Source organism: Nostoc sp. FACHB-190, from assembly GCF_014696905.1.
Taxonomy (GTDB): domain Bacteria; phylum Cyanobacteriota; class Cyanobacteriia; order Cyanobacteriales; family Nostocaceae; genus Nostoc_B.
Genome location: NZ_JACJQW010000029.1, coordinates 1 through 57,671 on the forward strand (window position 1 = coordinate 1; position 57,671 = coordinate 57,671).

Consider the following 57,671-nt stretch of genomic DNA (forward strand, 5'->3'; position numbering starts at 1 on the left):
ATCTTTTCATGGTTCGGTTCCCTTCGAGCGAGCTTCGCTTTGCAGCGCCCCCTCTCTCAGGCACTTATCCAATATAACTAACCTTCCCCTCACTGTCAACCTCTTCTCTAAAAAAATTTTTCTCTCTCCTTGGAACTCTCTACTCATAGGCTTTCTAGTCCACAATAGTGAATGCACTGTACAGAGAAAGGAAGGGTAGAGCGTGAATTTTCAGTCAGTAATAGCTACACTACATCAATTTTGGAGCGATCGCGGTTGCTTGATCGCCCAGCCTTATGACATCGAGAAGGGTGCTGGTACTAAGAATCCCCATACATTTTTAAGGGCGTTGGGGCCAGAACCTTGGGCTGTGGCTTATATTGAACCATGTCGCCGCCCCACAGATGGTCGTTACGGCGAAAACCCTAACCGTTTCCAACATTATTATCAGTACCAAGTTTTAATTAAGCCTTCACCAGATAACATTCAAGAGATTTATCTTGATTCTTTGAGGGCTTTGGGTATTCGCCCTGAAGATCATGATGTTCGGTTTGTGGAAGACAATTGGGAAGATGCAACGGTAGGTGCTTGGGGAACTGGCTGGGAAGTCTGGTTAGATGGAATGGAAATTACTCAATTTACCTACTTCCAACAGTGCGGCGGTATAGACTGTAAGCCTGTATCAATTGAAATTACTTATGGATTAGAGCGGTTAGCGATGTATCTCCAGCAAGTGGAAGCAATTGTCAAGCTTCAATGGACAGATGACATTACTTATGGGGATGTTTTCTTGCAAAATGAGATTGAGCAGAGTACTTACAACTTTGAAGCATCAAATCCTGAGATGCTGCTCACACTGTTTAATTTGTATGAGCAGGAAGCTAATCAGTTAACAGAACGTGGGTTAGTCTTACCAAGCTTGGATTATGTGATGAAGTGTTCGCATACTTTCAATTTGCTGGATGCGAGAGGAGTAATTTCGGTAACGGAAAGAACTCGCTATATTGCGAGGATTCGTCATTTGGCGCGAAAAGTCGCACAACTATATGTAGAACAGCGAGAAAATCTGGGTTATCCTTTGTTGAAGAAAACCGCAGTGTGAGTTATTCCAACTGCAAAACTATATCAGGACTTACGCAAAATCATGAAAAAACGAACCGCAAAGAGCGCAAAGGACACGAAGTTAAGAGGATTTGAGAGGGTTATTGCGTAAGTCCTATATATATAGGAATCCGGTTTGATTTCTGAATTTATTTGTGTAGGTAGGGAATAGGAAATGGGGAGTCGGGAGTAGGAAAGAAGCCTGATCTGAGTGTACTGATTTTTTCAGAAATCAAATATGAGTCCTATATATTTAGTTTTTGGCAAATCTTAGTCACCTCAATTCAAGTAACTGAGTTGGGTGGCTATGCCAACTAATGTTATTCATTTCCTAAATAAGCCTCGATGACTGCTGGATTATTTCTGACTACAGCCGGTTCACCCAAAGCAATTAATTGACCAAAATCTAATACAGCAATCCGATCGCACAAACCCATGACTAATGGTACGTGGTGTTCAATCAGAATGATCGTTAAGTTGAAGCGATCGCGGATATTGCGGATAAATTCGCTCAGTTGCTGTTTTTCACTGGGGTTCATCCCGGCTGCTGGTTCGTCTAAAAGCAAGATTTGTGGTTCTAAGGCTAAAGCACGGGCAATTTCTAAACGACGTTGATCACCATAAGGGAAATTTTTAGCTTTTTCTGCTGTGCGATCGCTCAACCCAACTAATTCTAATAATTCTAAAGCTTTTTGCTTACTTTGATTTTCTTCAGTAGGAGCGGGTGGTAGTCCCAAAACTCCTCTAATCATATTACTTTTAGTATGTAAATGTCGGGCAATGATAACATTTTCTAAGGCTGATAATTCGCCAAATAAGCGAATATTCTGAAAGGTTCTCGCAATACCTAAAGCTGCAATTTGATGGGGTCGCAGTTGAGCAATTTCTTGACCTTGATAAATCAATCCACCCTCAGAAGGTGGAATCAGGGCTGTAATTAAATTAAATAAAGTTGTTTTTCCTGCACCATTAGGGCCAATTAAGCCAAAAATTTCATGTTGATTAACTTTAAAAGAGACATTATTTACTGCAATTAAACCACCAAAGCGGCGCGTGAGTGAGTTTACTTCTAATATACATTTACTGTTATCTGAGGAATTAATTTCAGACATATTTATATTTAAATTATTTTTTTACTTTACCCATTTTAAAAATATCGGGTGTGACTAAACCTTGAGGAAAAAAGATAGTACCTATGACTATGAGTAAACCAAAAATAATTAATCTACCATCTCGGAGGAATTGGGCTAACCAACTTAACCAACCAGGAAAAATACCTGAGTCGGCGATACCGCGTAAAACTTCTGGTAGGGCTGTAAATACCATACCACCTACAACTGAACCTAAAAAAGTTCTGGAACCACCAATTAAGACAAAAGTTAAATAAATAATACTGGCATCAAAAGTACCTTGACGCGCATTCCAAGTGTTGAGAAAATGGGCGCTAATTGCGCCTACAATACCAGCTAGAATTGCCCCCAAAGTAAAGGCTAAGACTTTGTAATAAGTTGGGTTAATTCCCATTGCACCGGCGGCCAATTCATCTTCGCGGATGGCTGTAAATGCTCTACCAACTCTGACTCTTTCTAAGCGATAAAACAATACCATACTAATCAAGAGCAATGGTAACGCAATCCAGAGGTATTCGATTTGTGTTTGGAAGGGTTGGGGTATACCAAAAATCCCGACAGCACCGCCTGTAATTTCTAAATTTAACGATAGAACTCGCAGAACTTCAACAAAAGCAATGGTGGCGATCGCTAGATAAATTCCCCGTAACCTTAATGCTGGAATACCTACTAGTAAACCTAGTATCCCGGACACCAAGCCAGCGATTAACATTTCCAATAAAAGTAAATGTAGGGGAAATAAATTACTACTGGATGTAAATACTTTTGTGGATAAAATCGCTGCAATATATCCACCTAAAGCATAAAATCCTGGACTGGCTAAAGATAATTGTCCAGTCATTAAAGGTAGGTACAAAGAAAGTCCTAATAATGCTCCTAGCACCATTGAGACAATTAGTGAACCATAAGTTGAAAAAAATTCAGCCATAAATTGTCAGAATGCAGAATTTATTAGACTTTCTGAACGAACCGCCGACCAAGTAAACCTTGAGGTCTAACTAATAGCATGATAAACAATATGCCAAATGCTACAGCATCTTTGTAACCAGAGTATTCGGCGGGGACAAAAGCTTCTACTAAGCCGATGAGTAATCCTCCTAAAACTGCACCAGGAATACTACCCAAACCACCCAATACTATCACGGCTAAACCCCGCAAACCAAAGGCGATCCCAAAGTATGGCCCTGCAATACTCACGCTGGATGCTACCAATGTTCCGGCTAATCCGGCTAAGAAACTGCTGATGAAAAATGTCAAAACAATAAAGCGATCGCTGTTAATTCCTAGTAAACTAGCTGTAGTTGCATCTTCGGCGATCGCTTGCATAGCCTTACCATATTTAGTTCGATTAATAAAATAGGTAAGAATTGCCACAATTACCATTGACACCACAAAAATTAATATCTGCACAGTGCGAATGGGAATTGGTTTTTCGACAGTGCCGAAGTTAATTGCAGGTGGTAAATTACCAAAAGTATTAGCGGGATATGTATAACTTTCTGCACCTACTAAATACTGAATTAAGTTAACAATTACGACTGCAACACCTAAACTAGAAACAACTGTTAATAAAGGGTCAGATCCTTGGCGGCGTAAAGGTAAAAAAGCAACACGTTCCATTACAACTCCTACCAAGCCGGCTAGGCTACTGCCAATAGTTAAGGATATGGCAAATGGTAATTGTACAGGTAGGGTCAGATTCGCCAGCAAGCCGTTAAACCCAAAAGTTCCACCCATGAGTGCGTAGGTGAAATACGCGCCAAGGGTAAAAATTGCACCATGAGCTAAATTAATGATGCCTAAAATCGAATAAACCAGGGTATATCCTAAAGCAAAAATCGCGTAGACACTGCCGATAGATAACCCATTTAACAATTGCTGAAAAAACAGACTAATATCCATTTAGCTACTATTTCAAAAATGTAAACTTACCTTTACTACCATCTGCTTCCATTTTGATTTGAGCTACGTAAAAATCTTTTTGTACTATTTCTCCTATGGGTGTAAAAGCAATTTCTCCGAGGGGTGTATTGTATTTACCAGTCAGTAGCTGTTTGTTCAATTCAGTCCGCAATGCTGGTAATTCTAACTTATTAACTTTACTTTTTTGATCTAAAGATTTTAGGGCTTCTACATATACCTGAACTGCGGCAAATGCTTGGGCGCTAAATTGTGGTGGTTCTTTTTTAAATTGGTCTAGATATGCTTGACGAAATTTAGTATTAATTTCGCCAGGATGTTCTGGACTGTATGCTTGAGCAATTAATACACCATCACAAAGTGCCTTACAAACTGGAAATATATTAGATGTATTCAGACCATTACCACCAACAATTAAGCCTTTATAACCTAATTCTCGCAGTTGTCTAACTAAGTTACCACCATCAGCAGCTAACCCAGAAATAATTACTAAGTCTGGTTTGAGGTTAATTGCATTGGTGGCTTGACTTTGGAAATCTGTATCGCTAGTTTGGAATTTTTGGACTGTAACTAGTTCTAAATTCTGTTCTTTAACTGTTTGCTGAAAAATTTCGGTTTCTGATTTGCTAAATGCGTCATTTTGCGCGAAGAAAACAGCAACTTTTTTAATGTTAGGATTTAGCTTGAGCGCAGCTTTAATTGAGTTTGGTGCTACTACAGAAACTGGTGCCGAAACACGCGCAATATAATCACCTATTTCTGGAATACCCTTAGCTGTATTTGAGGGTGCAAGTACAGGAATTTTAGCCCGTTCAGCAATGGGATTAGCACTAAAGGCTTGTTGTGATAAAGTCGGGCCGACAATCCCCACAACTTTATCTTTATTAATTAATGCTTGAAAGGCGTTAATTGTACCAGCTTCATCGCCAGCAGTATCTTGAAAGACTAATTTAATAGGTGTACCATTAATTCCACCCTGATCGTTAAAATATTTTTCGGCAATTTTCGCGCCAGCAACTTGTTCTTGTCCAAGTAAAGCAACATTACTGGTTTGGGCTACAGCAATCCCTATAGGAATAACTGTTGATGTTTGTGGAGTTGCATTATTATTTGCCGGATTTGTGCTAATGGTAGAGCTACTACAGGCAGTGAAAAATAAAGCAAAAATGGGTAGTAATGCTGTGGTACGAATAAAGGCAGTGTTCATTAGTCAATAGTTATACAGTTATGAGAAATGTCAAAAACTTAATTATTAAATCATTTTCATTTGACCATGCAAATGTAACTGGTCAAAGTGTTAATCAATACATTTTTTAAGAATGCAGATATAAAAAGCAGATGAATTTGCTAACTGTTGGGGTCAACGAGAAAGTTATAGTTCATAATATCTTACTCTGTGTTGCGCTTACACACTCAAAATTTGCATAAAGCGGCGGTCAATCCAATCTTTCCAGCACCATAGTAAAGGTTGGGGTGGTAAGGTGAATGCGCCTTTGGTCGCGATCGCTCTTTTGTCGCCTGTCCCAATTAAACTTAAGTATTGTTGCTGTGGGATGTAAGCTTTGGGCGGTTTGCCTAAAATCATTCGTTGCAAGTTTTCAAATAACGGCTTACCTTGACGCACTGCAAATACACCAGCTTTGGGACGTGGATGATTTACCATTGTGGCAATATCACCAGCAGCAAATACCTGCGGATGGGTTTGAGATTGCAAGGTGTCGTTAACTAAAATAAAGCCTTGTGAATCAGTTCCGAGTCCGGTAGTTTTTAACCAGTCTGCTGCTGCGGCTTGTGTTACCCAAAAAACTTTGTCACACTCTACCACTAGCCGCGATTCAGATTTGACTGCTAATAATTCTTGATTTATCTGTGTAATCTGAGAAACAGACTCGCCTAGATGCAGCTTAATACCTCGACGAGTTAAAACTTGTTTTACTTGACGCTGCACTGAGTGATGATTATGCGGCAAAATTTTCTGATGGCGATGAAATAAATGAACTTCCAGATTTTGAACTGGTTGCTGGTTCGCAATCAAGATTTGCTGTAAATGTGCTTGCATTGCGAGTGCTAATTCTACGCCACCCACACCACCACCGACAATTGCTATTTTGAGTTGCTGCTGAGGATTTTCGTGAACGTTTTGCAGTAGTTTATACCAACAGTCTAGGAGTTTGGCTACTGGTTTAGCTGCAATAGCGTATTCGGCTGCACCTGGTACAGAGATTGTCGCGGGGGTGCTGCCAATATCAATAGACAGTACATCAAAATTTACCGGCGGACGATTAGCACAAATTACTTGACGATTTTCTAAATCTAAACCAATGGCTCGGTCTATATATAAATGTGTATGGGCAAAGTCAGCTAATCTTGACAAATTAATGTGGCACTCATCGTAACTATATAATCCAGCAATGTGTCCGGGTAACATTCCTGAATAAGGTGTGTCTAATGCTGGGGTAATTAAAGTTAAACGTACTCCTGGTAGTGGTTTCATCCCAAACATTTTGAGGGCGATCGCATGACTATGACCACCACCAACTAGTACTAAATCAGGCATAGAATTCTTTCGATGAACACTGTATGATTTTTGAATATTTTCTACAATATCCTTTCCGACACGGTAGCGATGACTATCCGCCATGCGACTGAAGCTGATTTACCTGCGATCGTAGCTATTTATAATGCGGCAATTCCTAGCCGTCTCGCTACTGCTGATTTAGAACCTGTATCTGTGGAAAGTCGCCGCACTTGGTTTCATGGGCGATCGCCTCATTTTCGCCCTTTGTGGGTAATTGAACAAGAAGGCAAAATTGCTGGCTGGCTGAGTTTCCAATCATTTTACGGTCGCCCAGCGTATCAAGCTACTGCCGAAATTAGTATTTATATCGCCCCAACTTTTCATCATTGCGGTTTGGGACGACGACTGTTAAGCCTTGCAATTTCCGAAAGCCCCAATTTAGGTTTAAAAACGCTCTTAGGCTTTATCTTCGCCCATAATCACCCCAGCCTCAAGCTGTTTGAAACACTAGGTTTTCAACGTTGGGGATATTTACCGCAAGTAGCAGAACTAGATGGGGTCGAACGGGACTTAATTATTATGGGTTTGCGAATTGGGGAAAAGAAGTCTGAAGTGTGAAAAGTAGGTGAAAAAGTTGTTTATATTTGTATTTTTTTATACACAAACTAGTTTTATCCCAGGAAATGAGTAATAATTACTATAGGACTCATATTTGATTTCTGAAAAAAATCAGTACAGCCAGATCAGCCGTCTTCCCTACTCCCTACTCCCCATTCCCTACTCCCAGCTTACACAACTAGATTCAGGAATCAAACCGTATTCCTATATATTGGTTTATGTATAGAAAACCATAGACATAAATTAATAGTTATCATCTATTAATTCAATCCATAGATATATAAGAATTAATTAGAGTAATTATCGCTGATTTATCTAATCAACTAATTCCCTTTTGCCTCAGATAACGGTAAGCTTAATCTAACAAAATTAAGCAAATATAAACTTGCGTTTTTGAATAGTGCATAGTGGCGGGATCAAAGCAATTTGGTGCCAAAACACTAATTTCTGTTTAAATCTAGGGGTATTTTCATGGCTCAGTTTCTACTAGAGACTGTTTGGCTAGTTCCTTTATATGCCTTAATTGGTGGGCTTTTAGCCGTACCTTGGTCGCCGGGGATCATCCGCAAAACTGGGCCAAGGCCAGCAGGTTATGTAAATTTAGTAATGACATTTTTGGCGTTTGTCCATAGTGCGATCGCCTTACAAGCAACTTGGAATCATCCACCCCAAGAAGTATTTATTCATTGGCTATCAACAGCAGGTTTAGATTTGACCATTGCTGTTGAACTTTCGTCAATTAGTGTGGGCGCGTTAGTAGTAATCAGTGGTTTAAATTTGTTAGCACAGATTTACGCTATTGGTTACATGGAAATGGATTGGGGTTGGGGACGCTTCTATTCTTTATTAGGACTATTTGAAGCGGGATTGTGCGCCCTTGCCTTATGTAATAACTTGTTCTTTAGTTATGTAATCCTCGAAGTCCTCACCTTGGGAACCTACTTGTTAGTAGGTTTATGGTTTAGTCAACCCTTGGTGGTAACAGGTGCGAGAGACGCTTTCTTAACCAAACGGGTAGGAGACTTGTTTCTGCTGATTGGGGTTTTAGGTTTATGGCCTCTGGCGGGAACTTGGGATTACAACGAACTGGCTGTATGGGCGAAAACTGCGGAAGTTGACCCGACAGTAATTAGTTTAGTGGGTTTAGCCTTAATTGCCGGGCCGATGGGTAAATGCGCCCAATTCCCCCTGCACTTGTGGTTAGATGAAGCGATGGAAGGCCCTGTTCCCAGTACAATTTTGCGGAACTCGGTAGTTGTAGCCAGTGGTGCATGGGTACTGATTAAACTGCAACCCGTGTTAACTTTATCACCCCTAGTTTCTACTGTGATGGTAGCGATTGGGGCAGTAACAGCTATTGGTGCTTCGTTAATTGCGATCGCACAAATTGACGTGAAACGCTGCCAATCTTATTCTGTGAGTGCTTACATGGGCTTAGTGTTCATCGCTGTAGGCACACAGCAAGATGATGCTGCACTGTTATTAGTACTTACCCATGCCTTATCTGCTGCCTTGTTAGTAATGAGTACTGGCGGCGTGATTTGGAATAGCATCAGCCAGGATGTCACCCAACTAGGTGGTTTATGGTCACGTCGTCCCATCTCTGGTTTAGCGTTTATTATCGGCACATTAGGATTAATTGGGTTTCCACCCCTTGGTAGTTTCTGGGCATTGATGAAATTAGCCGATGGGTTATGGGAAACTCAACCTTGGCTAGTTGGGATAGTTATAGCAGTTAACGCATTGACAGCCGTTAGTTTAGCTAGAGAATTTGGCTTGATTTTTGGTGGTAAACCTAAGCAAATGAGTGAGCGATCGCCAGAAGTTCACTGGCCGATGGTATTGCCAATGGTGATTTTATTCGGATTTGTCCTCCATTTACCTTTAGTGTTGCAAAGCTTATCACTTTTACCCGACTGGGCAAGCCTCAATAAAGATGTTGCACTCCTACTAATTTGGTCGAGTATTTTTGGTTGTAGCGTCGGTGGCGTAATTTATCTTGGCAACATTCCCAAACCAGTCCGCCTACCTTGGAAAGGTTTGCAAGACTTGTTGGCTTACGACTTTTACACCCCCAAACTCTACCGCCTAACCATCATTTTCAGCGTTGCCCAATTGGCAAAATTTGCTGATATGGTTGACCGCTTCGTAGTAGATGGCATTGTTAACTTTGTTGGGTTGTTCTCCCTCCTCGGTGGCGAAGGCTTGAAATATAGCACCTCTGGACAAACCCAAACTTACGCCTTCACAGTCCTTTTAGGCGTTGGTCTTTTAGGCGCTTGGGTGACATGGCCATACTGGGGCGTACAGTTTCTAGAGTTAATGTTTTAACTGGTTAATCATCTGCGTTCATCTGCGTTCATCGGCGGTTAAAAACTCCCATGCTAAGTGTTTTAATTTGGGCACCAATTATCGCTTCCGTAATTATTGGGTTTTGGCCTAACAATGCCATCCAACCAAATCGCTTGCGCTTGGTATCCCTCACCTTATCCGGTTTAATTCTGCTGTGGAATTTGTTCATCCTGTTTAAATTTGATTTAACTACTCCAGGAATGCAGTTTCAAGAATATCTACCTTGGAACGAAACCCTTGGTTTAAGTTATCAATTAGGGGTGGATGGGCTATCAATATTAATGTTGATTTTGAATAGCCTCCTGACTTGGATTGCTATTTACAGCAGCAGCAAAGATACAGAAAGACCCCGCCTATTTTACTCAATGATTTTGTTAGTAAGTGGCGGCGTTGCTGGTGCTTTTTTGGCAGAAAACTTACTGTTGTTTTTCCTGTTCTACGAATTAGAATTAATTCCCTTTTATTTATTAATTTCAATTTGGGGCGGTGAAAAACGGGCTTACGCTGGCATTAAATTTTTAATTTACACTGCGGTTTCCGGCGCATTAATTTTAGCCACCTTCTTAGGTATGGTGTGGCTGACAGGTTCCACAAGCTTTGCCTTTGATGCTGTCTCCACTCAAACCCTCTCTGCTGGACTGCAACTGCTGTTACTAGCAGGAATCATCATTGGTTTTGGCATCAAAATTCCTCTAGTTCCCTTCCACACTTGGCTACCTGATGCTTATGTGGAAGCTTCCGCACCCATCGCCATTTTGTTAGGTGGTGTATTGGCAAAGTTGGGAACATACGGTTTATTGCGGTTTGGCATGGGGATGTTCCCCAACGCTTGGAGTACTGTTGCCCCAACCTTGGCAATTTGGGGGGCAATTAGCGCGATATATGGGGCAGTAGTAGCGATCGCCCAAAAAGATATCAAGCGAATGGTAGCATACAGTTCTATCGGTCACATGGGCTATGTATTGCTTGCCAGTGCTGCTAGTACCTCCCTCGCCTTAGTTGGTGCAGTTTCCCAAATGTTTAGCCACGGCATCATCCTCGCCATTCTCTTCCATTTGGTAGGAGTCGTGGAAGCCAAAGCCGGCACACGCGAGTTAGACAAACTCAACGGTTTAATGAGTCCAATTCGTGGCATACCTTTAATTAGTGCCTTACTTGTATTAAGTGGCATGGCTAGTGCTGGTATTCCCGGTTTAACAGGATTTATCGCTGAATTTATCGTCTTTCAGGGCAGTTTCTCTGTTTTCCCCATTCCGACAATATTATGCGTTGTCGCCAGTGGTTTAACGGCGGTATATTTCGTCATCCTGCTGAACCGCACCTGTTTTGGTAGACTCGACAATGATTTAGCCTACTATCCCAAAGTTTTGTGGTCTGAGAAAGTACCAGCCTTAATTTTGGCAGTCCTCATCATCTTTTTAGGAGTCCAACCTACTTGGTTAGTGCGTTGGAGTGAAACCACAACCACAGCAATGGTAGCAGCAATTACCCCTGCGGAAAAAACCGTAATTTCTCAGGTTGCGTTGAAGTAAAAAGAGAATTACGCAACCGATACAGGAGAAAATATGAATCTCACCTTAATTCCCAGTGGTCTTGTAATGTTCCGCTTTTTAATAGCACCCTTCCTCCTGTGGGATGCTTGGGATGGTGATACGAGTATTTGGTTTTTAGTAGGTTTTACTGCTGCTTTTCTTTCCGACATTTTTGATGGCATTATTGCCCGGCGACTTGGTGTTAGCAATGCCAAATTGCGACAAGCTGATAGCTGGGCTGATACCTGCCTTTTTAGTTGTATCTTTTTAAGTGCTTGGCTGGGATACCAAGATATTTTGATAGCTTATTACCTTCCTTTATTGATGGTGATTTTTGCTCAAATTGTGTGGTGGATAGTGAACTTAATTAAATATGGTAAACCCGCCAGCTATCACACTTACTCAGCTAAGTTTTGGGGAATTACATTATTTATTGCCATTGTGGCATTGTTTGGATTTAACTACGCTGGCATAACTTTATGGCTAACTTGTATTGCCGGAACTATTTACAGCATCGAAGAAATTGCGATGACGTTAATATTGCCAGTTTGGACGTATGATGTTTTGAGTATTTTTCATGCTTTAAAAATACGTCAGCAGCAATTACAAACAACCGATATTTCTACTGTCTAAAAATACATTTAATATCCAGGAACCAATATGGTACAAACTCCAGAAAAACCTGTGACAACTAAAATTCCACCTTCTCGCCATGAATTTGCGGAAGTAATTCATCGTTTAGAAGCTGGCGGTTCAATGTTACCAGACACGCCAGAAAACTTAATGCAAATCATCGGGATTTATAAAGCTTACGCTGTCCCGATGGATTTTTACTGGCGTGACTTATTATATATAGCTGAACAGGTATTTTTAGAGCCATTTGCCTTTTTTAAATACTTCTTACCCAAAGAGTATTTAGACCTGCATAATCATTACGCTGGCGATACTGCTGATTTAAGAATTTGGCGTGGTGAAGCAACAGCCCATCCTGAACTTTTGGCATTTATGGAAAAGGGTGAAACCTTGAAAATGCCAAAATTATTGCATCACTTATTCCACGATCGCATCAACATGGAATTTGCGGAAGCTTGTATGCGGGCAATGCTTTGGCATAGACACATGTATGCGCCAGTCAATCAATTTGATGCGTATCTCGACTCCGAAGAATACAAAGCCAACGCCGACAGGGCAATTAAAGCTTACTTCCAAGGCAACCCCGTAATGCTGGGACTGTACAAACTGTTTCCTGATATGTTTTTGGAACAGTGCCGCCAGATGTCCTACTACTCTAACCTCGGCTTGTTCTGGGAAGTCATGGCCCCGGTATTCTTTGAAATGTCCGACATCTACGACGAAGGTGGGTTTAAGGGTGTACCTGACGCAATGAACTTTTTGGTCAATGGCATATTTGCGATCGCAGGTCGTCCCATTTACCATCATGTTTATATCCGTGGCGAATGCTACGAAATTATCCCCAAATCAAAAGGCTTCACCTGGCTGTACGAAGCAGCATTACCCTACGTAGAAGCTGTATTCTACCGCACCGCCCCCTTTAGAGGCACAAAATCTTACAACGCCCAAGCCGGACAAGTGCCTGATGACCAAAAAGATTTCCACTACGGCATTCTCTACGCCGATGTCTTTCCTGTGGGAACTGCTGGTATTCCACCAACATTATTAATGCAAGATATGTTGCACTTTTTACCACAATATCTTGTTGATTACTACAAACAACATTGCCGTGGTGAAGACGATATGTTGATTCAGTTGGGTATTAGTTTCCAACGCTCAATGTATAACGTTACTTCTGCGGTAATTCAAGCCCTAAGAACTGCACTTTTATATCCCTTAGATGACCCTAATCCTAAACATTTGCAAGCCAATCGTGAGTTTTTTGAACAGCAATTAAATCGCTTTACCCGCGCTGATTATGGTATGCGTGATGCTGCCCGTCTACGGAATATTCAAACCCCAGATTATCGTTAATTAAACAGTGATGAGCTTTACTAATGACTGAACACAAGTTGATTTGAATTGAAGGCAGATACAACTTTTTCGTTCCCAATTAGTAAAGCTCTAGACAATGTAGATTAAGATTATTTAAAAGTTCTTTAATGGCTTCCTCTCCAGACCGAATTAGAGCTTCGATATAATTAGTAGGCGCATTTCCGCAACGTAGCCATATTACTTTGGGCGGTGAACCGTATAAACGGCTTCGCTCAACAAAGTCTGCATCTTGAGTGACAATGCAAAAATCATTCCTTTTAGCAAATTCCCAGATTTCAGTGTCAGTCCTTTCTTGGAGTGCATGAAACTGCACATGACTGGAATCAGGGAAAATATCTGCTAATCGAGTTGTCAGCTTGCGGCTCAAATTTTGATCAAATAGTAGCTTCAACCAGCACCTACCGAAGCAACAAGACGGTGTTCTCTGTCAGCAGCAAACTCTAAGCAAGCCCTGATGTCCGCTTCAGTCAACTCAGGAAAGTCTTCCAGAATCTCAGTATGAGACATCCCGACTGCTAACCAACCCAGAACATCGTACACAGTGATTCGCATCCGTCGAATACAGGGTTTGCCGCCTCGTTTGTCAGGTTCTATGGTAATAATGTCACGATAACTCATTTTGGTTGTTTATAATCTGTCTGATACGTCTCTAAGTTTAGAGCCGCCTAACACTGGGCTGCAACTTAGCCGTTAAATCGTTTTACTCATTGCTGCCCGACTGTGGAGTATTAAAAACCTACGTTAAATTATTTTCGATTAAACTCATACAAAAATCTACTGTTTGATTTCTGAATAAAGATGTGAATAAGAATTTTTCCGTGTATTCGGGTAGGAATTTACTGTAATTCTTAAGTAAAAAAGATTATACAGGAATTTTCTATTAGGGAGGTTCTTACATGGACAGACTTCTAGCGATCGAATTTAAGCTTGCTGGTCATTGGCTTATGGAAAATGGCAAGCTCAAATGCGAGCTGATACGCTGCTACTCCAGCCAGAAGAATGTCCTATACGCGTTCGTGTGCGATGGTCAAGTGAAATACGTAGGGAAGACTAAAGACACTCTTGCATCTCGGATGAGCGGATATAAGACACCGGGAAAATCTCAGACTACGAACATCAAGAACAACAGGCATATAAAAGAACTTCTTGCCAAGAAAGTTGCCGTTGAGATATTCGCACTTCCAGACAATGGACTGATGCACTACGGGCAGTTTCACTTGAACCTAGCTGCTGCGCTGGAAGATGACATCATCCGGATAATCGATCCTGAGTGGAACGCTCTAAACTTAAAGCAGGCAATCAGACATAATTGTAGCGATTGATATTGAAACCGGAGATTTTGAAGTTGACACGAGTAAAATAGCTGTTGGCGATCGCCTTGAAGCTTGTCACCCAGATGATTAGTTGTTGTATAGGCTAAAATATTGAAACACATCACTGCAACTAAATAATTGATATGACAGCCACAGCGCGTGTTATTCATAGTGACCCTGACATAATGGGAGGAACGCCTGTTTTTGTCGGAACTCGTGTGCCAATGAAAACGCTGCTTGATTATCTTGAAGCAGGTGATTCAATAGATGAGTTTTTAGATCATTTTCCCAGTGTAAGACGTGAGCAAGCGATCGCAGCCCTTGAGTTGGCAAAGGAAATGCTGACATCGAGATGAAATTACTGCGGATACTCAACAAAGTTTAGCGGATTTCCGTGGAGGTAGTTTTCAGGCTCTATCAGCCAAAAGTGTAATTGCTCAATTGCGCGAATCTTTGAACCAAGAAGAAGAATGAGACTTCTGGTTTTAACGCCGAAATTTAAGTGAGCATTCTGTAAATTTGTGAAACGAAATGCTGACCTTCAGCAACAAATTGAAGACACTCTTCAGCAAATGGAAGCAAGAATAATTAACCGCAGATGGACGCAGATAAATTTGTACCTCAACAGACGAGTAAAGGCTGTAGTGCAAATACTAACATTAATCAAAAAAGTCTTGAAAAACTTACTATTATTTTGCAGTGACCCAAAATAAATGTAGAGACATAGCATTACTACGTCTCTACATTTTTTCTCAATTTTTCACTTCTCTAATTAATTCGCTACTTCAGCGAGTTCAATAATCCGCCCTTCATAGTCTTTAATTAAGAAATTTAAAGGCTTTTGGTTGCGAATTTTAAATTTTAAACCACGGGTTTCTACCCGCAATAAAATCATTTCCAAGCAGTCACGGTCAAAACAAACGTGACGCTGTTGATTTTTGCTGCCTAAACTCGCTCCGGTAATGACGTGTAGCTGGGTATTCTTTTTCAGTTGATACCAGAGTCCTTCGTTGGCATTGTTCATTGTTTTGCCCGACCAACTGGGACTGGCGGACATATACAAAGGATCTATCGCCGTTGTGCCGATGGTTTGTTCATAGTTGTAGTAGTAGTGCAGAGGCACTTCTGCGGCTGGTAAATCGAGTAGCCCTTCGTACAACTGTCGAGCAATTTCCAAATCTGACACCATCACTGTGTGAACTTTGGGCGCACTGCTGAGAAACATCCACATCGCCCCAGCATAAGCCGCCAGCAGCATGACCATAATGCCTTGAGTCGAAAACAGACTATCTAAAGGCAGGGATGGTAAAAATGAGCCAAAAGTCAACGGGGCAAGTAAAAACTGCATTACATTAGCTGCTATAACCATGAACAAATTGAAGATTGTATAAGGGAGCCGCTTTTATTTTTATTGATAGAGACTAATATTAAGTCCTTGTCTTTAGTGTATCAATACTAAAGTGGTCTGATCTGGGACAGCAAACAGACATAAACGAAAATTTTACGGTTTGCACTCTGGGGCTATTGTTATAAACATTAATCTTAACAACTCTTAGCGAAAAGGCTTATGCAAATTCCTCATTTTCCCGAAACAAATCACCCGCTAGTTAAGTCGCTGTTTCATCACAATGACCAGGAACTGCTGAGTCTATTTCAACGATATCCAGAGGCTGGCAAGTATTTCACGGTGATTTTTTGTCGTTACAGCCCGATTGTATATACTTTAATTCAACATTCAGCGCGATCGCCTGTCCAGGCAGATTATCTGTTTGCCCTGACTTGGCGACATATCTATTACGAACTGGGCGGACTGGATTTAGAAAACCCCCAACCCGGACAAGAAGGTTTAACCTTACAAAATTGGCTGATTAACATCACAGCTTTTTGTATTAACGAGATTGAACTCCCGCCTACGGAAGCCATTCATTATTCGCTGCAAGCCACTTCGCCGCCTTTATGGTGTTATGTAGAAAAAGCTTTAGACCAGCTACCCCCGATTTTACGTTTGATGGTGTTGATGGCACAAACTTTCCATTGGAGTGAAACCAGAATTGCAGCTTATTTGCAAGCGGAAGGTGAAAGAATTGCCCCTGCCGAAGTAGCCAATTTTCTCCAGGAAGGCTATCGTATGCTAGAGGCTAAATTACCTGCTGACATCCGCTCTATATACCTGGGAGAAGATTTAGTTCTATCATCAACTACGTAATATTGCTGGTGCTGTTGGTAATCTTGCCGCACAAAATAAAACTTTTACTGAAACTTTATACTTTAAGCCGAATTTCCACAGGTAAGTTTTATGCAGCAACGGCATTTTTTCCCATCTGCTCACACCTTAAATTCTAGAAGCTACGAATTTTGGCTGCTTAAAGGTATCACTACTGGGCGGCGGGGTGATCATTTCCCATTTTTTAGTTTTTTCTTTTTACTGTTGACTTTTTTATTAACTCCAATTGTGGCCAATGCGAGTGATATTACTCAACAACTTCATCGTCCTGTAAACAGTTCGAGTTGGCAATATGACAGAGATGAAGCTGATAGTTTGCTGCGGATTGGTGAACAGCAATATCGCTCAGGTAATGCAGCAAAAACTATTGACTCTTGCTTACAAGCTTTAGAGATTTATCATTCCATTGGTGATGTCAGAGCTACCGGGTTAACTTATGAATTACTAGCTAAAGCTTATATTCAACAAGAGCGTTACAAAGAAGGGGAAGACGCTTTACGCCGAAGATTAGCGATCGCACGGGATAGCAAAGATTTTCAAGCCCAAATTTTTGCCTTAAATAATATTGCCGCAATTCTTCTGCAAAAAGAGGAAACTGTCGCCGCCGGAAAAGCTGTGCAAGAAGCATTAACTATCGCTCAAGGTGTGAACAATATCGAAGGACAAGGACTTTCTTTGAGCAATTTAGGTTTAGTTACTGCCAGACTGGGTGATTATAACAAGGCGATTAAACTTTATGAAACTGCTTTAAGTTATCGCCGCCAAAAAAATGATCCGATTGGGGAAGCCAACACTCTGAATAATTTAGGTGATGCTTATCTGGCGGCGGGGAATTATCCCGATACCATCGGCGCTTATGGGTTAGCAATGCGGTTGGCGAGACTGAATGGCGATCGCAATATTCAATTACGCGCCATTGATGGTTTAGTCAAGGCGCATACTTCTGTCGGACGCAATGAACGCGCTTTTGAATTACTCCAAGAACGTTTAGTCATCGCCCAAGAATTACAAAATCTGCCAGAACAGTTAAAATCATTTGAATCTTATGCTGCATTCTATGAGCGGTTAGGTAATTATGCCACAGCCAAGAATTTTTACGAACGAGCAATTGCGATCGCCAATACTCTAGAAGACACGAAACGCGAACTGGTGTTAAAAGATAGATTAACAAAGTTACAGAAAAAGCGCAGTTGATGTTTACGGGATTGGTTTTATCCAACTGTTGATTAAAATATGCGATGGAAAAGCAGATCCCCGAATTCTTGAAGAAGTCGGGGATCTATTTGTATTGAAGAAAAATATATCGTGGTTATCGACTCTGTGAGGTACAGGAAAAAATAATTAACCGCAGATGCACGCGGATGAACGCGGATGGAATTTGTGTGATTGACCTCAATTTGCTGCGACTATGTGATATAAAAAAAATAAATATAAATTAACTTAAAAAATCCTAATTACAGTCGGATTATTCAGTAATTCTTATTGTATAAATACCTAAATTAACACGATGTGCAACTTATTTTTTAAACCCCTCTCCAAACCTCTCCCCGACGCGGAGAGAGGCTTTGAGTCTTGCTCCCCTTCCCTGTCTGCGACACGCTGCGCGAACGTAGGGAAGGGGTTGGGGGTTAGGTTTAAGAGAAAGTTGCACACGACATAAATTAATCAAGATAAATATATTTATTGAGCAGGTTGCACTCTCCCTGATTGTTCCCAGAGTAAATAAAATTAATTATGCCTTTAGATTTAGAAAGATTTTATCAGGCTTGCAATCCTAGTCGCCCTCTGGTCATGGGAGATGCAAGCGATCGCCGTTATTATATCGATTTTGCGGCGGTGCGGGGCGGCAAAATTATTGAGGCTCTGCTGCGGACAATTACGCGAATTTCTCCTGATACTCCCACTTGTCAATTGTTTACGGGACATTTGGGTTGTGGTAAATCGACGGAATTATTGCGGTTGAAAGCCGAGTTAGAAGAGCAGAAATTTCATGTAGTTTATTTTGAGTCTACCCATGTCTTAGAAATGGCGGATGTGGATGTAACAGATATTTTACTGGCGATCGCAGGACAAGTGAGCGAAAGTCTGGAAGCGAAAAAAATCCGCCTCAAGCCGAGTTACTTCACGAAATTATTTACAGAAGTTGTCGATTTTTTACAAACACCAATTGACTTTGGTGTAGAAGCAGAATTATCTGTGGGGATAGCGAAAATCACCGCCAAAACCAAAGAAAGTCCCCAACTGCGGCGACGGTTAAGAGATTATCTCGAACCGCGTACCCAAAATATTTTGCAGTCCATCAATAAAGAACTCCTAGAACGCGCCAACAACGAACTAAAAAATCAAGGTAAGAAAGGTCTAGTGGTCATTGTTGATAACTTGGATAGGGTCGCAATTCGGCCTTTACCATCGGGGCGATCGCTGCCAGAATACTTATTTATTGAACGTGGCGAACAATTACGTAAACTAGCTTGTCACTTAGTTTACACTATCCCTTTATCTTTAATTTTTTCTAATGATAGTGCCGAACTGCAACATCGTTTAGGTGGTGGGGTTGCGCCCAAGGTTTTACCGATGATCCCTGTACGTTTGCGTTCTGGGGAAATATTTAACCAAGGGCTATCACTGATGCGACAAATGGTCTTAGCCAGAGCTTTTCCTGACATTGAAGTGAGCGATCGCTTAAGCTTAGTTACAGAGATATTTGATAACCTGGAAACTTTGGATCGATTGTGCTTAATTAGCGGTGGTCATGTCCGGGATTTACTGGGGTTGCTGTTTGACTGCTTAAGAGAACAAGATCCACCTTTTGAGCGTGACTGTGTAGAACTAGTAATTCAACGTCAACGAGACTACCGCGCCCACGCCATTGACCCCCATGAATGGGAACTAATTTTTCAGGTGGTAGAACAGCAAAGAGTTGGTGGTGACATCGCCTATCACGCTCTTTTACGCAGTTTATTTGTCTTTGAATATCGTGACCATCGAGGTGCTTGGTTTGCTGTCAACCCAGTTATCGCTGAGACACAAAAATTTCAATCATGGTTGAAGATTCACAAGCAGATATAAAATCAGCTAACAAGCGGGCTTTACGCAGTTTAAGCAGAGCAATTTCCCTATCGCGGGGACAATTTTCTGTAGTGTTGGTTTGTTGTAACTATCGGGTTTTACAAACGCAAATCCTCCAACAAATAGAAGCATCTGCATCAAGTCCAGTCCACAAACTCGTGATTCCCCAAAATGCGAGAAGTCTTTACAGCACAATTCATATCCAGTTGCGGACTGATGAACCGCAACCATCTGCATTGAATATTTTGGGTTTAGAATCGGTAGAACATATTGATGATTTACTCAGTTCAATTAATCAAATTCGGGATGAATTTCCCAAACGTCACCTATTCCCGATGATTTTTTGGGTGAATGATGAAATATTGCAAAAAGTCGTGCGGTTAGCACCAGATTTTGCGAGTTGGGCGGCGACACCAATTCGCTTTGAAATGACGACTACACAACTGCAAGATTTTTTACGCCAAGAAACTGACTCGTTATTTGCAACAGTTTTACCGACACAACATCAAGATAATTCTGGTAATGAGCAATATTCTACCTTAGAGCAAATCTGGGAACATAACGATGAACTGCATTTTGCCATTCAGGAATTACGTCATCGCGGAATTACTTTAGAACCAGAATTATACGCCAGTTTAGAATTTGTGTTTGGCTTGGATAATTATGTTGGCGATCGCATTCAGCGAGCCTTAACTCATTTTCAACAAAGTTTAAAAGTTTGGCAACAATTAGCCTTAGAAAACCATACTGAAAATTCTCTCTCCACCATTCCCAATACTTGGACTACGGAATTAGATATTCTTAGTAATCATACTTCACCCTTAGTCCGTCAAGGTGTATTACTTTATTATTTGGGTTTGTGTTATATCCGCCTCGCCGAACAAAATCAAATTGAAAATCGTCGTTGTTGGGATGAATCGAAAGCTTATTTACAACAATCATGTAATGTTTTAGAGTTGGCGCAGCGATTTGATATTGTTGCCGAATTTATTAGTCAACTTGCAGAAGTTTTAGAACATTTAGAAGAGTGGTCAGAATTACAGACTGTAGCGCAAAAATCTTTAGAACTGCATCAAATTTATGGTAGTCAAATTCAACTTGCTTGTGACTATGGTTTTTTAGCTCAAGTTGCTTTACAACAGTCGCGTTGGATGCAGGCGAGTATTTTAGCCCATGTGTCTTTATTAAAATTAGGAGAAGCTCAAAGACAAGGTGCTTCCCATCAATATTTATTCCCTTCGTTACTGGCACAAATTTATTATTTAATTTTAGCCGAAGCCCAACAAAGTTTAGGCGACCATAAAATTGCGAACGAATATTTAGAAAAAGCTGCAAAAGCCCTACCGAATGCTTTGGAAAATAGCGCCCATCAATATAACGCCCATCGTTATATTCGCTTATTACGCACACTGCGATCGCTTTACTTTGCGGCTGGGCGATATTCAGAAGCTTATACTATCAGACAAAAACGGCGTTCTGTTGAACAACAATATGGTTTTAGGGCTTTTATTGGTGCGGGACGCTTACAACCCCAACGACAAGCCACTAACCCCGCCTTGATGTCACCTTCGGGAACCAGCAGCGTCGCTTTAGAAATTGCGGCTTCCGGGCGAGAGGGCGATATTAATAACTTAATTGGCAAAATTAGCCGCGCTGACCAAAAATTAATGATTATTCACGGTCAGTCTGGTGTCGGTAAAAGTTCCACCGTTAGCGCCGGGTTAGTCCCAGCCTTACAAAATCGTACCGTCGGCGACCAAATTGCCGTGCCTGTAGTGATTCAAGTTTACACAGATTGGGTGCGTGAATTTGGGAAAGCTTTAACGGCGGCGATGTCTCACATTCAGCGAGAAGAAGTCATAGAAGTCAGCGCATCTGATACCCATATCCCCATCACCACGGCTGATATTTTGACCAAATTAACTGAAAATGCCAATAAACATTTAATTACAGTTTTAATTTTTGACCAATTTGAAGAATTTTTCTTTACTTGTAGTAAGTTAGCAGAGAGGCAAAAATTTGATAGATTTTTGCGAGATTGTTTAAATGTTTCCTTTGTGAAAATCATCTTTTCCATCCGGGAAGATTATTTATATCGCTTGTTGGAATTTAAAAATCTCGCCGCCTTAGAAGCGATTGATTATAATATTCTTGATAAAAATATTCGGTATCAATTAAATAATTTTTCTCCTGAATATGCCAAGGTAATTATTCAAAAATTAACCGAGCGATCGCAGATGAGTTTAGAACCTGCGTTAATCGAGGCTTTGGTCGAAGATTTATCCGCAGATTTGGGCGAAGTCCGACCAATAGAATTACAAGTTGTGGGCGCACAACTCCAAGATGAACGGATTAATACATTAGCCCAATATCAACCATATCGCCCCAACAAACTGATTGAGCGGTATATTAAAGAACTAATCAAAGATTGCGGCCCCGAAAATGAACGCGCCGCGTTATTAGTTTTATATTTACTCACAGATGAAACTAATCAAAGACCTTTTAAAACCCGTGCCGAATTAACTACAGAAATTGCTGAATTAGAAGATGCGGGTAAATTAGAATTAGTCTTGAATATTTTAGTTAGTTCTGGTTTGGTTGTGTTATTTCCTGATGTACCGGAACGCTATCAACTAATTCATGATTACTTAGTAGATTTGATTCGGTACTTGCAAGAACAAGAATCAAGTTTACAAGCCAAACTTGATCAATTACGCCGCAAAGTGGATCAAAGTGAATTTGAAATTGAACGCCTCAAAAGTGAATTGCGCCAAAAAAAGCAACAAGCTAGACTCCCAGAATCTCCGCCCCCGCAAGGGTTTGATTTAGTTACAGAATTACGAGAATTACGCAAGCGTGAAGAATTAAGTCAGTTAGAAATTGAACAATTAAGGTCGGTGCTGAAAGAAAAGGAACTCACAGCGCAACTCGCAGCCGCCCAAGAAAAACAAAGGCTGAACGAAGCCAGGTTAAACCGTTCTTTGAAAGTTGCTTTATCGGTAGCATTTTTAGCAATTGTTGGCTTGTCAATTTCCATCATTAGCGTTTTAGATAGCGAAATTAAAACCCTGAGTGTTTCTAGTGAAGCTTTATTTGCATCCCAAAAAGGTATCGATGCGTTAAAAGAAGGAATCAAAGCCGGGAGAAAATTAGAACAGGCTATTTGGGTAGACCCCTCCACACAACAGCAAGTGCAAACGGCGTTATACCAAGCAGTATCAGGTGTCAGGGAGGTTAACAGGTTAGAAAGTCATACCGGAGGGGTGAATAGTGCTGTATTTAGCCGAGATCGCTTCTTAATTGTCTCCGGTAGCGCCGATAATACAATTAAACTCTGGCGGGCTGATGGTACTTTACTCAAAACTCTGTTGGGACATGAAGATATAGTTAACAGTGTTAGTTTTAGTCCCGATGGGCAAATTATCGCCTCTGGTAGTCAAGACATGACCGTGAGATTATGGAGTCGGGAAGGCAAATTACTCCACACCCTCAAAAGTCATACGGCTGTAGTGAATAGCGTGAGTTTCAGTCCCGATGGGCAAGTTATCGCCTCAGCCAGCACTGACAACACCGTAAAATTATGGAGTCGTGACGGGAAATTACTCCGCACCTTAAGCGGACATCAAAGTTCTGTTTTAGATGTAGCTTGGTCGCCAGATAATCAAATTCTCGCTTCAGCCAGTGCTGATCAAACTATCAAACTTTGGAACCGGGAAGGTAAATTACTCAAAACTTGGCCAGCACATAATGATGCTGTCAAAAGTCTAGCTTGGTCGCCCGACAGTAAAACCCTTGTTTCTGGCAGTTTAGACCAAACAATTAAACTCTGGAATCTCCAAGGTCAACTCATCAGAACTTTTTCTGGTCACACAGCAGAAATCACCAGCGTCAGTTTTAGTCCCAACGGTCATACAATTGCCTCAGCTAGTCTCGACCAAACCGTGAAATTGTGGAGTCCCACAGGTTTACTGTTGGGAACTCTCCGGGGTCATAACAATTGGGTAAACAGTGTGAGTTTTAGTTCTGACAGCCGGACTGTGATTTCCGCGAGTCGGGACAAAACTGTGAAACTTTGGCGCTGGGATGATGTGCTGTTACGTAACCCCAACAGCGACCAAGCTGACTGGATTACCAGTATCAGTTTTAGCCCTGATAGCCGCAATATCGCCGCCGCCAGTCGAGATTCCACAGTCAAAATCTTAAATAGGCAAGGGCAAATTTTACGTACCTTCTCAGGTCACAAAGGTCAAGTTTGGGGGGTGGCTTGGTCAAGGGATGGTCAAAATATTGCCTCAAGTAGTAAAGATAAAACCGTCAAGTTGTGGAGTCGGGACGGTAAACTGCTGCATACTTTAACAGGTCATCAAGATACAGTATTGGCGGTAGCTTGGTCGCCCGATGGTCAAGTTATCGCCTCAGCGAGTAAAGATCAAACCGTCAAGCTGTGGAATCGGGATGGCAAACTGCTGCACACTTTAACAGGACATCAAGACGCTGTAAATTGGGTAGATTTTAGCCCTGATGGTCAATTGTTAGCCTCCGCCAGCGACGATAAAACAGTGATGATTTGGAGTCGGGACGGCAAACCACAAAAAACTTTAAAAGGTCATAATCGTCCGGTGAATGGTGTGGCTTGGTCTAGTGATGGTCAAACTTTAGCTTCCGCAAGTATTGATAGCACAGTTAAAATTTGGAGTCGAGACGGTAAACTACTCAATGATATTTCGGGAGACGGTGATAGCTTCATTAGTGTGAGTTTTAGTCCTGATGGCAAAATGTTGGTAGCAGCCAGTGAAGATAAACTCAAACTCTGGAACCGAGATGGTAGATTACTTATTGCACTCAAAGGTGATAAAGAAGAATTAACGAGTGTGAATTTTAGCCCAGATGGTAAAACTCTGGCAGCAGGTAGCGGTAAAGGAATGGTAGTTTTTCGGACTTTAGCAGATATTAAACTCGAAAATTTGCTGAGACGGGGTTGCGATTTGTTACATGATTATTTGCAGAAAAATCCTAAAGTTAGTCAGAGCGATCGCAGTTTGTGTTTGAAACAGTAAACCAAAATCATTGATTTGGTAATTTTGGATGTTCCTTGGAGTATTTTGCTACTAAGCCCGAAATTTCTGGGTTGTAAAGTCGCAGATAATTCCAATAATTACCAAAAACTTGACGGACGTAATTTTTAGTTTCATCAAAGGGAATTTCTTCGACAAATTCATCAGGGTCTTCTTTGGGTAAAGTTTGCAACCATTTAGAAACATTACCAGGGCCAGCATTGTAACTCGCTATAGCCAGCAATGAATTATTCCCATACTTTTGATGAGTATAATCCAAATACAATGTACCCACACTAATGTTGTCATTGGGAACTGTTAAATCAAAGTTTTTCCCATCTAAATTATTTTTTGAAGCAATCCATTGACCAGTGCTGGGTAACACTTGCATCAGTCCAACAGCACCAGCCACTGATTTAATTTCCGGCTCAAATCGTGATTCTTGACGAATTAATCCTGTAACTAGTAAGGGATTTAGTTTACGTTCGGCCGACCATTTTTCAATTTCTTTGAGATAAGGAAATGGATAGCGGGCTTGCCAGTAAGTGATTTGTTTACTTAAGGCTTGATATTGTTCTTTTTCTGCGGCTGTTTCTCTATCTTCCAACTTAGAAATAATATCTATTCCCGAAAGATTTTCGCCCCTAGCTAGACGCATCAAACCTTCAGTAAATTGTTCGGCAACTGATGGCTGTTTTTTATTCAGAAATTCTGTTTCCCATTGCAACCAAGCATCACGGTCTTGAGCTAATAAATATAATTCTTTAAAGGTCTCAGAACCGGCGGTGGGAATTGGGCGCAGGCGCGGCACAACTTCCGGGTTGAGGTCGCGGACATTGTTAAAGTTGCCGACATTCAGCCCCAGAATATTAGCCGATCGCCAGGCATAATAAGACTGAGGAAACTGGCTGACTACATACTCAAAGGCTGATTTGGCTTCTTGTTGTTTGCCGAGTCTAACCGCCCATTTTCCTACCCAAAACCCGGCTCTGGGAGCCAAAATGCTGTTCGGGTTATTGGTGGTAATTGGTTGCGCCCATTCCCAAGCTGTGACGTAATCTCTGGCTTTGGCTTTATCTAGGGCAATTTTCCAGCGATATTCTGCCGCTTCATCAGAGTCACCATACTTGCCTAGTAGTAAATCCCAGGCTTGTTGTGCCGATTTTTGATCATTCAGCCCTGCGAGAATTTTGGCTTTGGTGGCTAGGGCGGTGGGGGCTTGTTCGGGGAATTGGGCAATGACTTGATTGAGGTATGGTATGGCATCTTGGCGAGTTTTAGCCATATCTGCCAAACGTAACAATGCGGTTCCCGTTTCTTCGGCTTTGGGGAATTGCTGGACTAATTGCTTGTAGGTGGCGATCGCTTTTTCTCTTTCTTGGCTTTGTCCACCTATTTGTAAGCCGCGCCCTATCCTGTAGAGAGTTTGGGCAGTTTTGGGTGCTTTTGTATAAGCGATCGCAGCTTTCCGAAATTGGGTATTTTCCCAATAAGCTGTGCCAATAGTCTCCCAATCGGCGGGTTTGAGGTTGGGCTGTTTTACCAATTGATCTAAGATGCCCACGATTCCTGCCTGATTGTAGGCATATTTCGCCAAAATTAATTTTAACTGGGGCTGATTGGGATTTTTTTGCAATCGCTGGCGAATAATTTCCCAGGTGAGGGGATGGGAAGGAAATTGGGCGATCGCCCGATCTTGAGATTCTGGTTGACCGATTAAATATAATGCTTTCGCCGCCGCCGCTTCTTTGGGATATGCTTTCAGGACTTTTTGGCGCAAATCGGAAGCTTTGCCTTGTTCACCTAACAAGTCCTGTGCTTGGGCTTGTTTCAGCAAGATGTAGGGCGCTAATACAGGATAGTCTTTTTCTAATCCTGTCAATAAATCTAGGGCTGCTTGAGCATCTCTGGTTTCAAGTAAATCACTGGCTAACAGATAGCGGGCGCGATTTCGGTCTGCTGAAGCCGAGCCTTTAGCGATCGCTTCTAATTTTGCGGCTCTTTCCACTGGTGATTGTGCCACCAATGGGAACACAGCCGATTTGACTTTGTTGGCTTCTGATAGTTCGTCTGACTGAGTTTGATTTATTTTCAGCCATTGAGCCACTGTTTTGCCAATCTCCGGTGCTGACACCATTGCGCCAGCCGAAAAGGCGAAAACTGCCGCGCCAATAATTATAGGAACTTGGTTTTTTTTAAGTTGCTTCAGCATTGATACTCGCTGAAAATTTTTGATGAATTTTTGAAACTCTAGCATTGTTAGCTAGAAGTGTTAGCAATTTTTAATTTTTGCAACTTTCTAATTTTACATAAGGACTTCCCATAATACATCTATTTTATTTATTCAGCCATAATCTATACATAGCAGGAATGTGAGCCAATTTTATTGGTAGTTGATCCCACAGAATTCAGAATTCAGGAGTCAGAATTCAGTATAGATTATCAGCCCAGGCGTAGATGAAGAAAAAAGTTTAACACCACTCACAAGGCAAAAGTCAAACAATTTTGGATTTTAGATTTGCGATTTTAGATTAAATCCAAAATCCAAAATCCAAAATCTAAAATTCGGAGGGTCAAAAGAAAGAATATTAATCCCACAAGCCTTTTAGCAATTTCTTATGGTCACTGAGCGTACTTGTACTGAGCGCAGCCGAAGTAGCCGAAGTGTGGTCTGTTTATTTTCGCCGACCTGTACTAGTTATACCCAGCTTATTATGAGAGAGAAATTTCATTTTCTGCCAAATGGGTAATAAATCCTCTTGAAAAACTTCCCTCCAAGAAGGATGACACTGTTCAATATATTGGCGAGCCGCTTGACTCACACCATCGCGCATCTGCAAATCTTGGAGATAAGGTTTCAGCGCCTCTGCCCAAGCTTGGGGACTAGAATTTTTAATCACAATGCCATCTCTATCAGGCTGTTGGATAAACTGCACACTGCCACTATGGGCGGATACAAATACAGGTAGTCCTGATGATTTTGCTTCTAACACCACGTTCGGAGATATTTCACTATCGGAGGGGAAGACAAACATATCTGCACTGGCGTAAATCCAAGCAAGGCTTTCTTGGGGTAACACACCGGTTAGGGTGATATGGGGTGCTAAAAGTTGCTGTATCTTGGCTTTGGCAGTGCCTTCACCCACAATCAAGACGTGTAAAGCATATCCTTGGTCTAGCAATTGACAGGCAGCTTGAGCTAAGGTCATGATGCGTTTACTCTCGTCTACCCGTCCGACAAACAACAGTACCGGGACTTCTGGCGGGATACCAAAGGTGGTTTGTAAAAGAGCGCGATCGCGGTGTTGGGGGTGAAATCGCTGCTGATCTATCCCTCGCCGTAGTCGAGACAAGCGCGACTGAGAGACAAATTTTTGCATCACCGGGAAATCTTCTGGTTTGGAGAGCAACACCCAATCACTATCGCTAATCAACTTGTGCCAGCGCCGCATCATTTGTTGTTCTAGGCGCTCACCTAATTTCCACCGTTCCCATATCAAATTGACTAACCATTCCCAAACCAAAATCCGGCGAATAATCTCTTGAGAGTAAATCCGTGTAAAACTGCCTAAATCTGTGTGAGTGGAACATACCAAAGGAACTTTGTACCGTTGCGCTATCCAGTGGGCTGTGCGTGCAAAACTAAAGGCACTGGTAATGTGTAAAACATCGTGCTGTCGCAGTTGCCAAACTAAACCTAAATGGTAGGGCGATAAGTCGGTATTGCGAGAACGTTCATGGAGAAATGGTATATGCTTAGTTCCCAACATCGGTGGCAAGATGCGGTAACGTACATTCGGCGCGATCGCTATTTCTTGGGGCTTATTTCCCAGGTAATAAATTGTTAAGTCTATCTGGGGAAAATCAATTGCCGCTTCCGCAAATCTTTCCCAACATTTCACATGACCGCCGGCATACAATCCCCACTCTAAATCCACGAGTATTCCAACTGATAGGGAATGTTGTCCAACAATTGCCTCTCTAGACTTTTGTTGTCTTACCACTTGTTTAGCCTACTGTAATGCTTTGGACTTTAATATTGCTGTTCACTGGTAATTGGCAGCCATCATACTGATAATTATTTGCTGTTTTTAATACCAGTTGCTTGGGGTAATTATTGAAGAGAATATTACTTTCTACCTTGTAGTAAATACGTAGGTAATAGATTCTGCTGGGAAAATCGTTCTTGTCTGGAAGTGGCGCGGCTGAAGACAATAGAGCGCGATCGCTACCATCTCCCCCGGCAGGATACCAAAGAAAATCAATCAAATTCATGACAGACCCTTATATGATTGCATTAAAAAACAACAGGATGAGAATCTGTCTTGTCCATGCCCAATCATGTGGTGATTTTAGAAAAATGTGTATATTTGGACAGTTACAGAATTTTAAAATATCACAGTAAGTTATTTGAAATTACAGCTAATTTGACAATTTATTTGCAAAATTAGCTGCTATTTTCTTTGGTGAAAAATTAACAATGACTGTGCAGTTAAAGTCTTTTCAGAACCAAACTCCTGTAGCGACTGATTTGGCATCTGCTTCTAACCCGAAAAAAGCCCGCTACGTTCCTTTACATCATCGACGCATTCTTTGTATCTTCCCCAAATACAGTCGCTCTTTCGGCACGTTTCATCATGCTTATCCACTAATGGGAAATGTCCGGGCTTTTATGCCACCCCAAGGGATTTTGATTGTGGCTGCTTATTTGCCACAAGAATGGGAAGTACGCTTTATTGATGAGAATTTACACCCAGCCAAAACATCTGATTATCAATGGGCGGATGTGGTGATTGTCAGTGGGATGCACATCCAAAAACCGCAGATTAATCACATTAACCAACTGGCGCATCAGCAAGGCAAAATTACTGTTTTAGGCGGACCTTCGGTGTCTGGTTGTCCAGAATATTATCCAGATTTTGATATTTTACATTTGGGTGAATTAGGCGATGCCAGCGATCGCATGATTGAGTATCTCGACCAATATCACCAACGTCCGCCGCAACAAATTCGCTTTGAAACCAAGGAACGTTTACCCCTGAGCGAGTTTCCCACCCCCGCTTATCATTTGGTGAATCTGAATCATTATTTCTTAGCCAATGTCCAGTTTTCTAGCGGCTGTCCTTATCGTTGCGAGTTTTGTGATATTCCTGAACTTTACGGTAGAAGCCCACGGATGAAGACCCCAGCGCAAGTATTGGCAGAACTAGATGCCATGCTGGAATCTGGCAATATCGGTGCAGTATATTTTGTGGATGATAACTTTGTAGGCGATCGCCGCGCCACAATGCAGCTATTACCCCACTTAATTGACTGGCAAAAGCGCAACGGCTATCCCATTCAATTTGCCTGTGAAGCCACCCTGAACCTCGCGCAAAGTCCAAAACTCCTGGAGATGATGCGCGAAGCTTATTTTTGTACAGTGTTTTGCGGTATCGAAACTCCAGACACAGAGGCGCTGCAATCAATTTCTAAAGTGCAGAATCTCAGTATGCCAATTTTAGAAGCGATTCAGGTTTTGAATAGCTATGGTATGGAAGTTGTTTCAGGCATCATCATCGGCTTAGATACAGATACACCAGAAACCGCAGACCGCATCCTCGAATTTATTCGGCTGTCACAAATTCCGATGTTGACAATTAACTTACTTCATGCTTTACCCAGAACTCCTTTATGGCGGAGATTAGAAGCCGAAGGGCGACTCGTATTTGATGACAGCCGAGAATCAAATGTCGAGTTTTTGATGCCATATCAGCAAGTTGTGGAAATGTGGCGACGTTGTATCACTGAAGCATATCAGCCAGAATTTTTATATCAGCGATTTGCCTACAACATGGAACATACTTACCCCAACCGCATCGCTGTACCCAATAGTCCGGCGCGGACTTCCTGGGCAAATATTCGCAAAGGGTTAACTTATTTAACTAATATTTTGTTGCGTGTGGGTGTATTTGGTAACTATCGCCAAACTTTTTGGCAAATGGCTAAACCAGCACTCAAATCAGGGAATATAGAGTCCTTAATTCACGTTGGACTAGTGGGACATCATCTGATTCAGTTTGCCCAAGACTGTGCCGCACAAACAGAATCAGCCTCGTTTTATTCCCAAAAAATCCGTAATTAACTTATAAAACCTTGGAGTTCAAGGTAGTGATTTGGGGTGGGAGTAGGGAGTAGGGAATGGGGAGTAGGAATACTATTTCTGAAAACAACTTAGTATCTAAACCCACACACCCATAAGCCCCTTCACCCCATAAACCCCTGATTAAAACAAAAATCTTGAGCCATAATCACTAAAGTCTGTCAACCTATAACAGCAAGGCTACGAAAACTGTCTAGCTCTGTTAACATTTTTGATAATTTCCTAACTTAGTGAGGAAATAGAGAAAAGCGATCGCCTTAACATTATGGAGGAGTGAAATGGGACTGAGCGACCAACTTTTAAACTCAGACAAAAAAGCAATGGTTGTTGATGACTGTTGCCAACTTTTAGAATCACAAATCACTTCTAAGTCAGGTCTTAGCGGTATTGCACTCAAAACTGCCTATGGAGTATTGAAAGGCGTTAAGCCCGGATATATCCCCTATGCTGTTGAGCAACTTTTACCAGAATGCTTTACAGCACTTGATCCAATGTGGCATGAAGGCTTACAAAATGGTGATCCAGTGAAGCATCTCACTAGTAATAAATCTCGCACAGCAGATGCACTCTTGAGTGTTACTGATGCCAGGGTGAAGAAGGTAACACGGCCTATTGTGCGAGGAACTTATGAAAAACTCAGAGGTTCAGCAAAACCATATATAGAAGAAGCTGTACCCGATTTTGCCCAAGTAATTAAGAAGTACGCTTAATTTTGAGTGCTGAGTGCTGAGTGCTGAGTGCTGAGTAATGAGTGCTGAGTGTGTACACTGAGCGTAGTCGAAGTGTGAGTATTGAGTGCTGTACACTGAGCGCAGTCGAAGTGTGAGTGCTGAGTACAGAATCGGCTATTTCAAAATAGGGAAGGATGGGGTGTAAAAACTCTTACACTCCTACACCCTTCAACCCTTATACCAATTCACGCAATTACTGATACAAATCACTTTCTCTGCGCCTCTGCTTGCGTTGCGATCGCCGAGCGAAGTCGAGGCGCTGGTTGCATATCTGTATCATGTTTAAAGTGAAATGGTATTACACCCTTTTACAACTGCCTAACTACTGGCTGACCATCTACCACTTCGCCAACTAAAACGACATCTGCACAGTTAACAAAGATGCCGTTTTCTAAAACGCCAGGAATATTATTGAGGATTTTTTCTAAATTCACTGGGTCATCAATGGAGTCGAATCTGACATCTAGGACAAAGTTACCTTGGTCGGTGATGACTGGCCCAGCTTTTTTTACACCCATACGTAGTTCTGGTTTACCGCCAAGTTGTTTAATGGCATTAGTCACAGGTGTAATTGCCATTGGAATAACTTCGACGGGAACTGCAAACACAGAACCCAAGCGATCGACTAGCTTACCACTGTCTACCACCACAACAAATTGTTTGGCTAGATAATCAACTACTTTTTCGCGGGTATGGGCTGCGCCGCCACCTTTAATCAAATTCTTTTGGGGGTCAACTTCATCTGCCCCATCAATAGCAATATCAATGTGGTCAACAGCATCTAAAGTGGTGAGAGGTACACCATATTCTTTGGCTAATACTTCCGATTGAAAAGAAGTAGGAATCCCGACAATATCTGTGAGTTCACCAGATTTCAAGCGATCGCCTAAATACTGAATTGTATACGCTGTTGTTGAACCCGTACCTAAACCGACAATTGAACCTGATTTTACTAGTAGGGCTGCGGCTTTACCAACCTCTTGCTTCATTAACTTTACAGGATCTGTTGCGGTCATTCCCAAAACTCCACAAAAACTGACTATAGTCCATCTTAGAAGGCAGATGACCCTCCATTCGCCTTTTTCTGTGGGAATAATGTGGAAGTTTTCTCTGTTATGGCGATCGGCTAAAAAATTAATTCGTAATTAAAACGTCCCACAAATTACGCATCCTTTTGAGAAGCTTGACCTAAACGCCGACGGGCTTCCTGCTTAATAGCTTCTATATCTGTATACTGCCCAGCACCACTGTCAATCCCAGCTTGCCAAAGACTACGTAATTCATCAATATTTTGCAACTGTAACAGGCGTTTTTGCTTCCAGTCTCGTAATGCTTCTCTAATCACTTCACTACTGCTGGCATATTCACCAGATTCTACCGCATTGCGTACAAAAGCGACCATTTCTGGGGTAAGCGCAACACTAATTTTTTCGACGTTAGACATAGCTGCACATAAATTTTTACTCTAGAGTAGCAAAAATTCTTACCAAAATCTAAAATTAGACAAATTCCTAAACACAGACAAGGAAGAGAAATCATTGAGGATGGCTATAGTTGTTCACGAATGACTTAGGATGGCTAAAAGTATTGGTATTTAGGAAATGCGGTTGATTTTGTACAGTAAACCTGGTTGTCATTTGTGCGAGGGCTTGCAGGAAAAACTAGAGCAAATTTTAGAGACAGACAATTTGGGTGTTGAGTTAGAAATTCGTGACATTACAACTCGTGAAGATTGGTTGCTGGCTTATCAATATGAAGTCCCAGTGCTGGTTTTAGCCAATATCCCCGGTGTAGAAGCTTTTGAACAAGCTCTACCACGTCCTTCTCCCCGTGCAAATGTCCAGCAAATTCAGCAAATGTTGTGTAAGTATTTATCCAATATCAAAAAAAATGATGCAGAATAAGCGCAAGATACGAGTGTGGCGAGGTTCACAAGATGAAATTGCGGGAATTACTAGCAGCAATAGATAGTGTGGCACAATTGCCTAACAGTTCTGACTTAGCAGATGCAGAAGTCAAGGGTTTGAAAACTAACTCCCATGCTTGCGGTGAGGGAGATTTATTTATTGGAATGCCAGGAACGCGGGTGGACGGTGGCGAATTTTGGCCAAGTGCGATCGCATCCGGCGCAGTAGCAGCGATTGTTTCTGCTGAAGCTGCCGAAAAAAATCCTCCCACCCCGGAGGCTGTAGTGATTAGTGCTAATGATATGACTCAAGCTTGCGCTCAAATAGCGGCGGCTTTTTACGATTATCCCGGACAAAAACTCAAGTTAGTGGGTGTGACCGGCACCAATGGTAAAACCACCACAACTCACTTAATTGAATTTTTCCTGAACAAAGCGCGTCTAGTAACGGCTTTGATGGGGACTTTATACACTCGCTGGCCGGGATTTGTCCAAACTGCGATCCACACCACACCCTTTGCAGTGGAACTACAACAGCAGTTAGCAGCCGCCGTGAATGCAGGTTGTGAGTTTGGCGTAATGGAAGTTAGTTCCCATGCTTTGGCACAAGGTCGAGTCTTGGGTTGTCCGTTTGAGGTGGGAGTATTCACCAATCTCACCCAAGACCATCTGGACTATCACAGCGATATGGAGGATTATTTCGCGGCTAAGGCGCTGTTATTTAGTCCGGCATATCTCAAAGGTAAGGCAATTATTAACGCTGATGACTCCTACGGTAAACAGTTAATTAGCAGATTGCCATCAGAACAAGTTTGGAGTTACAGCGTCAGCGAACCCAGTGCCGATTTGTGGATGAGCGATTTAAATTATCAACCCAATGGTGTGAGTGGTTTGCTGCATACTCCAAAGGGTGAGGTGGAGTTTCGCTCACCGTTGGTTGGTCAATATAACTTAGAAAATGTTTTGGCGGCGGTGGGTGCAGTTCTGCATTTAGGACTTGACTTAGAGTTAATCGCCAGTGCAATTAGTGATTTTCCTGGGGTTCCGGGACGGATGGAACGAGTACAAATCAGTCCGCAACAAGATATCAGCGTGATTGTTGATTATGCCCATACGCCCGATAGCCTGGAAAATTTACTCAAAGCGGCAAGGCCGTTTATTCCCGGTAAGATGATTTGTGTATTTGGTTGTGGAGGCGATCGCGATCGCACCAAACGCCCAAAAATGGGTAAAATCGCTGCCGAGTTAGCAGATGTGGCTGTGGTCACTTCCGACAACCCCCGCACCGAAGACCCCGAAAGAATTTTGCAAGATGTTTTAGCCGGAATACCCGACACTGTGCAACCGACTGTAATTTGCGATCGCGCTACAGCTATTCGCACCGCAATTTTGCAAGCTGAACCCGGTGATGGCGTGTTGTTAGCGGGTAAAGGTCATGAAGACTATCAAATTCTCGGTACAGAAAAAATCCACTTTGATGACCGAGAACATGCGCGGGATGCGTTACAAGTCAGACTAAAAAATGAAGTCTGAAGTCTGAAGTCTGAAGTCTGAAGTCTGAAGATTACCAGGATTTTACTGTTTCAATAAAGTGCTGAGTAAATATACTAGTCGCCCTTTTATACAAGGCTTGTGAAATTCAGTTTCATCGGGATTGTCTTCTGTTTCCTGCTATAGACATTCTTTCAGACTTCAAACTTCATCCTTCATACTTTCTATCCAAATGTATTTTACATATTCTTTTTGTAAAAATACCTTACATAAAATTGGCAATCAATGACATAATTATTTCTTCCTTGTTGTGCTTGACTCATGAATGATTCTCTGCGTAAGGAGTTATCCATCTATCAGCTGGCTTTGGGAGTGGAAACACCACCTCAACCATTGCCAAGCAATCCTGCTAGTTTGTTATCGCTGCTGAGGTCACACATTGATTTATTGATTGAACAACAAATTACGGCAACTTTTTGGGTTAAGTTACCACCGGGAAAAATTTGGCACGCAGAATTAAAGCGTTATCAATCTGCGATGAGTGCATCTGGCCTAATTAATATTTGTCGGATAGATAAAATTAATGCTGGGGCAGAAAATCAGATTACAGATGAAACCAGCCCACAGCAACAAAATTGGGTACAGTTATTATCAAATTATCAACTACGGCGAGAATACTTTTTTATAGTATCCTCGCCGCGATTTTGTAGTTTAATTGTGGCGCGTCGTCCACGTAAAAGAAATCAAAACCGCCAAACTCATAAAGGCAAAACAGTTAAAATTCCGTCATTACTGGCTGTGATGACAATGGAAGGCAGAATCATTCAGCAAGTTTTAGATGGTCTCAAACAAGTAGCTGTACCAGAATCATCGGCAGTTTTTCCGGCTGAGTTGATTTATCCCAGCACCATCGAACCTGCACTTATCAGTCAACTCATGGCCAAACAACTCCAGCGCCAAAATTCCATTCAACGTCAAATTAGTAATAAACGCATTGCCAAATTACGAGAACAAAATCAAAAACTCCAAAATAAAGAACAACTCAAAGATGATTATTTAAGTAGTGTGTGCCAAGAACTACGGACACCTTTAACACACATGAAAACAGCATTGTCGTTGTTAAATTCACCTACGATTAAACCGCCACAGCGACAACGTTATTTACAAATGCTCAATACTCAGTGCGATCGCCAGAGTATACTAATCACTGGTTTACTGGATCTGGTCAACCTGGAACATAATTTAGAAACCACCAGCCTAGAACTAGTACGTCTTTCAGATATTGTCCCTGGCGTAGTTAGCACCTACCAGCCTGTAGCTCAAGAAAAAGGCATTATGCTCGCTTACACTGTACCAACAGAACTACCAGGGGTTTGGTGTGTGACTGGCGGACTCAAGCAAATAGTAATTAATTTGCTGCAAAACAGTATTAAGTTTACCCCCAAAGGTGGGCAAGTCTGGGTAAGAGCGCGTCTTCAAGCCGATTATGTCCAGTTAGAATTCCGCGATACAGGTATTGGCATTGCGGAAAGTGAAATTAGCAAAATCTTTGATTGCTTTTATCGAGTCCGTTCGGGAACTACGGAAGATTTGAGTGGTGCTGGCTTAGGTTTAACAATTGTTAAGCGGTTATTGTGGCGCTGCGGAGGTTCTATTTCTGTCAGAAGTAAACTAGATGAAGGATCTACTTTTACAATCCAATTAGTTACAACTCGCAACAAAATCCCATTTAAATAATTTCTATGACTGAAGCCAAGTCTACTCGCACATTACGTCGGGGAAGAATCTTCCCGCAAATTCAGTGGACGGAGGAACAAAAATCTCAATGGAATGCTGAACGAGAAGCATTCAAACAACGCTGCAAATTTATTTTTGATCAGTTACAACCAGAATTAATTAGAACTCATTACAACTGGTATGTGGCAATTGAGCCAGAAAGTGGAGATTATTTTATTGATCAGGATGTATTGGTAGTTGCAAAAATAGCGCATGAAAAATACCCCAGTGCTAGATTGCACGTTTTCCGTATTAATGAAACTGGGATGTGCGGCAGAATATGATTTCTGGACACTTTGGTGATGAGGATGAGTTATTTTTTGAGATAGATTTAATAGCTGCTGATGGTTTAGAAATACCAGTAGATGCACTTTTTGATACGGGATTTTCTTGGTGGTTAGCAATTAATAACCAGGATTTAGAAGCACTCAATTGGGTATATTTAGAACAACAAACCATGCTGACAGCCCAAGGAGAAGCAGAATTTGAGATTTATTTAGGAAAAGTGCGAATTGATCAAGAATATCTTGATATTCCTGTTCATGTGGGACAAGGATTAACCGAAATCTTACTAGGTCGTCAGTGGTTAAAAAATCGCAAATTAGTGGTGGATATGCCATCTCAAGTTTTAACACTGGGACAACAGTAGTCAGGACTTACGCAAAATCATGAAAAAACTAACCGCAAAGAGCGCATAGACACGAAGTGGCTTCCCGAAGGGTAGGACACGAAGTTAAGAGGATTTGAGAAGGTTCTTGCGTAAGTCCTAAGTAGTGATAAAAATGAGTGAGCTATCCGTAAAATAAGTTGACTATTCCGGATACTCATGGGAGACAAAAGGGATATCCACAATTTCACCTTCAACTTCGCCGATTTTGACTTTTAAGCCCACACCGCCAGCTTTGGTACGAATGTAACCAAGTCCAAAGTAACCTTCACTGGTTTCGGTATAACTTGTAAGTTTGCCGATTTTTTCATCTCCCAGGGCGATCGCACTACCAATTTCAACTGGGGCGCTGAGGCGAATTCCCCACAGATTTTGTTTGACACCTTTATAAGTATTTAACCGGGCGATGGTTTCTTGTCCGATGTAACAGCCTTTATTAAAGGATATCGTCTGCCATAAACCCACTTCTAGGGGATTGTAATCATCTGTGAGTTCTGCATCTGGGTTTGGTCTACCTTGGAGAATGCGTAGGGTTTCCCAAGCGCGATCGCTCAATTCTACAGCCCCAAATTCTAATATTTTGTGCCACACCTGTTGTTTTTCTGTGGCTGGCAAAGTTAAGGTATATCCAGGCAATCCTAACCCACTCCCTACAGCGACAATCACCCCACCATCAACTAACAAGTGATTGCCTTCAGGTTGACCAATAATTGCCCCTGCACCTAATTTTTCCACAATCGCATCGCTATCTGGCCCAATCAGGCTAAAGGTTGCCGTTTCTTCGGTGATGTCGGTTAACTCTACTTTATCGGCAAAAAAGATATAGCGGTCTAGCCACTGCATCAAAAATTCTCGACGATTGGGCGAAACTAACAGCAGTACCGCATCTTCAAGAATGTATGCACTCACCAAGTCAATTGTCCGGGCTGTGGATGTCACCATCACCGTGTCACAGCCTTGTCCTGGTTTGCGGCTTTGAAAATCGTTGGTACTTTGATTGTGTAAAAATCGGATGCGATCGCCATCTGCTACTCGGATACGTCCCCAAAAAGAGCGATCGCACACAGCCACCCCTGCTTTTGCGGCTTGGATAGCGATCGCGTCTTTACCGTCAATTGTTGATGCTGGCATGGTAGTAGAGAACTGCTCTATTAAAAGTTTACGCACTGGAAATCTTAGCAAATCCAGGTTTACCGCTTCAATGACTAAGCTCAATGACCTTGCCTATCATTGTGTAAATCCTGTTGATATTTGGGAAAATTTTGATTCAGTGTCAAGCCACTTTGGAAATCACGGATACACAGGTATGTACTAAGGGTAGGAGTGGCCCTAGTTGTTCTTGTCCGTTGACGGCTAAATCACTATGACATAAATAAACTTTCTCGGATACACGGGAGAGTAAGTCTGCCAAAATTCGCTGTAATCTTTCTTGTTCGCTAATTTTTTCATCTTCGGCTGTCCAAGATTCGCCTAACCTATCGCGCAAGAATAACGGCGCACCAAATAATGTAGCTGCACCACCTTTTGCCCACAATGGTGAACCAGCATCTAGCCAAAAATGCCAACGATGCGATCGCCGACTCGAACGATATTGGAAAATAGTTGCTAAGGTGACGGCTTTTCTCGACAAGCCAATAGGACGCAACGGATAAGGATTGGCAGTAATCGTACCACGCCGCAACAATTGAATAAATTCAGCCAAGGTAGTGCTGAGTGCTGAGTGCTGAGAGGGGGTAGACAAGGTAGAGGGGGTAGACAAGGTAGAAAGATTGCTCCCTTGTCCGCCTTGTCCGCCTTGTCCGCCTTGTCCCCCTTGTCTCCCTTCTCCCCCTACCTCCTGCCTCAACCTAGTATCAATTTCCCAATAATGTTGGGCAGTTTCCAGCAATTCCCGCAGGGCTGCCATTTGGTCATAAGGTGGGTTACTGTCTTTACACAAAAAGTCTTGAATTGCCAGATACAACAGCGAAATCGGGCTAGGAATTAAACGCTGTTCTTGTTGCGATCGCTGTTTTTCAATCCACTGTAATATCTGAGTGTAAGCTGTGGTCGCAGCATAGCCAATTCTATCCCAGCGTTCAAAAGAGGTGACGGGTAATAAATTAGGTTTGTCGGGATGAGGTACAAAACAATAATCAGCAATTAACCCGGCACGTACCGGGTCGATGTGAGTGCTGAGTATGGAGTGCTGAGTAAATATTTCTCCCTCGTCTCCCCTCTCTCCCCTCTCCCCCTGCCCCCTGCCCCCTACCTCCTGCCTCCTACTCAACACCACCAACATCTCCGCCACTGCATCTCTATCTACCAAGCGTCCCAAGCCGGGATAAACGAGTGCCAGCATGGTTAATAATGCCCGAATCATGGGTGAACTAATTAAGGGACGTTGGTCGTTGAGTGATTCGACGGGGATGTTTTGCTTGGTGAGAATTTCGGTGATGGTGTAACGGGCGATCGCATCTAAACCAGGTGCGATGATGGCAATTTCTTCTGGTTGTATTCTTTCTGACTTAATCGCTTTGCCAATCACCTCGGCTGTGGTTCGCAATAGTTCAGCACGGGAGGTAGTTTGAATTGATTGGACTGTTGCAGGTAACTCTAACATCACCATTGGTTGAGTAATAAATTCTACCATTGGTCTAGCTAGGTTATCGGCTAAGGATGGGGCGACTGGTGTAAATAAAGTTTCTAAGCGACAATGCCTCGCTAACCCTTCCAAATAGTTGGGATCAGCCCCCAAACCCAAGCGTACAGCGCCATCAGGGTTGTAAGTAAATGCACCAACAGCACCCTGCTGTAAAAGTGTTTCAAATAACTGTCGGGTTGCGGCTGGATAATCATCAACATCATCAGCTAGTATGGCTTGATACCGTTGCCTGAGACGTTCTTGATAATGGCGATCGCTTAACAAGTGTTGCGTGTAGAGTTCAGTTATAATCCCATAAGTGAGCAAGCCTCGCTCTAAACACCAGTTACGCCAATCTAGCAGCAAAGATGCTAAAAATTCCGGCTCTAGATTTACGCCGTTGTCCTCTAAACCGCTTTGTAAAACTTCAGCAATTCCTTCACAAGCCGTACCACTGTAGGCGGCTAGTTGCAACAAGTCCAAAATTCGTCGGACTAAACGGTATTCATTCACTCCAGCACGCCGCAGAATCTCTGCATCGATTTGCTCACGCCAGAGTTTTGTAGCTAATTCCTGTTCAGTTTCTGGGCGCAATCTTACTGGAAATTGTGCCTTAAGATGCAGTAACTCAATGAGTAAAGGCCAAAATAAAATAACTTCATCTTGAAAAAAACCCAAGGGAGTTTTAGCACGAATGGGATATTTTCCTAAAGTTTTTGTAACAATTTTGTCAGACAATTCCCGACGATTGTCATCATTTGCTGCTAATACCAAAACTCCAGGTTCTGTTTGTTTTAAAACAAAAGGTTTTGAAAAGGAATTGTCAGATTTTTTTCCAGCTTTTTTAGTATAAAATAATCCCAAGTTGTGATTTTCTATTTGTAGCCAACGACAAAAATGTTCTACCAAACGAGTTGTCTTACCACTGCGGCTATTGCCGACAATCCAAACAGAATGTGAAACCACAAACTTTCTCCTTCTAGATTTGGTTAGTATATCTTGTGCGTTAACTTAGGGTTAAGAATCACTAGAAAAGGCTGGATAATTGCCTACAATGAATAATTTCGCTTTTACCCAAAAAATTTACTCTTACTTACTAGCTGCTTACCGTTGGTACTTATTAACGCCACAGCGTTCTCTTGATGAGGCTTATCAAGCAGCATTACAAATTAAATCCATCGAAGATGAGCATTTCAACGGTAAAAAAATAGATGCTGACTCAAGCCAATACAGCAACAGCATGATGGATTATTTTGAGTCAGACCTTAAAAAACAATTAAAAATTGCGCGGATGCGCCTCACAGAATTTCGCGCCAGCCGTTGGTTTTCCAACGAATCTAATCAAAAAGCGGCACGAAAAACAGGTATAGAATATCCTAGTGCGGAGATAATTTTAGAAAAATTAAGATTTATTGATGAAGTCATATCAAAATATACCGTATCTGATATTGAAACTAATTCTGTCATAGTTAATCAACCACAAATAGTCAAAGTTGCTGATGTTACTCCGCAAAAATCACCCGCCCCATTAGCTCCACAATTACCAAATAAAAACCTAGAAACCAAACAAAAACCACGGCGGAAAGCTGATACAACAGGTGTATTGCCTCGCTCAATTTTAGGAACTATTAGTCGTTTACAAGTCGAGTTAGACCCAAATTCTGAGCAGGATGTTGTTAAAAGCTTTCGGCAAGCTCAAAGAAGAACTATCATATCTATCAGATTTATATTATTACTAATTATTGTACCTCTTTTAGCACATCAACTATCAAAAGCTTTGATTGTTGGGCCATTAATTCCCAATTTTAGACCAGCCGAAACAGCTAATGTCTTCCTAAACTTTGAAATGGAAGAAGAAGCTTTATCAGAGTTACAAAGATTTGAAGAAAGAATAAGATTTGAAAATTTAATTGGCATTGCACCGCCTCTGAATCCAGAAGCAATAGAAGAGAAACTCAAAGAAAAAGCCGCAGAAATCGCAGAAGAATTTCGGGATGAAAGTGCAAATGCGATTAAAAATGTTTTTGCCGATATTTTCTCGGTAATTGCTTTTGTTTGGTTGCTGCTGGTGAGTAAGCAATCTATTGCCGTGCTGAAAGATTTCTTTGATAATCTTGTCTATGGTTTGAGTGATAGTGCCAAGGCATTTATTATCATTTTGTTTACTGATGTGTTTGTGGGATTCCACTCTCCCCACGGTTGGGAAGTAATTTTAGAAGGTGTATCGCGCCATTGGGGTTTACCAGCCAACCGCGATTTTATCTTTTTGTTTATTGCGACGTTTCCAGTAATTTTAGACACGATTTTTAAATACTGGATATTCCGTTATCTCAACCGGATTTCGCCTTCTGCTGTGGCGACTTATCGCAATATGAATGAGTAATAGAATTGGGAGTAGGGAGTCGGGAGTGGGGAGTAGGAGGTAGGGGGCTGCGGTGTACACACAAATCCTCTGATCCCCCTAAATCCCCCTTAAAAAGGGGGACTTTGAGATATTTTCCCCCCTTTTGAAGCTACGGTGTACACACAAGTAGTAACTGCAAGGGTTTTAGGCGTTATAGACCCCTTAAACTATTGTCATTACGAGCGCAGCGATAGCGGAGCGAAGTAATCGCATAATCCCGTAATTCTTGCGATTGCTACCCTGCGGGAAGTCTTACGCCTACGTCGTTCCTCCTCGCAATGACAGGCTTCTAGAACGATCTCAAAACCGGAAACTAGACGACGAAACCAAACGTTGGGTAGGATTTCAAGACCTGTGTGTACACCGTAGCCTTTTGAAGGGGGGATCGAAACACTACTAGGGAACTTTATAAGACTTGTGTGTACACCGAAGGGAGTAGGGGGAGAAGGGAGACGAGGGAGAAATGTTTGTCAATCATTTAGGATTGCTATACAGACTAGCCACTTTCCTTACCCCACCAATCATTATTTTGAGTTTTTTGGTGGGGACGCAACCATTAGGATTTCGAGAACTGAGTTCGGCGGTATGTCGCATCAAAAAATGGCATGTACCAGATGCTTTAGAAAACCAGCAATCAGTTTTGATTGAACGATCGCCTGTAAGTTGTTGTCAAGATGACCTATCTTGTTTAGATGAATTAGCAGATAAAAAAGCTTTAATTACTTCTATTGACCGCAGTTTACAATATTTGCAAACTTCACGGGCGATCGCAGCTTATCAAAAATATCCCGTCACCGGAATTACACGCAATCGCGTCATCAAAAGTTTAACCAGATTCCGCGAACTGCTTTTAAAATCAAACTCTGCCAAAGAATTACATCAAGCCATCGAAAAAGAGTTTGTTTATTATCAGTCTGTCGGCAAAGACCAAAAAGGTACAGTCTTATTTACCGCTTATTATGAACCACTGTATCTGGCTAGTCGCGTTCCTACAGATGAATTTCGCTATCCAGTTTATCGATTACCTCCCGATATCAATTCTTGGACAAAGCCCCATCCTACCCGTTTAGAATTGGAAGGTGCTGATGGTTTACAAGGATCACAAGGCAAACTACGAGGATTAGAGTTATTTTGGTTCCGCGATCGCTTAGAACCATATATGATACAAATTCAGGGTTCAGCGCGACTACAATTAACCGATGGTACTGATACAACAATCGGTTATGCAGGTAATACAGGTTACAACTATAAAAGTATTGGTCGAGAACTAGCCAACGATGGCAAATTGCCCTTACAGGGAATGACAATGCCCATTATCCTCGACTATTTCCAACAGCATCCCCCAGAATTAAATATCTATATCCCCCGTGATCCCAGTTTTGTGTTTTTTCAAGAAAACCACGGCGCACCAGCCCAAGGTTCAATCAATGTCCCACTCACCGCAGAACGTTCCATCGCTACAGATAAGTCTCTCATGCCACCTGGGGCTTTAGCTTTGATTCGCGCTCCTTTTCCCTTTGTCCAAGCTAACGGCGAGATGGAACATCAGATTGTGAGCCGTTATGTGCTTGATCAAGATACAGGTGGAGCAATTAAAGGTGCGGGGAGAGTAGATTATTTTTTGGGGACGGGTAAAATCGCTGGAGAGCGTGCTGGTGTTACCGTTAGCAATGGGCAGTTGTATTACCTGTTACTCAAACCATAAAAAATTCCTAAAAATTCTGCACCAGGAACTCAAGCAATCATCTGCCGTCATTTTGGCTAATAGTCAGTATAAGACAGAGCTATGTTAGAGCCTGCTTTTATTGCGTGTATTTGATGGTTGTTTGAAGTGGAGTGTGTTTTCTGAGTTTATAGTTTTATCACAAATAATTTACTTGCCTTAATATTTGGCAAAAAAATGTGGAAAATCAAATCTGAAATAATGATTAATTCCCGTGTAGTTGATTATGTAAGTTTAACTTTTAATCACTACAACTAATGTTCGTTTATATTAGCAGCACCTTATCTTCGTACTTTAAGCGATCGCAGGTTATCTACAGAAAAACTTAGTGCTGACTACACTTCACTGTCAGGGGCGCATACGTCATGGATATTAACCAAATTTTAGCTGTATTTATTCAGTCGATCATGGGAGTCGCAAGTGTTCAGGATTTTAGTTGATGCCGATTTAATCTTAGATGCTTTGATAAATCGCAACAAATTGACAGAAGATGTCAGAGAATTACTCGATGGAGTGCATCCATCCATCAAGCTGTATTTAACAGATATTGGCTGGCAAAAAATAGCTGCTTATACTAGCCGCTTGCAAAACAGTCAAATTGCGGAAATAGTAATTGACTGGTTACGAGAAAAAATCAACATTTGTATTGTTGACCAACAAATTCTCCAAATAGCACGTTCATCACCATTAAGAGATTTTGAATCGGCTGTCGAATTTGTTTGTGTTGATGACCAACTTTTAGATGCAATTGTCACACATAAACCGGAGGATTTTGTAGAAGCACCGAATCAACTGTGGGTTTGGTCTGCGGCTGATTTATGGTTACGGGCTAATTTAGAAAGACAGTTACAAAAATGTCTTTGATGTGCCTATGAGGAGTCGTCAAATGCTTAATAGTGCTTATAAAAAAAGGCGTTAGGGCGAGATTTTTAAGAAAGATAGTTTAAAATAAAGTTTTTTTAGGGATTTTCTAGGCGCAGGTTTTTTTTGGTGCTAGGATCTAGCACTATATATCGAGATAAAAGTGCTGTAGCTGTGAAACAAAAGCCAAAACCGAGGATTGCTTTGCTTCGTGAAAGAGCAGGGCTTACCCAGCTTGAACTATCGCGTCTTGTAGGCGTAACTGAAAGCACTATTCAAAACTGGGAAAGCGGCAGAACTGGGACAGACCACATTGAAAGAATCATTAGGTTCTGCAAGGCATTAGATTGTCAAGTAGACGACCTAATAGAATATGTGAACGAACCATTAGAAGAACCTGTAGCCAAACCAAGTTCAATAAATGAAATACATCAGATTTTAGGTACTGAGGCTACCACCTCAACCTTAAATTCTGAAAGTGAAGTTGCTCCAAAGCACAAAGCCACGAGTAGCTAACATATTCTTTTTCTAAAAGGCAACAGGGAACAGGCTAAAAAGTCTGTAATTTTCTATGTTTGATGATTAGTTTTTTCTAATCTCATTCCTAACTAATATAAATTTCTTAGATAAACCGATGGGTCATCTGTCAAAGAGTTTTGGCGAGTGATGATCTATCGGTGATTTTTCGTCATTATTTGTGAGGACTTACGCAAAAAACGAAAAAATAAGGTTTTAGAACAGGGTACAGGGGTATGAGGGTGTAATACCAATTTGAAAAATGATTACAACAAATAGGTTACTGAAAAGCTCACCAGTAAGCAATTTCCCAATCCAAAATCCAAAATCTAAAATCCAAAATGGTATAAGTATTCAAAACCCTTTCACCCCATACCCTTTCACCCCTACACCCAATCTTGGTACGTAAGTCCTATTTGTGTTGCCATAAATTGTCTACTGTCACAAACTGATAGCCTTGTTGTAGCAATTGCGGAATTAGGATTTCTATTGTTGCGGCTACATCTTGTCCGCCACAAACGCCGTCATGCAAGACGATGAGTGAACCATTTTGTACTTGTTGTAGAACTCGCCGTACTACGGTGTTAATTCCTGGCCTTACCCAGTCTTCTGGGACAACACTCCACATGACGGGACGGTAATTCCATTGACGGAAGCATTTTAAAGTTTTGGGTGTGAATAAACCGTTGGGAGGACGAACATCAAGCACTTGTGAGGGGTTCAAGTTACAAGCGTTGTAAATAGCGGCTTGGGTTGTTTCTAAACTTTCCTTGAGTTCCTTGGGAGTCAGTAAAGGGAAAGAACGATGATCATAACCATGTAAACCAATCCAATGGCCTCTGTCGCTGACGGCTTTAGCAATATCTGGTGAACGGTTAACACAAGCACCCAGCCAAAAAAAACTGGCTGTGATATTGTAGCGGTCTAAAACTTGTAAAACTTGAGGCGTGTATTGGGGATGGGGGCCATCATCAAAAGTAAGTGCGATCGCCTTACAATTGCGATCGCCACTCCAAAGACAATCAGGAAAGCTCGGTTGAAGAATCCGATAGATTAAAGGAAACGAGAAAGCAAACTGCATTACTAATTTTTCGTAGCTTTCCCCAGTCTAGTCTCAATTTAACGATTTAAGGTGAGCCACGAAATCTACATGAAAAGCCTTACCTTGAAAATCTTCTGCTGATGCTTCAAATAACCCTGAAACAGAAAATCCTTGCTGCTGCAACCATAATCGCACCCACTCTAAAAGTTCTGCTTTGGAAAAATCCTCTGTCCTGACTACAATTTCTGTTCCATCAATAAGATAAGAATTATCACCAAGTTTTTTCAACAACTTCTTTTCAAACTCATCAAAATCAGATTCATCTTCTAGATTATTTGGATTACCTAAAGCATCTAGAGTTAACCAGAGAGCTTCGTCATTGTAACTACCATCATCTGGAAGTAAGTAAACATCTTCCCAGATTTGACGTTCTTGCTCCCAGATATGAGGGATGTAGTACTTCCAATTCATATTTGAGACTTTAGAGACAATTTATACATTAAATCTTAAGTAGTGGACAGACACAGAGAAAAAACCTTTGCGCCTTTGCGCGGCAGTCGCTTCAAGTCGGCAAAGCCGCCCAACGCGCTGCCTTGCCTTTGCGTGAGCATTTCACTGCACCAAAGCTCTAACATCATTTGCCGAATCTAATTGTAATGCGGTAGCAACGATCGCCTCGGCTTGAGCTACAGTTAATTTTGCGATCGCTTGTTTAATGATCCCGATAGCTTGGGGATTGACACTCAATTCATCTAACCCCAAACCTAATAAAATACCTGCGGCGGTGGGATCTGCGGCTAATTCTCCACATAATCCTACCCAAATTCCGGCGGCGTGGGCTGCTTTAACAGTTCGTTGAATCATTCGCAATACAGCAGGGTGTAAGGCATCGGCTAAATACGCTACTCTGGGGTTAGTGCGATCGCCTGCCATGACATACTGACTTAAATCATTTGTCCCAATACTGAAAAAGTTAACTTCCGCCGCTAGGTTATCAGCGATGGCGACAGCCGCCGGGACTTCAATCATGACACCAACTGGGAGATTTTCATCAAAAGAAATACCAGCTTGCCGCAATTGTGCCTGTACTTCCCCTAAGATTGCCTTAGCTGCCCGTACTTCTGTGACACTAGCAATCATCGGGAACATCACCTTAATTTTGTGTTCCGCACTGGCGCGTAAAATGGCTCTTAACTGAGTTTTAAATAAATCTGGATGATCTAAACAAAAACGAATCCCCCGCCAGCCTAAGAACGGGTTAGCTTCAGAAAAGTTGAATCGTAAATAAGGTAATGGCTTGTCACCACCAACATCGAGGGTGCGGATAATTAGCGGACGGTTATCTAAAACTTGGGCGATCGCCTGATACACTGCTAGTTGTTCTTCTTCTGTGGGTGCGGTGTTTCTTCCTAAATACAAAAACTCCGTCCGCAACAGTCCCACCCCTTCCGCACCACCAGCCACCGCCGCTTGGACATCTGCAATACTACCAATGTTGGCGAGGATATTGATTTGTTTGCCATCGCGGGTGATTGCTGGTTGATGCGCCTTGGCGAGTGCTTCTTGTTTAGCAGTTTGCCAAGCTTCCCGTTTAGCTTCTAATGCACCGAGAATATCTGCTTCTGGTTCTACCCAAGCTTTACCGCTTTCACCATCCAACGCCATTAAAGTACCATCTTGCAAGCGCAACACTTCGGGATTGACACCCAAAACGGCGGGAATCCCCAATGTCCGCGCAATGATCGCGCTGTGGGATGTAGCACTTCCTGACACAGTACAAATACCGAGTACTTTACTGGGGTCTAACCCGGCTGTATCGGAAGGTGTCAAATCTGTGGCTAGTAAAATTGCTGGTTCAGACAGATACAAACTACTAGCAGCACTTCCGGCTAACAGTCGCAGCACTCTTTGTCCCACATCTACCACATCTTCGACACGTTCTTTTAAATACGCATCATCTAAGGTGCGGTAAGAAGTTGCAACTTCATCCACTGCGGCTTGCCAAGCTGCTTCGGCGTTGAGGTGATGTTCCATGATGCGTTGCTGTACAGTTTCCAACAACACAGGGTCTTCTAAAAATAGTAAATGAGCATCAAAAATAGCGGCTTCCGTGTCACCGATTTGCAAAGTTGCTTGGGAAAAGATTGTCTGAATTTCTTGTTGTGCGGTGTGAATAGCTGCTTGTAAACGCTGTAATTCTGCTTCTGGGTCGTTGACGTGGTATTGTGTTACTGTCACCGGAGCAGGTTGATAATGAATTACAGGTGCGATCGCAACTCCGGGAGAAGCCGCAATTCCTGAAAGTTCGCCATGAGTTGCTGCTGTTGTTTCCGGCTGGACTGCTGGCGGCGAGACTACAGCCTTATCATCTTCACCAAAGTTATTTGCAAATAAAGTTTGTAATGCCGCTAGTGCTGCATCTGCATCAATACCAGTCGCAGTAATTAATACTTCATGTCCTTGACGCACTCCCAAAGTTGTCACTTGGTTAATACTGTCACCCCGAACAACGGCAGTATTTCTGGTTAAATTCTGCACATGAATGCGAGACTGAAATTTTGCGGCTGTGGCGACAAACTGCGCCGCCGGACGCGCATGTAAACCTAAACGATTATGAACAGTCAGCCGAATTTCTCGATTCGGATAGGCAGTACTTGTTATTTGTCCTGTATTAATACTGCTGTCAATTGTTGTATTAGTAACGCCTAATTGTGTGGCTTTGGCGTTTAATGCTCCTCTGGCTTCTGCTATTACCTGCTGGATATTTTTACCTATAGCGGCTGCAACGGTAGCGGCGATCGCACCTTCAACCAATGGTGCTTCACAGAGGTATACTTTTTCTTGGTGTGCTTCTGGCAGAAACTCCACAGCCATTTCTGCATTCATGACCGCACTACCAAGATCCATCAATACTAATACACCATCATCGCTAAATACAGATGCGATCGCCTCATAAATCTTCAGCGCATCCGTACCAAGTGGGTTTTCCGCATCATCAATACCAGCCGCCACCGCAATCGCAACTTTGCCCTGAACCATTTGTGCAGCAAGTTCCTGCACACCCAGAGCCAATTGTTTACTATGAGAAACGATAACTATTCCGACCACTGCAACACCATCAACTTTGTTGAGAGTCTGAGATTGAGCAAGCTACTCGTTGCAGTCCAAAATAACATCAATATTTCATTCTCATTACAATTGTCCAGAAATCTTTAGAATGAGGCGTTGTATCTGGGGGAAGGATGCGAGCAGAGTTGATTAAGACTTATGCAATAACCCTATTGAGCATTGAGCGAAGTCGAAATGCGTCTTTTAAATATCTAAGTTTAATATAGGAATCGTACTTGAATTTTGCTACGTATACTGAGAAAAAAAGCTCTGCATAGCAAGCTTCTAGCAAATTTGGTTTTTCAGAAATCAAATATGAGTCCTATATCTTCAGGTAGCTTTTTAATTGTTTCGCTGCCCTGGTTGTAATTTCTATTTGATAAATCATGCACTCTCTTGCTTATATTGCTCCCAAGAGATAGTAGTATCATTTTTCGCAGCATAAATATCTTGAATATCCTCTTCATCTTCATTTTTACGAATTTTTAGTAACTCTAAAACATCTTCTAAAGTGTCGTCATAAGCTTGTTCTAATTCTTCATAAATAGCTTTGAGTAATGCTTGTCTAGTTTTTGTCGGTTGCATGATATACCTCATTACTTGCTTTTTATCGCTGATATTTACACCATTATTATGGTCTTTCTCTAGTTTACCAATAGATTTAGAATATCTAGTTGCGATCGCACTGAAAATAGTAGTTATATAAACTACAGTCTGATTCTTAGCCTTACAAAATCTGGTATCTTCGATAGCAAGCGATGACTAAAGCTAAACATCTTAGATACATCAACATTAATATTGTGGAAAAACAGCGTACTGCCCATGTCTCAAAAGGCATTTGGTGAATGGCTACTAAAATAAAACCTAACCACCAAAAGAGCAATGTATATATATTACTAGCCTGAATAATAAATTTCATCCATTTAGGACATTGTGATGAAGTGATTTTCCAAGTGCTATCGCTTTCCCTTTGTTCAAGATATGTGTCTCTGTCAGAATTACCATATTTCATCTGACGGTTGATATACCAAATGAAAAGTGACAGCAATATTATTCCTAACTGTAAGCAACTTAGTACAACTCCAAAGGAGTTTAAATCAATGACTGATAGCAACAAAGACAATATATGTATTATCAAACTACTAATCAGTCCGACTGTGGCATAAATTTTTAATAATCTTAGAGCAACACTTAAATTAAACGATGCCATAAATAGATTAGCTAAAATACAGTTTTTTACCTATTCTTCCACCACTTTTATCAAATCTTCAATTGTCACTTCAAAAGAAATGGTAGGTTGGGTGAAGCGACAGCGTAACCCAACAAAATTTTGATTATGTTGGGTTTCATTTCATTCCATCCAACCTACACATCTGAACCTCTCTCTACGTAGGAACTTTTACAATTGAAGCGATCGCACTTACCAAACGAGTAAAACGTTCTTCTCTCAATTCATTTATACAGGCATTAATATCAAAGTTGGCTGGTAATTCTGCGTCTACAACTAAAACACCGATTTCTTGAAGAAGTCGGAGATTTGAACCATTATCAACGCCGCCTTGTCCATAGAAAATTAATTTTTTAGATGGGAATCCAGTCTAGTTTATCAATCCACTCTTCTGCTTCTGTCACTTGCCAGATGATATAAATTGTTTCTGCCCAGCTACTAAGATTACCACTAGAACGTAACCAAACTAGCCCCCAAATATGCCCTCCATCACTCCAGTGTTTTTCTAAATGTCCAGGCATACTTTTACGATTGTCTGTAATTAATAACCTTTCGGATAATTCTAGATACTTTAATATATCTGGATCAAGTGTACCTAATGGTGGTGCATTGGCCTCGCCTACACGTAAAATATCTATTGTTGGATCAAAGCGCAAAACGGCAGTCTTTAGCTTAGGTGGCAAATTTTCATCTAAAAGAAAACGTATCTTCACGCGCGGTTAAGTAACTCCTGCTCACGTTGTACTTTAAATGCTTTTAAACGTTGCATTAAAGGAGAAGGATTAGCTAAAGATTCTTGATAGCGTTGTTCTTGCCACTTAGATAACCGCAACATATAAGCATCTATTTCTGTACGATTTTGCAGGTAATAGGTAAGCGTCGCGTAAATTTTTTCCAAATTAAGAGAAGGCAATTCTTCTAGAATCTCCTCTGCCGAATATCCTTGCAGGTAATATTGAATTACATGATCAATGCCAATGCGATGTCCTTTAATTCGGATGTCATCTGGATTTAGAAATTCAAAATAATCTTCTAGTTGCATTTGTTTACGAGTGATTAAAGAAATGGTAGCCTTGATGATGTTGGGTTCCATTTAATTCCAACCAACATATACCTTTATTTTATTCTATCTACAAACAGCGATCGCCTACCATAAAACCATCGTATCTTGATTGTTGATGAGAGCGATCGCCTACCATAAAACCATCGTATCTTGATTGTTGATGAGAGCGATCGCCAAGCGCAAAACCATTTTTTGCTACGTAGGGACTTGTACAATTGAAGCGATCGCACTTCCCAAACGAGTAAAATGATTTGGATTTAATGTTAGTAAAATATCTACTTGGGCTTTTAATGCAGCTTGAGCAATTAAAGCATCGAAAATAGCGCCACCAGGAAGGTTTAAAGTTGCCATTTGAGCGATCGCATTTTGATAATCTTGAACAACTAGTGGAACTCCTTCTAAATACTGTAGTATATCTACAACTATGCTTTGAGCTTGTTGAGGACTAATACGCGGCTGAATGGGTAAGCGTGTGATGACAGAATATGTTTCAGCTAAACTGTGTGTTGAAATAAACCCTTGAATTTCCCCAGACTTTGCAGATTGAATCTTGGTAAAACAAACCGAATGTTGTGGGTGATTGACAATTATTGCAGGAACTAAGGCTGAAGTATCAAACAAAACTTTCATTAAACTATTTGTTCTTGAATGCGTTCTTCTCTCAATTCATCTATAAAAGTATTAATATCAAAGTTTGCTGGTAATTCTGCGTCTACAACTAAGATTCCATCTTTGCGATAGAGGTTTGCTTGGTTGGGGTTGGGTTGAGTATCTTCTGCTAGTTTTTGCTGACTAAGAGTTGCAATTTTTTCTGTAATGGCTTGCAAAATAAATTGCTCAGTTGATATTCCCTGACTGCTTGCCCATTTTTCAATCTTTTTTTGTAGTTGGGGCGGAAGGTTCATAAATATTGTTCTGATTTTGTCATGACTATGAACTAGGGTAGCATTGCGATTCGCCTACTGCAAAACCATCGTATCTTGATTATTGATGAGAGCGATCGCTTCATAAACCAATACGGTTCAGTTAGTACAGTTTGAACATTGAAGATCCCCCTAAATCCCCCTTAAAAAGGGGGACTTGAAGAAAAATTCCCCCCTTTTTAAGGGGGGCTAGGGGGGATCTGAACCTCTCGCATAATTACGAATTACGAATTATTTTTTTAGCCAGTTGCCACAATAAATAAAACGGTAATATTAATATTACTAACAATAATTGGAAAAACCGACTTAACCACCGTTGCCAAATAGGAACAGGAGTTAACTGGCGTTGCAGAATTGCTAGATTTTCTCTCACTGTCACTGTATTGGGATGATTATCCCCTAACACCCGTTGAAACATCGCCAAGGCTTCGATGTACAGAGGTTCAGCTTCACTGTATCGCCCTTGGCTACGGTATAGTTCTGCTAAATTGTTCAAGCTAGAAGCAACATCGGGATGGTCGCCTGTAAATAACCGTTTTTTCATCGCCAAGGCTTCAATTTGCAGTAGTTCGGCTTCGCTGTACCGCCCTTGGTTATTGTAGAGTACAGCTAAATTGTTCAAGCTACTTGCGACGTTGGGATGATTATCCCCTAACACCCGTTGCAACATCGCCAAGGCTTCGATGTACAAAGGTTCAGCTTCACTGTACTGCCCTTGGCTACGGTAGAATTCGGCTAAATTGTTCAAGCTAGTTGCGAGATCGGGATGGTCGCCTGTGAATAACCGCTTTCTCATCGCCAAGGCTTCCATGTACAGAGGTTCGGCTTCACTGTATCGCCCTTGGTTATTGTAGAGTACAGCTAAATTGTTCAAGCTACCAGCGACATCGGGATGATCGCCTGTAAATAAACGCTTTCTCATCGCTAAGGCTTCAATTAACAAAGGTTCAGCTTCACTGTACTGCCCTTGGTCTTTGTAGAATCCGGCTAAATTGTTCAAGCTACCAGCGACATCGGGATGATCGCCTGTAAATAAACGCTTTCTCATCGCTAAGGCTTCAATTAACAAAGGTTCAGCTTCACTGTACTGCCCTTGGTCTTTGTAGAATCCGGCTAAATTGTTCAAGCTACCAGCGACATCGGGATGATCGCCTGTAAATAAACGCTTTCTCATCGCTAAGGCTTCAATTAACAAAGGTTCAGCTTCACTGTACTGCCCTTGGTCTTTGTAGAATCCGGCTAAATTGTTCAAGCTAGTTGCGACATCGGGATGATCGTATGTGAATAAACGCTTTTTCATCGCCAAGGCTTCCATGTACAGAGGTTCGGCTTCGCTGTACCGCCCTTGGCTATCGTAGAGGTAAGCTAAATTGTTTAAGCTAGTGGCGACATAGGGATAATCGTATGTGAATAACCGCTTTATCATCGCTAAGGCTTTGATGTACAAAGATTCGGCATCGCTGTACCGCCCTTGGCTTTTGTAGAGGAAAGCTAAATTGTTCAAGCTACGAGCGACATCGAGATGATCGCCTGTGAATAAACGCTTTGTCATCGTCAAGGCTTCGATGTACAAAGGTTCAGCTTCACTGTATCGCCCTTGGTGATCGTAGAGGGAAGCTAAATTGTTCAAGCTAGTTGCGACGTTGAGATGATCGCCTGTGAATAAACGCTTTGTCATCGTCAAGGCTTCGATGTACAAAGGTTCAGCTTCACTGTATCGCCCTTGGTGATCGTAGAGGAAAGCTAAATTGTTCAAGCTAGTTGCGACGTAGAAATGATCACCTGAAAATAAAGCTTGGCAAACTTTGACGCATTCCTTATACCAATCTTCTGCTAATTGATATAGTCCTTGTCCCTGATAAAATCTTGCTACTCCTTCAAATATCCAAAGTACTTCATCATTAAGTACTGAGGCTGGGGAATTTATTTGTTGTTCTCTTGCTTGGTTTACTTCTGCAATTATCCGTTCTCCCAAGTCTTCAATATGGGGAATAACAACGCTGATGCTTTCGATATCTTCAGAGGTGGGCGACTGGGGAACCAATTTAGCAACCTTTATCATCGCAGTAGCAAAGGTGGTTTCTAAAACTGGCTTTATCTCGCCAGCATTAGCTAACTGTTCTTGCAAAAACCACCGCACTAAAGCATGGATTTTATAATATCCTTCGCTGTCTTCTACCTGTTGCAGCAAGTGACGCTTGTAAAGTTGTTTTTTGGCTTCGTTTATTTCATCTGGTAAACCTAACCCCCCTAGCCCCCCTTCCCTGCGAGGGAATGGGGGAATTAAAGCCTCTCCTTCTGTTGAGGGAAGGTTTGGAGAGGAATCATTGTTTTCATCTGGTGATAAACCTAACCCTAGCTCCCCTTCCCTATGAGAAAATGGGGGAATCAAAGCCTCTCCCCCCGTGGGGGAGAGGTTTGGAGAGGGGTCATCATCTCCACCAGTCGCCACCCACACCACCAAATCCCATAAAATAGACTGGGGCGCAAATAAACTCAAAAATCTGCCTAGTTGTTGCGTCGGTGGTTCAAGTTCTTCCCAAGTTAAAGCAAAGGCGGCTTTCACTCCCAGTTGGGTTGAGTTGAGAGTTTCCCTGTCTTGTAGTGCTGCTTCGGCTAACTTGCGTTGTTGCAGTCGCTCCAACATTATATATAGATGTAAATCTGGGTCTTGTGCTAAATAAGCACCAACTAACTCTATCCCCAAAGGTAAATATTCTAAAAATTTACATATTGCATTGGCGGTTTTTGGTTGGTTGTCTACTCGCTTGTCTTTCCCCAACAATTGTTTTAACAGTTCTAATGCTTTCTCTGGTGAGAGAACATCTAAGGGAATCTCTTGAATCAAGTTTGGATCTAAATTTCGCAGGCGAGTTGTCACCAAAACCCGAAAGCGTTTATCCCTGGGGACAACTCCGCCCAGGTTGTCTAAACTGGTGACATCATCAAAGACAATTAATATAGGTAAGTCAGCTTTGGGATATTGCAACCAACACCAAGCAACTTGTTCTTTCAAGGTTAACAGTCTTCCGCCTTGTTCTTGGGGTATCTTGAAACCAAGCTGAATAAAAAAACTCAAAACTTCCGCCGCGAGATTACTGGCTCGGTCATTAAACCAAATTATCCCGCCATAATTATTTTGATATTGTTTGGCGTATTGGGTAGCAAGTTCAGTTTTACCTACACCTCCCATCCCTGATATTGCGACATCATCACCACCCTGCAAGTCTTCATGCACAAGTGTTAGTTCTGTTTCACGCCCGACAAAGTGAACAGAACCGCGTGGTATATGTTTTGTGGGGGTTAATTGTTCTTGTCCTTCTATAACTAAATTTTCAATGACTCCTTTCCCACCAGGAAAAATAACCTGACCAATTTTATCGCTTAACTTTTTAAAGTCTTCAGGCATATATGGTTAAGTGCATCGGTTGTCACACCCGCCTCAGAATTAATTCTAAGGCTAATAGCTAAAGTCTTCTGAAGAAGACTAGGAAGAAAGGTTTCAGTCTACTTGAGTAGACTTGCGCTATTAGCCCGGAAATTTATTTCTGGGCGGGTTGGGGAAATAATTTAGAATATTACAGGAATTACGCAGAATCATGAAAAAACGAACCACAAAGGGCGCAAAGGACACGAAGTTAAGAGGATTCGAGAGGGTTTTTGCGTAAGTCCTATATTAAATGAGATTAAAAAGACATTGTTCCAATATTACCTGTACCGCCTGACATCACAACCATACCAATCTTGTCTGCCAATTTTGTTAAATTAGGCGTAGCCATAATTTCTACAAATTTAGGATTTGTCTCTGCTTGTGCTGCTGTCGCCACCTCTTGTACAGCTTGCGCGACTTCAGGATCAGCCTTAGCCGCAGCTTCTACTTCAATGACAACATTGCCATAATCTAACGGTGTGGTTGGTGCTTTTTCAATCGCCGCGACAACGTTGGGTGAGTGTTTTCTCAGCTTGACAAGCAACTCACCAGTTTTATTCCACAGAGTTTCACCAACCATCTCACCAGTTCTTTCTAAGGCTTTGGTGGCGACTACAGACCCAAGTGCGATCGCCGCAGTAGTCAAAGGTTCCATGTGCTACTTTAATTTAGGTGCATCTTAATTTATTTAGAAATACACAGTTTTAGCGTTAAATTACGCAATTTAACTGAAATAATTTAGATTCAGACAAATTATATCATGTCCGCTTGATTACTTATAAAAACCGAAGAACCCCACCCCGCCAAAACTATGTTTTGTCTCCCCTCCCCGTTCACGGGGAGGGGTTAGGGGGTGGGGTGCAATGACTGTGGGAATCATAACTAATTAACCGGACATGATATTAAACCTTATCTTAGCTTGATAGGTTTGATAAAACAAAGCGTAACCCAACAAAAATTCGGCTATATTTTAATTATCTATTAGCAAAAAATGGTAATCAATATTTTAAATCTATGAACATTCAGCTTGTTGAATCTTTAGTTAATGCCATCAAAGCTTTATCTGTTGAAGAACAAGAACTATTGAAGCAAAAGTTAGCGCATAAATCTAATTGGCAAGATTTACGTACCAAAATTTTAACTAATGCTCAAGCTATCCAACAAAGATATAATAGTCAACCCTTTGAGCCAGATATTGACCAAATAATTTATCAAATGCG

At 41.7% G+C, this 57,671-nt stretch carries 52 protein-coding genes (1 of these 52 running past the window's edge); 25 read left to right on the top strand and 27 right to left on the bottom strand.

Going from position 1 to position 57,671, the window contains the following annotated elements; genetic code table 11:
* Nucleotides 1–202: 202 nt before the first annotated feature.
* Entirely contained in the window at nucleotides 203–1,081 is an 879-nt protein-coding gene (gene glyQ, locus H6G28_RS25445) for a glycine--tRNA ligase subunit alpha (RefSeq protein WP_190594209.1), read from the top strand.
* A gap of 319 nt (nucleotides 1,082–1,400) precedes the next feature.
* Here glyQ and H6G28_RS25450 read toward each other — a convergent pair whose 3' ends face one another.
* The 5 genes from H6G28_RS25450 to H6G28_RS25470 form a co-directional block, all read right to left on the bottom strand.
* The gene (locus H6G28_RS25450) at nucleotides 1,401–2,192 is read right to left on the bottom strand and encodes an ABC transporter ATP-binding protein (protein ID WP_190675203.1); all 792 of its coding nucleotides are present in this window, start codon (nucleotides 2,190–2,192) and stop codon (nucleotides 1,401–1,403) included.
* Nucleotides 2,193–2,205: 13 nt separating this feature from the next.
* A complete protein-coding gene (locus H6G28_RS25455) occupies nucleotides 2,206–3,138 on the bottom strand; it encodes a branched-chain amino acid ABC transporter permease (protein WP_190675205.1) in 933 nt (310 codons plus the stop codon).
* A 23-nt stretch (nucleotides 3,139–3,161) separates the two neighbouring features.
* Nucleotides 3,162–4,112, bottom strand: a complete 951-nt coding sequence (locus H6G28_RS25460) for a branched-chain amino acid ABC transporter permease (RefSeq protein WP_190675206.1) — start codon at nucleotides 4,110–4,112, stop codon at nucleotides 3,162–3,164.
* 7 nt (nucleotides 4,113–4,119) lie between these two features.
* Complete coding sequence (locus H6G28_RS25465) at nucleotides 4,120–5,337, bottom strand: ABC transporter substrate-binding protein (RefSeq protein WP_190675208.1); 1,218 nt, start codon at nucleotides 5,335–5,337, stop codon at nucleotides 4,120–4,122.
* A gap of 198 nt (nucleotides 5,338–5,535) precedes the next feature.
* On the bottom strand, nucleotides 5,536–6,687 hold the full coding sequence (locus H6G28_RS25470) for a slr1591 family oxidoreductase (RefSeq protein ID WP_190675326.1): 1,152 nt from the start codon (nucleotides 6,685–6,687) through the stop codon (nucleotides 5,536–5,538).
* A 69-nt stretch (nucleotides 6,688–6,756) separates the two neighbouring features.
* Between H6G28_RS25470 and H6G28_RS25475 the strand changes: the two genes are divergently transcribed.
* The 5 genes from H6G28_RS25475 (at nucleotide 6,757) to cupA (ending at nucleotide 13,136) form a co-directional block, all read left to right on the top strand.
* A complete protein-coding gene (locus H6G28_RS25475; protein ID WP_190594214.1) occupies nucleotides 6,757–7,266 on the top strand; it encodes a GNAT family N-acetyltransferase in 510 nt (169 codons plus the stop codon).
* Between the two features lie 471 nt (nucleotides 7,267–7,737).
* Nucleotides 7,738–9,597: an NAD(P)H-quinone oxidoreductase subunit F gene (locus H6G28_RS25480; RefSeq protein ID WP_190594215.1), complete on the top strand. Its 1,860-nt coding sequence runs from the start codon at nucleotides 7,738–7,740 to the stop codon at nucleotides 9,595–9,597.
* Nucleotides 9,598–9,647: 50 nt separating this feature from the next.
* Nucleotides 9,648–11,150, top strand: a complete 1,503-nt coding sequence (locus H6G28_RS25485) for an NADH-quinone oxidoreductase subunit M (RefSeq protein WP_190675210.1) — start codon at nucleotides 9,648–9,650, stop codon at nucleotides 11,148–11,150.
* 33 nt (nucleotides 11,151–11,183) lie between these two features.
* A complete protein-coding gene (locus H6G28_RS25490; protein WP_190675212.1) occupies nucleotides 11,184–11,783 on the top strand; it encodes a CDP-alcohol phosphatidyltransferase family protein in 600 nt (199 codons plus the stop codon).
* 27 nt (nucleotides 11,784–11,810) lie between these two features.
* A complete protein-coding gene (gene cupA / locus H6G28_RS25495) occupies nucleotides 11,811–13,136 on the top strand; it encodes a CO2 hydration protein CupA (protein WP_190675214.1) in 1,326 nt (441 codons plus the stop codon).
* A gap of 79 nt (nucleotides 13,137–13,215) precedes the next feature.
* On the opposite strand, the gene H6G28_RS25500 is transcribed toward cupA, so the two are convergent.
* Both H6G28_RS25500 and H6G28_RS25505 read right to left on the bottom strand, forming a co-directional pair.
* Nucleotides 13,216–13,548 (bottom strand): DUF5615 family PIN-like protein, encoded by a 333-nt coding sequence (locus tag H6G28_RS25500; RefSeq protein ID WP_190675216.1) that lies wholly within the window; start codon nucleotides 13,546–13,548, stop codon nucleotides 13,216–13,218.
* Entirely contained in the window at nucleotides 13,545–13,775 is a 231-nt protein-coding gene (locus H6G28_RS25505; protein WP_190675218.1) for a DUF433 domain-containing protein, read from the bottom strand. The genes H6G28_RS25500 and H6G28_RS25505 overlap by 4 nt, the downstream gene beginning before the upstream one ends.
* A gap of 278 nt (nucleotides 13,776–14,053) precedes the next feature.
* Here H6G28_RS25505 and H6G28_RS25510 point away from each other — a divergent pair, with 278 nt between their 5' ends.
* On the top strand, nucleotides 14,054–14,479 hold the full coding sequence (locus H6G28_RS25510; protein ID WP_190675220.1) for a GIY-YIG nuclease family protein: 426 nt from the start codon (nucleotides 14,054–14,056) through the stop codon (nucleotides 14,477–14,479).
* Between the two features lie 134 nt (nucleotides 14,480–14,613).
* Nucleotides 14,614–14,826, top strand: a complete 213-nt coding sequence (locus H6G28_RS25515; protein WP_190675222.1) for a DUF433 domain-containing protein — start codon at nucleotides 14,614–14,616, stop codon at nucleotides 14,824–14,826.
* A 416-nt stretch (nucleotides 14,827–15,242) separates the two neighbouring features.
* Here the strand turns inward: H6G28_RS25515 and H6G28_RS25520 are convergent, their stop codons facing one another.
* On the bottom strand, nucleotides 15,243–15,839 hold the full coding sequence (locus H6G28_RS25520; RefSeq protein WP_062294779.1) for a glyoxalase-like domain protein: 597 nt from the start codon (nucleotides 15,837–15,839) through the stop codon (nucleotides 15,243–15,245).
* Between the two features lie 198 nt (nucleotides 15,840–16,037).
* Between H6G28_RS25520 and H6G28_RS25525 the strand changes: the two genes are divergently transcribed.
* The 4 genes from H6G28_RS25525 (at nucleotide 16,038) to H6G28_RS25540 (ending at nucleotide 24,820) form a co-directional block, all read left to right on the top strand.
* Nucleotides 16,038–16,676 (top strand): RNA polymerase sigma factor, encoded by a 639-nt coding sequence (locus H6G28_RS25525; RefSeq protein ID WP_190594220.1) that lies wholly within the window; start codon nucleotides 16,038–16,040, stop codon nucleotides 16,674–16,676.
* Nucleotides 16,677–16,766: 90 nt separating this feature from the next.
* Nucleotides 16,767–17,888, top strand: coding sequence for a tetratricopeptide repeat protein (locus H6G28_RS25530; RefSeq protein ID WP_190675224.1), 1,122 nt, complete (start codon nucleotides 16,767–16,769; stop codon nucleotides 17,886–17,888).
* A gap of 540 nt (nucleotides 17,889–18,428) precedes the next feature.
* The gene (locus H6G28_RS25535) at nucleotides 18,429–19,763 is read left to right on the top strand and encodes a P-loop NTPase fold protein (RefSeq protein WP_190594222.1); all 1,335 of its coding nucleotides are present in this window, start codon (nucleotides 18,429–18,431) and stop codon (nucleotides 19,761–19,763) included.
* Complete coding sequence (locus H6G28_RS25540) at nucleotides 19,736–24,820, top strand: WD40 repeat domain-containing protein (RefSeq protein ID WP_190675226.1); 5,085 nt, start codon at nucleotides 19,736–19,738, stop codon at nucleotides 24,818–24,820. Before H6G28_RS25535 ends, H6G28_RS25540 begins: the two co-directional genes overlap by 28 nt.
* Nucleotides 24,821–24,827: 7 nt before the next feature.
* Here the strand turns inward: H6G28_RS25540 and H6G28_RS25545 are convergent, their stop codons facing one another.
* The 3 genes from H6G28_RS25545 to H6G28_RS25555 all read right to left on the bottom strand — a co-directional run bounded on the left by H6G28_RS25545 (nucleotide 24,828) and on the right by H6G28_RS25555 (nucleotide 29,092).
* The gene (locus H6G28_RS25545; RefSeq protein WP_190675228.1) at nucleotides 24,828–27,029 is read right to left on the bottom strand and encodes a transglycosylase SLT domain-containing protein; all 2,202 of its coding nucleotides are present in this window, start codon (nucleotides 27,027–27,029) and stop codon (nucleotides 24,828–24,830) included.
* Nucleotides 27,030–27,492: 463 nt separating this feature from the next.
* Entirely contained in the window at nucleotides 27,493–28,821 is a 1,329-nt protein-coding gene (locus H6G28_RS37680; RefSeq protein ID WP_190675230.1) for a glycosyltransferase, read from the bottom strand.
* A gap of 4 nt (nucleotides 28,822–28,825) precedes the next feature.
* A complete protein-coding gene (locus tag H6G28_RS25555; protein ID WP_190594226.1) occupies nucleotides 28,826–29,092 on the bottom strand; it encodes a hypothetical protein in 267 nt (88 codons plus the stop codon).
* A gap of 205 nt (nucleotides 29,093–29,297) precedes the next feature.
* On the opposite strand from H6G28_RS25555, the gene H6G28_RS25560 reads away from it, so the two are divergent.
* Nucleotides 29,298–30,941, top strand: coding sequence for a B12-binding domain-containing radical SAM protein (locus H6G28_RS25560; protein ID WP_190675232.1), 1,644 nt, complete (start codon nucleotides 29,298–29,300; stop codon nucleotides 30,939–30,941).
* A gap of 296 nt (nucleotides 30,942–31,237) precedes the next feature.
* Nucleotides 31,238–31,669, top strand: a complete 432-nt coding sequence (locus H6G28_RS25565) for a DUF6918 family protein (protein WP_190675234.1) — start codon at nucleotides 31,238–31,240, stop codon at nucleotides 31,667–31,669.
* Nucleotides 31,670–31,998: 329 nt separating this feature from the next.
* On the opposite strand, the gene rpiA is transcribed toward H6G28_RS25565, so the two are convergent.
* Both rpiA and H6G28_RS25575 read right to left on the bottom strand, forming a co-directional pair.
* Complete coding sequence (gene rpiA / locus H6G28_RS25570; RefSeq protein WP_190594229.1) at nucleotides 31,999–32,706, bottom strand: ribose-5-phosphate isomerase RpiA; 708 nt, start codon at nucleotides 32,704–32,706, stop codon at nucleotides 31,999–32,001.
* Between the two features lie 146 nt (nucleotides 32,707–32,852).
* Entirely contained in the window at nucleotides 32,853–33,134 is a 282-nt protein-coding gene (locus H6G28_RS25575) for a type II toxin-antitoxin system ParD family antitoxin (protein WP_190594230.1), read from the bottom strand.
* Between the two features lie 157 nt (nucleotides 33,135–33,291).
* On the opposite strand from H6G28_RS25575, the gene H6G28_RS25580 reads away from it, so the two are divergent.
* The 5 genes from H6G28_RS25580 to H6G28_RS25600 all read left to right on the top strand — a co-directional run bounded on the left by H6G28_RS25580 (nucleotide 33,292) and on the right by H6G28_RS25600 (nucleotide 37,512).
* Nucleotides 33,292–33,594: a glutaredoxin family protein gene (locus tag H6G28_RS25580; protein WP_190675236.1), complete on the top strand. Its 303-nt coding sequence runs from the start codon at nucleotides 33,292–33,294 to the stop codon at nucleotides 33,592–33,594.
* Nucleotides 33,595–33,626: 32 nt separating this feature from the next.
* The gene (locus H6G28_RS25585) at nucleotides 33,627–35,129 is read left to right on the top strand and encodes a UDP-N-acetylmuramoyl-L-alanyl-D-glutamate--2,6-diaminopimelate ligase (protein WP_190675238.1); all 1,503 of its coding nucleotides are present in this window, start codon (nucleotides 33,627–33,629) and stop codon (nucleotides 35,127–35,129) included.
* Between the two features lie 279 nt (nucleotides 35,130–35,408).
* Nucleotides 35,409–36,824 carry a DICT sensory domain-containing protein gene (locus H6G28_RS25590; RefSeq protein ID WP_190675240.1) on the top strand — a complete coding sequence of 472 codons (1,416 nt, stop codon included), beginning with the start codon at nucleotides 35,409–35,411 and terminating at the stop codon, nucleotides 36,822–36,824.
* Between the two features lie 5 nt (nucleotides 36,825–36,829).
* Nucleotides 36,830–37,147 (top strand): hypothetical protein, encoded by a 318-nt coding sequence (locus tag H6G28_RS25595; protein WP_190594234.1) that lies wholly within the window; start codon nucleotides 36,830–36,832, stop codon nucleotides 37,145–37,147.
* A complete protein-coding gene (locus H6G28_RS25600) occupies nucleotides 37,144–37,512 on the top strand; it encodes an aspartyl protease (RefSeq protein WP_190594239.1) in 369 nt (122 codons plus the stop codon). Before H6G28_RS25595 ends, H6G28_RS25600 begins: the two co-directional genes overlap by 4 nt.
* Before the next feature lie 162 nt (nucleotides 37,513–37,674).
* Here H6G28_RS25600 and ygfZ read toward each other — a convergent pair whose 3' ends face one another.
* Entirely contained in the window at nucleotides 37,675–38,661 is a 987-nt protein-coding gene (gene ygfZ, locus H6G28_RS25605) for a CAF17-like 4Fe-4S cluster assembly/insertion protein YgfZ (RefSeq protein ID WP_190675241.1), read from the bottom strand.
* Between the two features lie 142 nt (nucleotides 38,662–38,803).
* Complete coding sequence (locus H6G28_RS25610) at nucleotides 38,804–41,119, bottom strand: PD-(D/E)XK nuclease family protein (RefSeq protein WP_190675242.1); 2,316 nt, start codon at nucleotides 41,117–41,119, stop codon at nucleotides 38,804–38,806.
* A 79-nt stretch (nucleotides 41,120–41,198) separates the two neighbouring features.
* Between H6G28_RS25610 and H6G28_RS25615 the strand changes: the two genes are divergently transcribed.
* From H6G28_RS25615 to H6G28_RS25630, 4 genes are all read left to right on the top strand, one after another.
* On the top strand, nucleotides 41,199–42,536 hold the full coding sequence (locus H6G28_RS25615; protein ID WP_190594566.1) for a proton extrusion protein PcxA: 1,338 nt from the start codon (nucleotides 41,199–41,201) through the stop codon (nucleotides 42,534–42,536).
* A 484-nt stretch (nucleotides 42,537–43,020) separates the two neighbouring features.
* Nucleotides 43,021–44,262, top strand: coding sequence for a murein transglycosylase A (gene mltA / locus H6G28_RS25620; protein ID WP_190675243.1), 1,242 nt, complete (start codon nucleotides 43,021–43,023; stop codon nucleotides 44,260–44,262).
* Nucleotides 44,263–44,700: 438 nt separating this feature from the next.
* On the top strand, nucleotides 44,701–45,144 hold the full coding sequence (locus H6G28_RS25625; RefSeq protein ID WP_190594564.1) for a hypothetical protein: 444 nt from the start codon (nucleotides 44,701–44,703) through the stop codon (nucleotides 45,142–45,144).
* A 171-nt stretch (nucleotides 45,145–45,315) separates the two neighbouring features.
* Nucleotides 45,316–45,657: a helix-turn-helix transcriptional regulator gene (locus tag H6G28_RS25630; RefSeq protein WP_062298591.1), complete on the top strand. Its 342-nt coding sequence runs from the start codon at nucleotides 45,316–45,318 to the stop codon at nucleotides 45,655–45,657.
* 412 nt (nucleotides 45,658–46,069) lie between these two features.
* Here H6G28_RS25630 and H6G28_RS25635 read toward each other — a convergent pair whose 3' ends face one another.
* The 4 genes from H6G28_RS25635 to H6G28_RS25650 form a co-directional block, all read right to left on the bottom strand.
* Nucleotides 46,070–46,738, bottom strand: coding sequence for a polysaccharide deacetylase family protein (locus H6G28_RS25635; RefSeq protein WP_190675244.1), 669 nt, complete (start codon nucleotides 46,736–46,738; stop codon nucleotides 46,070–46,072).
* 33 nt (nucleotides 46,739–46,771) lie between these two features.
* On the bottom strand, nucleotides 46,772–47,170 hold the full coding sequence (locus tag H6G28_RS25640; RefSeq protein ID WP_190675245.1) for a hypothetical protein: 399 nt from the start codon (nucleotides 47,168–47,170) through the stop codon (nucleotides 46,772–46,774).
* A gap of 141 nt (nucleotides 47,171–47,311) precedes the next feature.
* Entirely contained in the window at nucleotides 47,312–49,807 is a 2,496-nt protein-coding gene (ptsP, locus tag H6G28_RS25645; protein WP_190675247.1) for a phosphoenolpyruvate--protein phosphotransferase, read from the bottom strand.
* Nucleotides 49,808–50,191: 384 nt separating this feature from the next.
* A complete protein-coding gene (locus tag H6G28_RS25650; protein WP_190594559.1) occupies nucleotides 50,192–50,392 on the bottom strand; it encodes a hypothetical protein in 201 nt (66 codons plus the stop codon).
* On the opposite strand from H6G28_RS25650, the gene H6G28_RS37465 reads away from it, so the two are divergent.
* Complete coding sequence (locus H6G28_RS37465) at nucleotides 50,391–50,513, top strand: hypothetical protein (RefSeq protein WP_277877377.1); 123 nt, start codon at nucleotides 50,391–50,393, stop codon at nucleotides 50,511–50,513. The two genes, H6G28_RS25650 and H6G28_RS37465, sit on opposite strands and share 2 nt — an antisense overlap.
* Nucleotides 50,514–50,534: 21 nt before the next feature.
* On the opposite strand, the gene H6G28_RS25655 is transcribed toward H6G28_RS37465, so the two are convergent.
* The 8 genes from H6G28_RS25655 to H6G28_RS25690 all read right to left on the bottom strand — a co-directional run bounded on the left by H6G28_RS25655 (nucleotide 50,535) and on the right by H6G28_RS25690 (nucleotide 57,106).
* Complete coding sequence (locus H6G28_RS25655) at nucleotides 50,535–51,017, bottom strand: hypothetical protein (RefSeq protein WP_190675249.1); 483 nt, start codon at nucleotides 51,015–51,017, stop codon at nucleotides 50,535–50,537.
* Nucleotides 51,018–51,388: 371 nt separating this feature from the next.
* On the bottom strand, nucleotides 51,389–51,748 hold the full coding sequence (locus H6G28_RS25660) for a DUF5615 family PIN-like protein (protein WP_190594557.1): 360 nt from the start codon (nucleotides 51,746–51,748) through the stop codon (nucleotides 51,389–51,391).
* Nucleotides 51,745–52,128 (bottom strand): DUF433 domain-containing protein, encoded by a 384-nt coding sequence (locus H6G28_RS25665; protein WP_242054647.1) that lies wholly within the window; start codon nucleotides 52,126–52,128, stop codon nucleotides 51,745–51,747. Before H6G28_RS25665 ends, H6G28_RS25660 begins: the two co-directional genes overlap by 4 nt.
* Before the next feature lie 23 nt (nucleotides 52,129–52,151).
* Nucleotides 52,152–52,313, bottom strand: a complete 162-nt coding sequence (locus H6G28_RS25670) for a hypothetical protein (RefSeq protein WP_190675251.1) — start codon at nucleotides 52,311–52,313, stop codon at nucleotides 52,152–52,154.
* Nucleotides 52,294–52,728, bottom strand: coding sequence for a type II toxin-antitoxin system VapC family toxin (locus tag H6G28_RS25675; protein ID WP_190675256.1), 435 nt, complete (start codon nucleotides 52,726–52,728; stop codon nucleotides 52,294–52,296). Before H6G28_RS25675 ends, H6G28_RS25670 begins: the two co-directional genes overlap by 20 nt.
* Nucleotides 52,728–53,003, bottom strand: coding sequence for a YlcI/YnfO family protein (locus H6G28_RS25680; protein WP_190675259.1), 276 nt, complete (start codon nucleotides 53,001–53,003; stop codon nucleotides 52,728–52,730). Before H6G28_RS25680 ends, H6G28_RS25675 begins: the two co-directional genes overlap by 1 nt.
* Before the next feature lie 235 nt (nucleotides 53,004–53,238).
* Nucleotides 53,239–56,430, bottom strand: coding sequence for a tetratricopeptide repeat protein (locus tag H6G28_RS25685; RefSeq protein WP_190675261.1), 3,192 nt, complete (start codon nucleotides 56,428–56,430; stop codon nucleotides 53,239–53,241).
* A 277-nt stretch (nucleotides 56,431–56,707) separates the two neighbouring features.
* Entirely contained in the window at nucleotides 56,708–57,106 is a 399-nt protein-coding gene (locus tag H6G28_RS25690; RefSeq protein WP_190675263.1) for a hypothetical protein, read from the bottom strand.
* A gap of 359 nt (nucleotides 57,107–57,465) precedes the next feature.
* Here H6G28_RS25690 and H6G28_RS25695 point away from each other — a divergent pair, with 359 nt between their 5' ends.
* A protein-coding gene (locus tag H6G28_RS25695; RefSeq protein WP_190675265.1) for a hypothetical protein crosses the window boundary here: on the top strand, nucleotides 57,466–57,671 show its 5' portion. 34 nt of this gene lie beyond the right edge of the window; 206 of the gene's 240 nt are visible here — the first part of the coding sequence; its start codon is at nucleotides 57,466–57,468; the stop codon falls past the right edge of the window.

Excerpts from the sequence above, each read along its gene's own strand:
- H6G28_RS25450 (WP_190675203.1), bottom strand. The coding sequence starts at position 2,192 with ATGTCTGAAATTAATTCCTCAGATAACAGTAAATGTATATTAGAAGTA.
- H6G28_RS25455 (WP_190675205.1), bottom strand. The coding sequence starts at position 3,138 with ATGGCTGAATTTTTTTCAACTTATGGTTCACTAATTGTCTCAATGGTG.
- H6G28_RS25460 (WP_190675206.1), bottom strand. The coding sequence starts at position 4,112 with ATGGATATTAGTCTGTTTTTTCAGCAATTGTTAAATGGGTTATCTATC.
- H6G28_RS25465 (WP_190675208.1), bottom strand. The coding sequence starts at position 5,337 with ATGAACACTGCCTTTATTCGTACCACAGCATTACTACCCATTTTTGCT.
- H6G28_RS25470 (WP_190675326.1), bottom strand. The coding sequence starts at position 6,687 with ATGCCTGATTTAGTACTAGTTGGTGGTGGTCATAGTCATGCGATCGCC.
- H6G28_RS25475 (WP_190594214.1), top strand. The coding sequence starts at position 6,757 with ATGACTATCCGCCATGCGACTGAAGCTGATTTACCTGCGATCGTAGCT.
- H6G28_RS25480 (WP_190594215.1), top strand. The coding sequence starts at position 7,738 with ATGGCTCAGTTTCTACTAGAGACTGTTTGGCTAGTTCCTTTATATGCC.
- H6G28_RS25485 (WP_190675210.1), top strand. The coding sequence starts at position 9,648 with ATGCTAAGTGTTTTAATTTGGGCACCAATTATCGCTTCCGTAATTATT.
- H6G28_RS25490 (WP_190675212.1), top strand. The coding sequence starts at position 11,184 with ATGAATCTCACCTTAATTCCCAGTGGTCTTGTAATGTTCCGCTTTTTA.
- cupA (WP_190675214.1), top strand. The coding sequence starts at position 11,811 with ATGGTACAAACTCCAGAAAAACCTGTGACAACTAAAATTCCACCTTCT.
- H6G28_RS25505 (WP_190675218.1), bottom strand. The coding sequence starts at position 13,775 with ATGAGTTATCGTGACATTATTACCATAGAACCTGACAAACGAGGCGGC.
- H6G28_RS25510 (WP_190675220.1), top strand. The coding sequence starts at position 14,054 with ATGGACAGACTTCTAGCGATCGAATTTAAGCTTGCTGGTCATTGGCTT.
- H6G28_RS25515 (WP_190675222.1), top strand. The coding sequence starts at position 14,614 with ATGACAGCCACAGCGCGTGTTATTCATAGTGACCCTGACATAATGGGA.
- H6G28_RS25520 (WP_062294779.1), bottom strand. The coding sequence starts at position 15,839 with ATGGTTATAGCAGCTAATGTAATGCAGTTTTTACTTGCCCCGTTGACT.
- H6G28_RS25525 (WP_190594220.1), top strand. The coding sequence starts at position 16,038 with ATGCAAATTCCTCATTTTCCCGAAACAAATCACCCGCTAGTTAAGTCG.
- H6G28_RS25530 (WP_190675224.1), top strand. The coding sequence starts at position 16,767 with ATGCAGCAACGGCATTTTTTCCCATCTGCTCACACCTTAAATTCTAGA.
- H6G28_RS25535 (WP_190594222.1), top strand. The coding sequence starts at position 18,429 with ATGCCTTTAGATTTAGAAAGATTTTATCAGGCTTGCAATCCTAGTCGC.
- H6G28_RS25540 (WP_190675226.1), top strand. The coding sequence starts at position 19,736 with ATGGTTGAAGATTCACAAGCAGATATAAAATCAGCTAACAAGCGGGCT.
- H6G28_RS25545 (WP_190675228.1), bottom strand. The coding sequence starts at position 27,029 with ATGCTGAAGCAACTTAAAAAAAACCAAGTTCCTATAATTATTGGCGCG.
- H6G28_RS25555 (WP_190594226.1), bottom strand. The coding sequence starts at position 29,092 with ATGAATTTGATTGATTTTCTTTGGTATCCTGCCGGGGGAGATGGTAGC.
- H6G28_RS25560 (WP_190675232.1), top strand. The coding sequence starts at position 29,298 with ATGACTGTGCAGTTAAAGTCTTTTCAGAACCAAACTCCTGTAGCGACT.
- H6G28_RS25565 (WP_190675234.1), top strand. The coding sequence starts at position 31,238 with ATGGGACTGAGCGACCAACTTTTAAACTCAGACAAAAAAGCAATGGTT.
- rpiA (WP_190594229.1), bottom strand. The coding sequence starts at position 32,706 with ATGACCGCAACAGATCCTGTAAAGTTAATGAAGCAAGAGGTTGGTAAA.
- H6G28_RS25575 (WP_190594230.1), bottom strand. The coding sequence starts at position 33,134 with ATGTCTAACGTCGAAAAAATTAGTGTTGCGCTTACCCCAGAAATGGTC.
- H6G28_RS25580 (WP_190675236.1), top strand. The coding sequence starts at position 33,292 with ATGCGGTTGATTTTGTACAGTAAACCTGGTTGTCATTTGTGCGAGGGC.
- H6G28_RS25585 (WP_190675238.1), top strand. The coding sequence starts at position 33,627 with ATGAAATTGCGGGAATTACTAGCAGCAATAGATAGTGTGGCACAATTG.
- H6G28_RS25590 (WP_190675240.1), top strand. The coding sequence starts at position 35,409 with ATGAATGATTCTCTGCGTAAGGAGTTATCCATCTATCAGCTGGCTTTG.
- H6G28_RS25595 (WP_190594234.1), top strand. The coding sequence starts at position 36,830 with ATGACTGAAGCCAAGTCTACTCGCACATTACGTCGGGGAAGAATCTTC.
- H6G28_RS25600 (WP_190594239.1), top strand. The coding sequence starts at position 37,144 with ATGATTTCTGGACACTTTGGTGATGAGGATGAGTTATTTTTTGAGATA.
- ygfZ (WP_190675241.1), bottom strand. The coding sequence starts at position 38,661 with ATGCCAGCATCAACAATTGACGGTAAAGACGCGATCGCTATCCAAGCC.
- mltA (WP_190675243.1), top strand. The coding sequence starts at position 43,021 with ATGTTTGTCAATCATTTAGGATTGCTATACAGACTAGCCACTTTCCTT.
- H6G28_RS25635 (WP_190675244.1), bottom strand. The coding sequence starts at position 46,738 with ATGCAGTTTGCTTTCTCGTTTCCTTTAATCTATCGGATTCTTCAACCG.
- H6G28_RS25640 (WP_190675245.1), bottom strand. The coding sequence starts at position 47,170 with ATGAATTGGAAGTACTACATCCCTCATATCTGGGAGCAAGAACGTCAA.
- H6G28_RS37465 (WP_277877377.1), top strand. The coding sequence starts at position 50,391 with ATGATATACCTCATTACTTGCTTTTTATCGCTGATATTTACACCATTA.
- H6G28_RS25650 (WP_190594559.1), bottom strand. The coding sequence starts at position 50,392 with ATGCAACCGACAAAAACTAGACAAGCATTACTCAAAGCTATTTATGAA.
- H6G28_RS25655 (WP_190675249.1), bottom strand. The coding sequence starts at position 51,017 with ATGGCATCGTTTAATTTAAGTGTTGCTCTAAGATTATTAAAAATTTAT.
- H6G28_RS25665 (WP_242054647.1), bottom strand. The coding sequence starts at position 52,128 with ATGGAACCCAACATCATCAAGGCTACCATTTCTTTAATCACTCGTAAA.
- H6G28_RS25675 (WP_190675256.1), bottom strand. The coding sequence starts at position 52,728 with ATGAAAGTTTTGTTTGATACTTCAGCCTTAGTTCCTGCAATAATTGTC.
- H6G28_RS25680 (WP_190675259.1), bottom strand. The coding sequence starts at position 53,003 with ATGAACCTTCCGCCCCAACTACAAAAAAAGATTGAAAAATGGGCAAGC.
- H6G28_RS25685 (WP_190675261.1), bottom strand. The coding sequence starts at position 56,430 with ATGCCTGAAGACTTTAAAAAGTTAAGCGATAAAATTGGTCAGGTTATT.
- H6G28_RS25690 (WP_190675263.1), bottom strand. The coding sequence starts at position 57,106 with ATGGAACCTTTGACTACTGCGGCGATCGCACTTGGGTCTGTAGTCGCC.